Here is a 55,879-nt window from a genome sequence, read left to right as displayed (position 1 = left end):
TTTTGCAGGTCCAGTGCCACGCCAAGGCCGAACTGGTCGGAGTAGCGACCGGTCTTGTCGTTGTTGTAACCGCCGTGGGCGTTGTAGCCCATCTCTCCGACATAGTCGGCCTTGATGTCGATACCTTGCTCGATCAGCTTGGTACGCTCGCCGCCCCAATCGCCGGTCATCCACTTGGAGTCGGCACTGAAGGCATCGGCCGCCATCGCATTGGCGGACAATACCAGGGCTGCTGCTGCTGACAGTTGGCAGATCAGCCGAGTGTTGTTGTGCTGCTTTTTCATCCCTACATCCTCGTCTTTATTGTTATTAAACTGTTTTTATCTAACGCGGGTTACATTTTTTTAACTAAAACAACAACTTATCTTACTCAGCGGCCCTTGAACTGGGTCACGTTGTCGGCGTGCCCCGGTACCGGCAATGCGGCGACTGTGCCCAGGCGCTCGCCGGTGTTGGCGTCAAACAGCAGGACCTTGGCCGGGTCGAACTGCAGCGTCAGGGTCTCGCCCACCTGCGGCGCCACATCGGGCGCCAGGCGGCAGCAGACCTTGGTGTCGTTGAGCTGCACGAATACCAGGGTGTCCGGGCCGGTGGGCTCGGTGACCTGGACTTCGGCACGAATGCTCGACGAGCCGTTACCCTCGCCCGCCGCCAGCACGATCTGCTCCGGGCGCAGGCCCAGGATCACATCGCGGTCTTCCAGCCCGGCGTCGTTCATGCCCAGTGGCAACTCGCAACGAGCCTGGCCGCTGTCGAGCAGCGCCACCAGCCTTCCGTCTTTGCGTTTTAGACGCATAGGAACGAAGTTCATCGGTGGTGAACCGATAAAGCTTGCCACAAATAGGTTAGCAGGGTCGTTGTAAATTTCTTTCGGCGTACCGAATTGCTGGATGATGCCGTCCTTCATGACCGCCACTTTGTCGCCCAGGGTCATCGCTTCGATCTGGTCGTGAGTCACGTAAACCGTGGTGGTTTTGAGGCGTTGGTGCATCAACTTCATTTCGGTGCGCATCTCGACACGCAGCTTGGCGTCGAGGTTGGACAGCGGTTCGTCGAACAGGTAGATCTTCGGCCGACGCGCCAGGGCCCGGCCCATGGCCACGCGCTGTTGCTGGCCGCCGGAGAGTTGGCCCGGCTTACGGTTGAGCAGGTGTTCGATCTGCAGCAGCTTGGCCACGCGCGCCACTTCGGCGTCGATATCGGCCTGGGGCATCTTGCGGATTTTGAGGCCGAATTCGATGTTCTCGCGCACGCTCATGGTCGGGTACAGGGCGTAGGACTGGAACACCATGGCGATGTCGCGATCCTTGGGGCTCATGCCGCTGACATCCTGATCGCCGATCATGATCGCGCCGCCGGTGATGGTCTCCAGGCCGGCGATGCAGTTCATCAGCGTGGATTTACCGCAACCCGAAGGGCCGACCAGAATCAGGAATTCGCCTTCCTTGATCGACAGTTCGATGTTCTTCAAGGTGTCGGGCAGGCCGGCGCCATAGGTCTTGTTTACATTGCGAAGTTCAAGCGTAGCCATGATTACCCCTTGACCGCGCCGGCCGTGAGGCCGCGCACGAAATACTTGCCTGCGATCACATAGACCAACAGGGTCGGCAGCCCGGCGATCATCGCCGCCGCCATATCCACGTTATATTCCTTGGCCCCGGTGCTGGTGTTGACCAGGTTGTTCAGCGCCACCGTGATGGGCTGCGAGTCGCCGCTGGAGAACACCACGCCGAACAGGAAGTCGTTCCAGATCTGGGTGAACTGCCAGATCAGGCAGACCATGATGATCGGCGTCGACATCGGCAGAATGATCTGACGGAAAATGGTGAAGAAACCCGCACCGTCCAGGCGTGCGGCCTTTATCAGCGCATCCGGGATGCTCACGTAGTAGTTACGGAAGAACAGCGTGGTGAACGCCAGGCCGTAGACCACGTGCACAAACACCAGGCCCGTGGTGGTGCTGGCCAGGCCCATCTTGCCGAGGGTGAACGATGCCGGCAGCAGCACGGTCTGGAACGGCAGGAAGCAGCCGAACAACAGCAAACCGAAGAACAGCTGCGAACCCCGGAAGCGCCAGAACGACAGCACATAGCCATTCAACGCGCCGATGGCGGTGGAGATCAGCACGGCCGGAACGGTGATCTTGATCGAGTTCCAGAAGTAGCCATCCACGGTATCCCAGGCCTTGACCCAGCCGATGCCGGAAACCACGGTCGGCCAGCTCAGCAGGTTGCCGGTGCTGATGTCTTCCGGGGTCTTGAAGCTGGTGAGCAGCATCACCACCAGCGGCACCAGGTACAACAGCACCGCAAGGATCAGCACTGCGTAGATCGCGATGCGACTCAGGCTGATGGCAGGTTTGGAAGCGAAACTAGTCATTACGTTTGGTCCTCAGCTCGGAGTAGAGGTAAGGCACGATGATCGCGAGGATCGCACCGAGCATCAGGATTGCACTGGCCGAGCCCATGCCCATCTGGCCACGGCTGAAGGTGAACGAATACATGAACATCGCGGGCAGGTCGGACGAGTAGCCCGGGCCGCCGGCGGTCATGGCCGCCACCAGGTCGAAGCTCTTGATCGCAATGTGCGCCAGGATCATGACCGCACTGAAGAACACTGGACGGAGGCTGGGCAGCACCACGCTCCAATAGATGCGCGGCAGGCTGGCGCCATCGATCTGGGCCGCACGGATGATCGATTGATCAACACCACGCAGGCCAGCGAGAAACATCGCCATGATGAAGCCCGAGGCTTGCCATACAGCCGCGATCACCAGGCAGTAAACGACACGGTCCGGGTCGATCAGCCAGTCCAGGCGGAAACCTTCCCAGCCCCAGTCACGCAGGAGTTTGTCCAGGCCCATGCCCGGGTTGAGCAGCCATTTCCAGGCGGTACCGGTGACGATCATCGAGAGCGCCATCGGGTACAGGTAAATGGTGCGGATAAAGCCTTCGCGGCGGATTTTCTGGTCGAGGAAAATCGCCAGTGTCACGCCGATCACCAGGGTGATGCCGATGAACATGCCGCCAAACAGCGCCAGGTTCTTACTCGCTACCCACCAGCGATCGTTGTCGAACAACCGCTCGTATTGCGCAAGACCGGCCCATTTGTAACTGGGTAGGAATGTAGACGTGGTGAACGACAGTACAAACGTCCACAGGATGTAGCCGTAGAAGCCCACCAGCACGATGAACATGCTGGGCGCCAGCACCAGTTTAGGTAGCCAGCGCTGCAGTGCATCGAACGGCGAGGCTTTGCTGAACACAGCAACAGAACTCATGGGGAAATCCAATAATAAGACTGAAGGCAGCTACAAGCGGCAAGCTGCAAGCGTCAAGACATATCGCGCCCGCTTGCAGCTCGTAACTTGCAGCTTGTAGCGAGTTCCTACTTGGCAGACTTGATCGCAGCGCCAAGTTTCTTGGCGGTGTCGGCCGGGTCGGCTTTCGGGTCGTTGATGTAGTTGGTCACGACATCAAAGAACGCGCCTTGCACGGCCAGGGTGGTGGCCATGTTGTGCGCCATGCTTGGTTGCAGGCCACCGGTCTTGGCATCGGCCAGGAAGTCTTTGGCCGCGGTCTGGGCGCAAGAGTCGAAGCCGAGCTTGTCCATTTCATTGAGCATGTCGGTTCGAACAGGGATCGAGCCCTTGTTGATGCTGAAGACTTTCTGGAAGTTTTCACCCAGCACGACTTTGGCGATGTCCTGCTGACCGGCCGCAGTGCCTTTGTCTTTCTGCTTGAACACCGCCAGGGAGTCGATGTTGTAAGTGAAGGCTTTGTCGGTGCCTGGGAAGGCTACGCACTCGTAGTCCTTGCCGGCGACTTTCTTGGCGGCGGTCCACTCGGACTTGGCCCAGTCACCCATGATCTGCATACCGGCCTTGCCGTTGATGACTTTGCCGGCTTCCAGGTTCCAGTCCTGGCCTTTGCCGTCGACGTCCATGTAGGTCGCAACTTTCTTCAGCTCAGTCAGGGCCTTGACCATTTCCGGACCAGTCAGCGCGGCGTTATCCAGGTCGACCAGGGCTTTCTTGTAGCCATCGGCGCCCATCACCGACAGGACTACCGCTTCGAACACGGTGCTGTCCTGCCAAGGCTGGCCACCGTGGGCGAGCGGGATGAAGCCCGCGGCCTTGAGCTTGTCGCCGGCTGCGTAGAATTCTTCGAGGGTGGTGGGGTTCTTGGTGATACCGGCTTTCTTGAAGACTTGCGGGTTGATCCACAGCCAGTTCACACGGTGGATGTTGACCGGCACGGCAACGTAGTCACCGTCGTACTTCACGGTATCGGAGACTTTCTTGTCGAGCAGGGAATCCCACTTCTCTTCTTTGGCGACGTCTTTGAGCACGTCGGTGTCGAGCAGGCCGGTGGACGCCCATTCCTGGATGTCGGGGCCTTTGATCTGGGCTACACCCGGTGGGTTGCCGGCCACGGCACGGCTCTTGAGCACGGTCATGGCAGTGGCGCCACCGCCGCCGGCGACGGCACCGTCTTTCCAGGCGAAGCCGTCTTTCTCAACTTGGGCCTTCAGGACATCCACAGCCGCTTTTTCGCCACCCGAGGTCCACCAATGCACCACTTCCACCGTACCTTTGGAGTCGGCGGCAAATGCACTGAGGGGGAACAACGAGGCAACGGAAATAGCAACGGCGAGGCGATTAATCGCGTTCATCTGAGTACCTTTTTTTGTTGTTATGCATGCAAGTCTTAGGCTTGCGCTGCACGGAGTTTAAACATGGATTTTCAGGGCGCAGGTAACAAAGGGATGCACAAACGTCACCACTTGGTGACATAAGTACCGGCGCTCAATGCGCTGGTCATGCTGGGCGCCAACGGCAGTGCCGGCAGCACCACCGCTTGCCAGGCATGGTACAGGTCAGGCTTGCCGCCCCAGATCCTGCTGCTGGGCTGGTTGTGCGGGTTGAGTTCGTGGTGCCAGCTGCCGTCGGCGCGGTCAATGAAGTGGTTGTCACAGAATTCCCAGATACGCCGGTACCAGGTTTCGTAGTGCAATTGACCGGTGCGCTTGAGCAGAGCCTGGGCGGCGGCGCTGGCCTCGGCGTGGGTCCAGTGCAGGCGTTCGCGCACCACCGGGCGGTGGTTCCAGTCCAGGGTGTAGACAATGCCGGGAGCACCGTCCACGGCCCAGGCATATTCGCAGGCACTGGCGAACAGGCCTTTGGCGTCAGTCAGCAGCCACGCCGGGGTGGGCAGGCCGGCTTCCAGGCGCGCGGCCTCCAGGTGCAGCAACAGCCGTGCCCACTCGAAGCCATGGCCAGGCGTGATGCCATAGGGGCGAAAACCGTCGGCGGGGTTGTCTTCGTTGTAGGCCAGCAAAGGTTGCCAGTGCACGTCGAAATGTTCGATCACCATGAACTGGTTGCCGGCGGCGTGTTGGTGAATCACGCGCTCGACGATGCGCAGCGCGCGGTCCAGCCAGCGCGTGTCGCCGGTGACATCGGCCAGCGCGAGAAAGGCTTCGGTGGCGTGCATGTTGCTGTTGGCGCCGCGATAAGCTTCCAGGCCGCTCCAGTCCTGGGCAAAGGACTCAAGCATCGCGCCCTCCTCTTCGCTCCAAAAAAACTGCTCGATGATATGCATCGCATCGTTGAGCAACTGTTGAGCCCCCGGTGCGCCGGCTACCACCGCCGAACTGGCCGCCAGGGCCACGAATGCGTGCAGGTAAGCGGCCTTGCCTCGATTGCCATCCACCGCACGGGGCGCGGCAAACCAACCGCCGTGTTCAGGGTCGCGCAACGGGCCGCCGAGGGCGGCGACACCATGGGCCACGAGATCGGCATAACCGGGCAAGCCCATGGCTTGGGCCATGGCGAAGCTATGGGTCATGCGGGCGGTATTCATGGTTTCGGCGCGGGCGTCGGCGGGCAACTGGCCGGTGGCGTCGAGGTTGCCGAAGCCTTCGGGCACTCGGGACGCCTTGGCGAACCCCAGCAGACGTTGGCCTTCAGCAGCGAGCCAGGCGTGATGGGCAGGTGCATTCAGCCAACTGCCGGCAGGCAGTGGTTGGGTGGTCATGGGTGGCCCTTATTGTTTTTTGTAGGATGACCGGAGTCTAAACAAGGGCAACCGGAGGGCAAGTAACGAAGGAGACGGAAAATGTCACCAGACGGTGACATTTACTTGTGCGATCACTGGGCAGGCGTGCCGATCTGGCGCTGCAGGTTCTGCACCTGGCTTTGCAAGGTGGTGATATTGCGCGTGGTCTGGATGCGGAACACATCGAATTCCTTATTGGTAGGCGCATCGCTGTTGAGCGGTTGCGTCTCCTGCGCGCTCTTGAGCACGACCAGCTCCTGCTCGATACGGGCAATCGCGGCGCTCGGATTGCCCTGTTTTTTCAAGGCGGCCACATCGGCGGCCAGCTCCTTGAGTTCCGCATCGCGCTTGCCGGCATCGCCCTGGGCGGCCTTGAGGGTTGCCACGGCATCGGTCAGGGCCTGCACCTGGCCTTGCAGCTTGGCGTTGGCGTTGGACAGGTCGGTCGTGCTGGCGGTCATCTGGGCCAGACGCTTGTCCAGCTCGGTGGCCTGGCCGGCCACGCCTACCTGCTGCTTACCCTGCTCCATCAATTGGGTTTCCAGCTGTTTAATCTGTTGCTTGAGCGCCTCGCTGCCGTTGTTCACGTTGGCCTCGCTGGCTACCACCTTGCCGGAAATATCCTGCAGGCGCCCGGCCGCTTCTTCACTGATGCGCGCAAAGCTTTCCTGGGTCGCAACCAATTGCTGACCCATCAGGGAAATCTGCTGGAAGCTCCACCACGCCAGGCCGGCGAAGGCGATCAGTAACGCGCCGACCAAGGCCCACAGCGGGCCGGTGCTGGCGCTCTTGACCTTGACCACGGGCGTGGTGCGCGAGCGCACCGACGTGGCGGGGGTCGGTTCGAAATCCTCGTCGTCCCCGTGGTCGGCCCGCAGGCTGGGAACGTTGTCGAAATCGTCGTTGGCATCGTTACGCATGGATCAACCCTGAATCATCGAAGTGGCTGGCTGGAACGCCGAGCGACGGGAGTATAAACCGCACTCGCGCCGCATTGATCGACCGGGCACCGCACATTCGGTTCCCGGTGTGTTGCCGGTTGTGACCTCAGCCGCCGCTCGGGTCCTGGGCCTTCCACCAACCGCAGAACTCGTCGAGGGCGGCCCACAGGCTGACCTTGGGCTCATAGTCCAGATAATGCCTGGCCCGACTGATGTCGAGGGTGAAATCTTTGTTCATCACTTGCATGCCCAGACGCGACAGCGAAGGCTCCGGTCGACCGGGCCACATTGCACAGAATGCTTCGTTCAACGCTGCCATGCTGTAGGACAACCCGTAGGAACGATACCGGGTGACCTGAGGCAATTGCATTTGGCGCATCACATAATTCACCACATCCCACACCGGCACCGGCGCGCCGTTGCTGATGTTGTAGGCCTTGCCGAGCGCCGAGCCCGTGGCGAGCAGCCCGCTGAGCAACGCTTCGTTAAGGTTGTGCACGCTGGTGAAGTCGACCTTGTTCAAGCCGTCGCCGACGATGGCCAGACGGTTCTTGCGTTGCATTCTGAGCAGGCGCGGAAAAATGCTCATATCGCCCGCCCCGGTCACAAAGCGCGGGCGCAACGCCAGCACCTCAAGACCGAATTCCTGGGCACCGAACACTTTCTGTTCCGCCAGGTATTTGGTCGCGGCATAGGGATGCTTGAAGCGTTTGGGCACTTGTTCTTCGGTCAGGCCCAAGTGATCGCGGCCGTCAAAATAGATCGACGGCGAGGACAAATGCACCAGACGCCCGACCCGCTCCTTGAGGCAGGCCTCGACCACATTCTCGGTGACCAGCACGTTGCCTTGGTGGAAATCCTGATACTTGCCCCACAGCCCCACGGCACCGGCGCAGTGCACCACGGCCTCGACATCGCGGCACAGTTCGCGCACCAGGTCGGCGTCGCTCAGGTCACCCTGGATAAACTCGGCACCGCGCCGGACCAAGTGCTCGACGCCTTCGGCGCGCCGCCCGTTGACCCGCACGTCCAAGCCCTGCTCCAGGGCGAAACGCGCAAAGCGCCCGCCGATGAAGCCGCTTGCGCCGGTGACCAGAATTTTCATGTATTACCCCGTGTCCTTTCATTTTTCATCGCTATTGCCTTGACGCGTGCCGTCACTCCAACGGCACCAACCATTGACCACACACCTGAGCCAGATGGCCGGTCAACAGGTTCAGCAGTTGCCCGCCGTTGCGCCAATGATGCCAGTACAACGGCACATCGATCGGCTTATCTGGCAATAACTCCACCAGTACGCCTTTTTGCAGCTGGTCGCGCACCTGCAATTCGGGGACAAGGCCCCAGCCCAGCCCAGCCTCCGTCAGACGGATAAAGCCTTCGGACGAGGGGCATAAATGGTGTTCGAAACCACCGTCCACACCGAGCGATGCCAGGTAGCGGTGTTGCAGGAAATCATCCGGGCCAAACACCAGCGCCGGGGTGCGGGCCAGTTGGTCGGCGCGCACTCCGCTTGGAAAGTGCCGCGCAATAAAAGCCGGGCTGGCCAGCGCGCGATAACGCATGGCGCCGAGCAACAGACTGCGGGCACCGGCCACCGGGCGTTCGCTGGCGCAGATGCACGCCGCCACTTCGCCGGCACGCATACGCTTGAGGCTGACCGTCTGATCGTCCACCACCAGGTCCAGCAGCAACTGCTGTTCGGCGCAAAAAGCGCTGACGGCCTCGGCCCACCACGTGGCCAGGCTGTCGGCATTCAAGGCGATGCGCAAGCGCTCGGGCATGCCCTCGTCGTCCAGCGCCGGCACCTGGCTCTGCAGGTCACGTTCCAGCAGACGCACCTGTTGCACATGGTTGAGCAGGCGACGGCCGATTTCGGTGGGTGTCGGTGGCGTAGCTCGCACCAGCACAGGCTGACCGACACGCGCCTCCAGCAGTTTTATGCGCTGGGAAATCGCTGACTGCGACAGCCCCAGCACCTGGGCGCCGCGCTCAAAGCCGGCCTGCTCCACCACGGCCGCCAGGGCGGACAGTAATTTGTAGTCGAACATCAGTTTCTCTAATGAGCGATCAGTAATATTGGTTTTTCTTATACAACCTACGCCGGGACAATAGCCAGCAGTGCCTCTCTTTAATAAGGAACCACCCCATGGCCGGCGAAACCGCCCTGGCAACCCTGCTGCGCAGCATGAGCCCACACCTCAATGACGGTGACTACGTGTTTTGTACCCTGCCCGACGCCCGTATCCCGCCAGGCTGCGAAGTGATTGGCAGCTTCCGCGAACAGGAAGGCCTGACCCTGATCGTGGAACGCCAACAGGCAGAACAGGCTGGACTGGCGTTCGAATACATCGCCGCCTGGATCACTTTAAATGTGCATTCGGCCCTGGAAGCCGTGGGCCTGACCGCCGCTTTTGCCGGCGCCCTGGGCACGGCCGGCATCAGTTGCAACGTGATTGCCGGTTTTTACCACGATCATCTGTTTGTCGGCCGCGCCGATGCCCAACGCGCCATGGCCGTACTGCGCCAACTGGCGACCACTGCGGAGTAAACCTTATGTGGCAAAGCTATCTTAACGGTCTGTTGGTGGCCCTTGGGTTGATCATGGCGATCGGCTCGCAGAACGCTTTTGTACTGGCCCAGAGCCTGCGCCGCGAACACCATTTGCCCGTGGCGGCATTGTGTGTGGTGTGCGACGCGATACTGGTGGCCGCCGGCGTATTCGGCCTCGCGACAGTACTGGCGCACAGCCCTGTGCTGCTGGCGATCGCCCGCTGGGGCGGCGCCGCGTTCCTGCTGTGGTACGGCACCCTGGCGCTGCGCCGGGCATTTTCCAAGCAGAGCCTGGAACAGGGCGGCAGCCTCAAGGTACGTTCATTGCGCGCGGTGCTGCTCAGCGCCCTGGCGGTCACGCTGCTCAATCCCCATGTCTATCTGGACACCGTGTTGCTGATCGGCTCCTTGGGCGCCCAGCAAACCGAACCTGGCGCATATGTCGCCGGTGCCGCGAGCGCTTCGTTCCTGTGGTTCGCCACGCTCGCACTCGGCGCGGCATGGCTGTCCCCATGGCTGGCACGGCCTTCGACCTGGCGCCTGCTGGACCTGTTGGTGGCTGGCATGATGTTCAGCGTGGCCTACCAATTGATCAACGCCTGACAGATATTCCAAAACGCTCTGGAACCTCTATCCCACACAGTTGTTGCGTGGTTTTGCCACACCCCCGGTGCTATGATCCGGACCCTGCGCCGCAAAGAGTACAAACTCCCCGGCGCATGTTTGGCCGCCCGTGATCGGCCTTGCGCTCACCGCAACTGACCTGATTAGGAGAATCATCATGGCTTTCGAATTGCCGCCGCTGCCCTACGCACACGATGCCCTGCAGCCGCATATCTCCAAGGAAACCTTGGAATACCACCACGACAAGCACCACAACACCTATGTCGTGAACCTGAACAACCTGGTGCCTGGCACCGAGTTCGAAGGCAAGACCCTGGAAGAGATCGTCAAGTCCTCTTCGGGCGGCATCTTCAACAACGCCGCTCAGGTCTGGAACCACACGTTCTACTGGAACTGCCTGGCACCGAACGCCGGTGGCCAACCTACCGGCGCGCTGGCTGAAGCCATCAACGCGGCGTTCGGTTCGTTCGACAAGTTCAAAGAAGAATTCACCAAGACGTCCGTCGGCACCTTCGGTTCCGGTTGGGGCTGGCTGGTGAAAAAGGCTGACGGCTCCCTGGCCCTGGCTAGCACCATCGGCGCCGGCAACCCGCTGACCAGCGGCGACACCCCACTGCTGACCTGCGATGTGTGGGAACACGCCTACTACATCGACTACCGCAACGTGCGTCCAAAGTATGTGGAAGCGTTCTGGAACCTGGTCAACTGGAAGTTCGTCGCCGAGCAGTTCGAAGGCAAGACCTTCACTGCCTAAGCAACGCTTGCAGTACAAGAGCCCGGCGATTGCCGGGCTTTTTTATGGGCGGCGGAACCAGGCGCTTGGTTACGACCACGCAGGAGCGAGAGGAATTCGCCTCTTGCCCCTGTCGGAGAAATAACCATGACCATTGGAGCACTCGCAGCACTGCCGATCGTCGGCGACTTGGCCAAAGCCGCTGGCGACATCACCAAATCGCTCGCACCGCTCGCCCAGCCATTCGCCGATGTACTGGCAAAGGCCCTGGGCAACGCTTTGGAACCGCAAAACAAAACCGTGGATTTCTCGAGCGCCCAGGAGACTGCCAAGCGCCAGGTGATCTTCTCCAACTGATCGCCCATCCCACGCTGAACACAGCAGGCGGATACCCGTCCGCCTTGCCTGTTGCCGCTGCACCTTCCCGCCGAAACCGCCAAAGCGGCCCTTGCCCCAATGTTCCTTTGACTGCCATCACCAGATTGCCAATACTCATGGCATATTGAAGGCCACCCGCATGAGACAAGGAATGCCCCTTTGAAGCTGGAACTCAAGAACAGCTTGTCGGTGAAGTTGCTACGGGTTGTGCTGCTGTCGGCGTTGGTCGTGGGCGTGGCGCTGAGCGTGGCGCAGATCGTGTTTGATGCCTACAAGACGCGCCAGGCCGTGGCCGGCGATGCCCAGCGCATCCTCGATATGTTCCGCGACCCTTCGACCCAGGCGGTGTATAGCCTGGACCGCGAGATGGGCATGCAGGTCATCGAGGGGTTGTTCCAGGACGATGCGGTGCGCATGGCCTCCATTGGCCATCCCAACGAAACCATGCTCGCGGAAAAAAGCCGCGCCCTGCAGCATGCTCCCAGCCGCTGGCTGACCGATCTGATTCTTGGCCAGGAACGCACCTTCACCACTCCCCTGGTAGGCAAAGGCCCCTACAGCGAGTACTACGGCGACCTGAGCATCACCCTTGATACCGCCACTTATGGCCAGGGGTTTATCGTCAACTCGGTGATTATTTTCATTTCCGGGGTGTTGCGGGCCCTTGCCATGGGCCTGGTGCTGTATCTGGTCTATCACTGGCTGCTGACCAAACCGCTGTCGCGGATTATCGAACACCTGACCTCGATCAACCCGGACCGGCCGAGCGAGCACAAGATCCCGCAGCTCAAGGGCCACGAGCGCAACGAACTGGGGTTGTGGATCAATACCGCCAACCAACTGCTTGAATCCATCGAACGTAACACGCACCTGCGCCATGAGGCGGAGTCCAGCCTGCTGCGCATGGCCCAGTATGACTTTCTCACCGGCCTGCCGAACCGCCAGAAACTGCAGGAACAACTGGACAAGATTCTGACCGACGCCGGCCGCCGTCAGCGCCGCGTGGCGGTGCTGTGTGTGGGCTTGGACGATTTCAAAAGCGTCAACGAACAGTTCACCTACCAGGCCGGCGACAAATTACTGCTGGCCCTGGCCGACCGCCTGCGCGCCCACAGCGGCCGGCTCGGCGCCCTCGCCCGCCTGGGCGGCGACCAATTCGCGCTGGTGCAGGCCGATATCGACCAGCCCTATGAGGCTGCCGAACTGGCGCAAAGCATCCTGGACGACCTCGAGGCGGAATTCGCCCTCGACCACGAACAGATCCGCCTGCGCGCCACCATCGGTATTACGCTGTTCCCCGAAGATGGCGACAGTACCGAGAAGTTGCTCCAGAAAGCCGAACAGACCATGACCCTGGCCAAGAGCCGCTCACGCAACCGCTACCAGTTCTATATCGCCAGCGTCGACAGCGAAATGCGCCGACGCCGCGAGCTGGAAAAAGACCTGCGCGAGGCCCTCAGCCGCGACCAGTTCCACCTGGTGTACCAGCCACAGGTCAGCTACCGCGAGCAGCGCGTCGTCGGCGTGGAAGCCTTGCTGCGTTGGCAACACCCGGAACATGGCCTGGTACCGCCGGACCTGTTTATTCCGCTGGCCGAGCAGAACGGTACCATTATCGCGATCGGCGAGTGGGTGCTGGACCATGCCTGCCGCCAACTGCGCGAATGGCACGATCAGGGTTTCACCACCCTGCGCATGGCCGTCAACCTGTCGACTGTGCAGTTACACCACACCGAGCTGCCGCGGGTGGTCAACAACCTGATGCAGATCTATCGCCTGCCGCCGCGCAGCCTGGAACTGGAAGTCACCGAGACCGGCCTGATGGAAGATATCAGCACCGCCGCTCAACACCTGTTGAGCCTGCGGCGCTCGGGGGCGTTGATCGCCATTGATGATTTCGGCACCGGGTATTCATCCCTGAGTTATCTCAAAAGTCTGCCGCTGGACAAGATCAAGATCGACAAGAGCTTCGTCCAGGACCTGCTGGATGATGACGACGACGCCACCATCGTGCGAGCCATCATCCAGCTGGGCAAGAGCCTGGGCATGCAGGTGATCGCCGAGGGCGTGGAAACCGCCGAGCAAGAGGCCTATATCATCGCCGAGGGCTGCCACGAGGGTCAGGGCTATTACTATAGCAAACCCCTGCCGGCGCGGGAGTTGGCGGTTTTTTTGAAGCAGGTGGAGCGCAATAACGCAGCGATTCTCTAATCGGGCAAAACGATACTGAATATTTCCCGCGCATAACCCTTTACACAAAATGCAAATCTTTCGCATTATGTCGCAGTTTTGCGCGGCCTCCGCGCGTCCTCTCAACAACCGAAGCAGGATGTTCGCCATGATTCGTATGCCCCTGGCCACCGCCAGTCTGCTGGCCATTGCCATTTCTCTCGCCGGCTGCGGCGAAGGTAAAGACAAAGCCGCCGCGCCCCAGGCGCCGACCCCGGCGGCCAGCACTGCCGCTCCAGCGGCGGCCGCCCCTGCCGGAAAAGTCGACGAAGCCGCCGCCAAGGCAGTGGTCGCGCACTATGCCGACATGGTGTTCGCGGTCTACAGCGATGCCGAATCCACCGCGAAAACCCTGCAGACCGCCATCGACGCGTTCCTCGCCAAGCCGAACGATGAAACCCTGAAAGCCGCGCGCACCGCCTGGATCGCCGCACGCGTGCCGTACCTGCAGAGCGAAGTGTTCCGCTTCGGCAACACCATCATCGACGACTGGGAAGGCCAGGTGAACGCATGGCCGCTGGACGAAGGCCTGATCGACTATGTCGACAAATCCTATGAGCATGCCCTGGGCAACCCTGGCGCCACCGCCAACATCATCGCCAACACCCAGATCCAGTTGGGCGAAGACAAGGTTGACGTAAAGACCATCACCCCGGAAAAACTCGCCAGCCTCAATGAGCTGGGCGGTTCCGAGGCCAACGTCGCCACCGGCTACCACGCCATCGAATTCCTGCTGTGGGGCCAGGACCTCAACGGCACCGGTCCCGGCGCCGGCAACCGCCCGGCCTCGGACTACCTGACCGGCGCCGGTGCCACCGGCGGCCACAACGAGCGTCGCCGGGCCTACCTGAGCGCCGTGACCCAATTGCTGGTCAGCGATCTGGAAGAAATGGTCGGCAACTGGAAACCCAACGTCGCCGACAACTATCGCGCCACCCTCGAGGCGGAACCGGCCACCGACGGCTTGCGCAAAATGTTGTTCGGCATGGGCAGCCTGTCCCTGGGCGAACTGGCCGGCGAGCGTATGAAGGTGTCCCTGGAAGCCAACTCGCCGGAAGACGAGCAGGACTGCTTCAGCGACAACACCCACAATTCGCACTTCTACGACGCCAAGGGTATCCGTAACGTTTACCTGGGCGAATACACCCGTGTCGACGGCACCAAAATGACCGGCGCCAGCCTGTCGTCCCTGGTGGCCAAGGCCGATCCGGCTGCCGACACCGCGTTGAAAGCGGACCTGGCGGCCACCGAAGCGAAGATCCAGGTCATGGTTGATCACGCCAACAAGGGTGAGCACTACGACCAGCTGATCGCCGCCGGCAACGACGCCGGCAACCAGATCGTGCGCGACGCCATCGCCGCGCTGGTCAAGCAGACCGGTTCTATCGAAGCCGCAGCGGGCAAGCTGGGCATCAGCGACCTGAACCCGGACAGCGCCGATCACGAGTTCTGATCAGTGCCGAGTTGACAGAGGCGACCTTCGGGTCGCCTTTTTTTGCCTCACACCCGCCACCTTTTTGACAGTCATTGCCTGGGCTTGCCGATCCGTACTCATCCCATGGCAGAAAATCACTCATTGAGTCCTTAACTGACTGGCATTTGGGCAAGCCCCCTCCCACATTTGAGCCATGGCGTTCCCGGCGACGCCGGTTTACATGCCCTGCCCCCCAGGTAGAATGGCGCCTCTGTTCCCTCATCCGAGCTCACTTCATGGCGTTGCCGACCCTGCGCATCATCGGTTTCATCATCGGCATCTTCCTGATCACCCTCGCGATCGCCATGGTCGTGCCCATGGCCACCCTGGTGATCTTCGAACGCACCAGTGACCTCCCATCCTTCCTGTGGGCCAGCCTGATCACCTTTGTCGCCGGCCTGGCGCTGGTGATCCCCGGCCGCCCCGAGCAGGTGCACCTGCGCCCGCGCGACATGTACCTGCTCACCGTCAGCAGTTGGCTGGTGGTGTGCGTGTTCGCCGCGCTGCCGTTCCTGCTGACCCAGCACATCAGCTACACCGATTCGTTTTTTGAAAGCATGTCCGGCATCACCGCCACCGGTTCCACGGTGTTAAGCGGCTTGGACAGCATGTCGCCGGGCATCCTGATGTGGCGCTCGTTGCTGCACTGGCTGGGGGGCATCGGCTTTATCGGCATGGCGGTGGCGATCCTGCCGCTGCTGCGGATTGGGGGCATGCGCCTGTTCCAGACCGAGTCCTCGGACCGCTCGGAAAAGGTCATGCCGCGCTCGCACATGGTGGCGCGGCTGATCGTGGCGGCTTACGTGGGCATCACCATTCTCGGCAGCCTGGCATTCTGGTGGGCCGGCATGGGCCTGTTCGATGCGATCAACCATGCGATGTCGGCGATTTCCACCGGCGGCTTTTCCACCTCCGATCAGTCCCTGGCCCACTGGCAACAACCGGCGGTGCACTGGGTGGCGGTGGTGGTGATGATCCTCGGCAGCCTGCCGTTCACCCTGTATGTCGCCACGTTGCGCGGCAACCGTCGGGCGCTGATCAAGGATCAGCAGGTGCAGGGCTTGCTTGGCTTGCTGCTGGTCACCTGGCTGGTACTCGGCACCTGGTACTGGTGGACCACCAACCTGCACTGGCTGGAGGCCTTGCGACACGTAGCGTTAAACGTCACATCGGTGGTGACCACCACCGGTTTCGCGCTGGGAGACTACAGCCTGTGGGGCAACTTCTCACTGATGCTGTTTTTCTATCTGGGTTTTATCGGCGGCTGCTCAGGCTCCACGGCGGGCGGGATCAAGATCTTCCGTTTCCAGGTCGCCTATATCCTGCTCAAGGCCAACTTGAACCAGTTGATTCATCCGCGCGCGGTGATCAAGCAAAAGTACAACGGCCACCGCCTGGACGAAGAGATCGTGCGCTCGATCCTGACCTTTTCGTTTTTCTTCGCCATCACCATCTGCGCCATCGCTCTGGCCCTTTCACTGCTGGGGCTGGACTGGATGACCGCGCTGACCGGCGCCGCCAGCACCGTGTCCGGGGTCGGCCCGGGCCTGGGGGAAACCATCGGTCCGGCCGGCAACTTCGCCAGCCTGCCGGATGCGGCCAAGTGGATCCTGTCGCTGGGCATGCTGTTGGGTCGCCTGGAAATCATCACAGTCTTTGTTCTGTGTATCCCGGCGTTCTGGCGCCACTGAGGGTCGACGCGTCCTGCAACCGCGCCCGGTACTCGCCGGGCGTGGCATCGAACCAGCGGCGAAATGCGCGGAAGAAATTGCTCGGATCGGCAAAACCCAACAGGTAGGCGATCTCCAGCAGGGTCATGCTTGGCTGCGCCAGGTATTGCTCGGCCAGTTCCCGCCGGGTGTCGTCGAGCAGGGCCTGGAAACTGGTGCCTTCTTCCTGCAAACGCCGTTGCAAGGTGCGCTGCGACAGGTGCAGGGTCTGGGCTACCATCTCGCGTTTAGGCTCGCCCTGAGGCAATAAGCGACACAGTACCTGGCGTGCCTTGTGGGTCACGCGGCTTTCCGAGAACCGCGCCAGGTATTCGCCGGCAAACCGATCATGCAGCAGCGCCATGGCTTCGTTGGCGGTGGGCAGCGGCGCGTCCATATCGGCGCGTTCAAAGATCAGCGCGTCATACGGCGCATTGAATTCAAGCGGTGCGTGGAATGCCTGTTTGTAAGGCGCCAGATCGAGCGGTTGCTCACCCTGCAGCAAGACTTTGCGCGGCTGCAGGGAGCGCCCGCTCAGCCAGCCACAGAGCGCCAGCGCGCTGGCCAGGGACGCTTCGGCGCTCTGTCGAGTCGGTGGGAGATGATCACCATGCACCGTCAGAATCAGCGCATAGCCCTCGGGTAACAGGCGGAAACTCAAGTCGGCGCTTTCGGCGATGATCCGCTGATAGCGCACCAAGCGCATAAAGCCTTCAGCCAGGGTGTTGCTGGACATCAACGCATAACCGGCCACATGAAACGATGCCGGACGCACCACCTTGCCCATGTTCAGGCCAATCGCCGGGTTGCCCGACAGCTCGACCGCACGCTGCCACAGGCGGGTCATGGAATCCTGCGGGAACCGTGCATCGGGGTCGCTCAGGGCGGCGTAGTCCAGGCCCAGTTGCCTGAACAGGGCTCGGCAATCCAGGCCGTCCATTTCCAACGCCTTGACTATCCCCATCGCCCAGCTTGCAGAAGTTGTTCGTTCGCTCATGGCGTCTTCTTAATGAAAGCAGGCTCAAAACGGCAGCCAGGAAGGCAAGGATACTAAAGTGGCATCTATTGTCACTGGCTGTTACCACTGATCACTCTAGACTCAAATAAGCTCCCCGCCGAACACTCGTCGGACGGGGTAACAATAAAGGGCCGGCCATCGTGGAAAACATCAAGCGATTCAACAGTTTCGCCGAATTCTACCCGTACTACCTGCAGGAGCACGGCAACAGTACCTGCCGCCGCCTGCATTTTATCGGCACCACTCTGGTCATCGGCATCCTGGCCTACGCCATTGGCAGGGGCTCGCTTGGCTTGTTGCTGGCGGTGCCGATTGCCGGCTACGGCTTTGCCTGGGTGGGGCATTTTTTCTATGAAAAGAATCGTCCGGCAACCTTCCAGCACCCGTTCTACAGCCTGTTGGGGGATTTTGTGATGTACCGCGACATGATTCTGGGCAAGGTGCCGTTCTAGGTGGCGTGGATATAAAAGTCTTTTTGTCATTTACACTGCTGTATCCTGCGAAGGCTTGTAGAACGCGCGGAATCACCTGCGATTGAAAAAACAGACTTTGCAAGGAGCGACGACGATGCACGAGATCCCTAATCTCCCCTTCCCAAGCCTGCACGAAACTGAGCAGCCAACACCGCAGCAGGCCAGCGCCCAGCAGCCTGACGCCAAAGAAGCCAAACCAGTCGACAGCGAACGCCAGGACTGACGCCGTACCAGACCGTGTGGAAAGCGCACCGTTGAGCGCTTTCCACACTGCCTGAAGCCACGAGATACCCGCCATGACCGATACCCTCCCCGACACCCCGGATGCCGCCTTGCTCGACGCTGCCTTGCAGATGGTCGAGGTGTGGAACCGCCTGAGCGCCGATAAACAAGCCATGCTGCTCAAACGCTTCGGTACTCAGGAAAACGCCCTGGCCGCTCTGGTGACTACGCAATTGCTGAGCCCTGCCCAATCCTGAGTTTTTTGCGGTTTGATGCCCTGCGCGGGCATAAGCACCGGTATCATTAGCAGCCTATCTTTACATGCTGCAAATGTGGACGTTTTCCCATGCCCGATACCCAGCGCCCCATGGCGGTCACGCTGCAAGTTGTTTCCATTGTTTTATTCACCTTTATCGGCTACCTGAATATCGGCATTCCCCTGGCGGTATTACCGGGCTATGTGCACAGCGAACTGGGCTTTGGCGCGGTGATCGCCGGGCTGGTAATCAGCGTGCAATACCTGGCCACGTTGCTCAGCCGCCCCTACGCCGGGCGCATTATCGATAACCTGGGCAGCAAGCGCGCCGTGCTGATCGGCCTGGCGGGCTGCGGCCTGAGCGGTGTGTTCATGCTGCTGGCCGCATGGTTCTCCAGCCTGCCGGCGCTGAGCCTGGGCAGCCTGCTGATCGGCCGCCTGGTGCTGGGCAGCGCGGAGAGCCTGGTGGGCTCGGGCGCCATCGGCTGGGGTATCGGCCGGGTGGGCGCGGCCAACACCGCCAAGGTCATCTCGTGGAATGGCATCGCCAGCTATGGCGCGCTGGCGGTCGGCGCACCGCTGGGGGTGCTGCTGGTCAGTCACCTGGGGCTGTGGAGCATGGGCGTGAGCATTATCCTGCTGGCTGCCGTGGGCTTGCTGCTGGCGTGGAATAAAGTCGCGGCGCCGATTGTCAGCGGTGTGCGCCTGCCCTTCATGAACGTCCTGGGTCGCGTGCTGCCCCACGGCTGCGCGCTGGCCCTGGGGTCGATCGGCTTCGGCACCATCGCGACGTTTATCACGCTGTATTACACCACCCAGCACTGGGACAACGCGGTGTGGGCATTGAGCCTGTTCGGCGCCAGTTTCATCGGTGCGCGCCTGTTGTTCGGCAACCTGATCAATCGCATCGGCGGGTTTCGAGTTGCGATTGCCTGCCTGTCGGTGGAGATCCTCGGTCTGCTGTTGCTGTGGCTGGCCCCGGACGCCCACCTGGCCCTGGCGGGCGCGGCGTTGAGCGGCTTCGGCTTTTCCCTGGTGTTCCCGGCGCTGGGAGTGGAGGCGGTCAACCTGGTGCCGGCGTCCAGTCGCGGCTCGGCGGTGGGCGCGTATTCGTTGTTCATCGATTTGTCGCTGGGCATCACCGGCCCGCTGGCCGGCGCAGTCGCGGCGGGCTTCGGTTTTGCTTCGATCTTCCTGTTCGCCGCCCTCGCCGCCCTGGGTGGCTTGCTGCTGAGCATGTACCTGTACCGCCAGGCACCCAAGGCCCGCGAAGCACGTGACGCCTAAAAGTCGACCTTGCCGCGCCCGGCCTTGATGCTGCCGCGCTTGGTCTTGGATTCCAGGCGACGCTTCTTCGACCCCAGGGTCGGCTTGGTCGGACGACGCTTCTTCTCAACCTTGGTGGCGCTCTGGATCAACTCCACCAGGCGCTCCAGCGCGTCCGCGCGATTCTGCTCCTGGGTCCGGTAGGACTGGGCCTTGAGCACCAGCACACCGTCGCTGGTGATGCGACTGTCGCGCAGTGCCAGCAGCCGTTCCTTATAGAACTCGGGCAACGACGATGCCGGAATATCAAAGCGCAGGTGCACCGCGCTCGACACCTTATTCACGTTCTGCCCACCGGCGCCCTGGGCGCGGATGGCGGTCAGCTCGATTTCGGCATCGGGCAGGTGGACGTTGTTGGAAATGACCAGCATCACTCAAAAACCTTAGGCAACGGATAAGCCAAACGTGGATAACAACATCGACAACAAAGCCACCTGTAAAATGAAAATACCCTTGATCGCTTTGCTAAGCACTTTATCACTCATTCAAACTTCGCAGTCTTTCGCGGATCTTGCCAATGGCAAGAATCTCTATGTGCCATGTGCCACGGAGCGGATCTCAAGGCAACGGGACCACTGGCCGGGAAAAGCAGCCCGCCTACACCTGACCTTACAACCTCCGCGTTCAAAAAACGCCTGACTGATTATCCGGGCGTAATTGTCTCTTCGGTCATCCTTCGTCCCAATGAAAACTTGATTCCAAAAACATTGCAGCAAAATGGTGTAAAGCTACCGCCGCGCGCGTGGAGCGTTCAAGACTTTCGCGATTTGAATCAATACATGAGTGGTCTCATTTTAAAAAGCCGGTGAATGCCTCTCGGTGTATGAGATCCCGCCGTGGGTGGTGTTTATGTGTGACATGACCATCGGGTTTAAGCGACTACTTTCACAACCACGGCAGGACGCCATGAGCCGCGCAGTTGCACGCGCTCCCACTTATTTCATCTGCTGCCATACATTTCACGTCTACACAGCACGGCCATATCGCCTCATTCACTACAAGACAACTGAAAAATGTAGTCCGGGCTATTGAAAGTCTTGCCGGTCATGCGTTCAAGAAGGCCGACTTGCTCTGGTGATAGGTCGTACTCATAGATCGCATCTTCAGGCTCACTCCAGGACATTAGGTCCGATAATTTGTCGTACTGGTCGGCAGGAATTTCAATACTGAAAGCCACCCCCTCGGTTTTTTTATCGAATGCAAGAATTTCATGCTGCATGTTGAGGCTCCTATCAAGATTATTTTGGCGTGGTTCGGCTTGGCTCGGCGTCCTTTGTGCGCTCTCCCGTATCAGGGGGGAAATCTCCAAGATGTTTGCCTTGCTTGTCGTAAAGTTCAACCCGGCCATTCTCATAGTCCCACTCATAAATGCGTCCCTTGCGATCTTTCCAGCGCTTACGCTTTTGCCCCCCGCCTTTAACTGAGCGGACTGAGTACCGCATCGGGAAACTCTGTCAGCCCCTTGGGGCAGGGTGTGTACAAACTCAGCAATAAAAAAATATATTCGAAACAAGCTGAATTTTGCGTCTACTTTTCCCACGCTTATCATCGAATATGCTGATTCCAGCTCCTTGATCCTCCCTCGTAGGCTCACTCCCCCATACAAGGAAGTGAGCCCGTCATGTCTGAACGTGCCTACCCGATCACCGAAGAAGAACAACTCAAACGGCGAATCCTCACCCCGCAGCCATCGCGTGCGCCCTATTCGCCGCCTATCGATTTATTCATCCCATCCCCAGCCCCAACACCCAAGCCGGCCAAGCCTCCCGGCTGCACCTTCCTCAAACCCTGCCAACTGCCAGATGGCCTCACTCACTACACGGACCCCGCCGGTTACGTACCGCTGGAGTTGATCAGCGAGTACGGTCATTTCAGCCTGTTGGGTGGGCGGGAAGTGGACGCCCGGGGCGCGGTGGCCTTGCGCAAGATCGGTGGCAGCGCCTTGCCGGTCGGTTTGGGGCAGTTGGCGTTGCGTACGGCGGTGGTGGAATCGGCCATTGCCGCAGCCGGGTCTATGGCCGCCGGCTTGTTGGCCGGTGTAGTGGGGTTGGCTTGGCCGGGAAAGTTGGGCGATAGCGCGTTATATAGCGAAGAGCAGTTGCGCTCGATGCAGCGAGCGCGGTCGCAGATGCGACTGCAAATTGAGCAGCGTGAGGACGGCACGCTAAGGGGTTATGGGTTTTACACAGGCAACCATGCCGCCTGGCAGATGATCGATGTGGTGCAGTTCCAAAGCCGTGACGAGCAGTTTGTTGCGGATTTGGGTGAGGGTGTTGAACTGATCTGGACTCCCGCCGTTGATCCAAGTGACACGCTGGGTATTCCGGCTCTGGAGGCTGCACCGCAAGCGCCGGTGATCTGGATTTACCCACCGACGGAGAAGGCGGCACAGATTCTGGTGAACCCGGTATATCCGCCGCAATATCGGGATTTTATTCTGGTGTTCCCGGTGGAGTCGGGGGTTCGGCCGCTGTATGTGGTGGTGAGTGTTCGAAGAAAAACACTTCCGGCACTCGGTCATGGTTATCACACGGCGCCGACTACGGAACAAATCACCGGTTTCCCTGGTTTGAGGAACATAAAAGGAATGACCCCAAAGCAGGGAGGTGCGGGTGTACGGAAACGATGGACGGATGCCAAAAACAGAAAAATCTTTGAATGGGACTCGGCAGAAGGGGAGCTGGAAGTTTACTTGATAGGTGACGGGAGCCATATTGGTGCGTTCAATCATATAACTGGCGAAAGAACAAAACAGCCAAACCCAAAGAGAAACGTCAAAAAACACCTGTGAGGAAAAACACCTATGAGCCTCAGAGTCATGCTCGAATGGTTTGAAAAACCTACCGGTTTCGGAGTGGGAGAAGAACTGTCAACTATATTTGAAGATGCTCATTCGATACTTGCTTCGCTTGAGCTAGAGAAAGACTATCAAATTTTCGATGGTGCTTACGATCTTAAGAAAAAGTGGATAGCGGTCCTACAACCTCACTTCAAACATGAGGTAAAACAAGACAACTATGACTATCAGATATCATTCCACCACCAGGGGCCTTGGCCATACTGAGTATGTACTGGTAGCGAGTGGCCGGTTCCGCGAAGGAGCCACATGGGACTCAAAGTGAGACTGGAATGGTTCGACAGAACCACAGAGTGGCTACGCGGAACGGAGCACTCGGCGGATTTAGGAGACGATTACTCCGTGATTTCCGAGCTCGGGTTGTCAGTAAACGAGGACGTCAATAACGGCATGTTTAAACTGCGGCAGGAGTGGTTATCACTGATCCAAGCGTACTTCTTTCATGAGATTACTTTTTCAGAAAACGACTACTTCATTGGGTTTGATTACGAACATGCACACGAGTGATACAGACTAAGAGCCCTTTCAACGAAGAACACTTCTCCTTTGTGTCTAAAACCCTGAAAAGCAAATGCCCCGACAAGTCAGGGCGTTTGCTTTCAGCTGGTGCAGGCAGCGTTTTCACACAGCCCGCATATTTTGCTTACTTTAACGCCGCTCCCGCCGGCGCCAACGCCGCTTCAGCACTGCGCTTATTCTTGATCCAATAACACACCGCCATAAACGCCACCCACACCGGGATCGCGTACACCGACACCTGAATCCCCGGGATCATCAGCATGATCACCAGGATAAACACCACGAACGCCAGGCACACATAGTTGCCGTACGGGTACCACAGCGCCTTGAACAGCGGCACCTGGCCGGTGCGTTTCATGTGCTGGCGGAACTTGAGGTGGGAAAAGCTGATCATCGCCCAGTTGATCACCAGCGTGGCCACCACCAGCGACATCAGCAGCTCCAACGCGTGTTGCGGGATGAAGTAGTTCATCAGCACCGCCACCAGGGTCACCGCCGCCGAGGCGAGGATCGAACGCACCGGCACGCCGCGCTTGTCGATCCTGGCCAGGGCCTTGGGCGCATCGCCTTGCTCGGCCATGCCCAGCAGCATGCGGCTGTTGCAGTAGGTGCCGCTGTTGTACACCGACAACGCCGCCGTCAACACCACGAAGTTGAGGATGTGTGCCGCGGTGTTGCTGCCCAGCATCGAGAACACCTGCACGAAGGGGCTGCCGCTGTAGGCGTCGCCGGACGCATTCAGCGTGGCCAGCAGGCTGTCCCAGGGCGTCAGCGACAACAGCACCACCAGGGCGCCGATGTAGAAAATCAGGATGCGATAGATCACCTGATTGATCGCCTTGGGGATCACGGTGCGTGGCTGATCGGCTTCGGCAGCGGTGAAACCGAGCATTTCCAGGCCGCCGAAGGAGAACATGATGATCGCCATGGCCATCACCAGGCCGCCGACGCCATGGGGGAAGAAGCCGCCGTGCTCCCACAGGTTGCTCACCGAGGCTTGCGGACCGCCGCTGCCGCTGACCAGCAGGTAGCTGCCCAAAGCGATCATGCCGACGATGGCCACCACCTTGATGATCGCGAACCAGAATTCGGCTTCGCCAAAGACTTTAACGTTGGCCAGGTTGATCAGGTTGATCAGCACGAAAAACGCCGCCGCCGAGACCCAGGTTGGAATCTCCGGCCACCAGTAATGCACGTATTTGCCGACAGCCGTCAGCTCGGACATGCCCACCAGAATGTACAGGATCCAGCAGTTCCAGCCCGACAGAAAGCCGGCGAAACCGCCCCAGTACTTGTGGGCAAAATGGCTGAAGGAACCGGCGACCGGCTCTTCCACGATCATTTCGCCGAGCTGGCGCATGATCATGAACGCAATGAAGCCGCAGATGGCATAACCCAGGATCATCGACGGCCCGGCGGATTTAAGCACGCCGGCCGAGCCCAAAAACAGGCCGGTGCCGATGGCGCCGCCCAGGGCGATCAACTGGATATGACGGTTTTTCAGGCCACGTTTCAGTTCGCCTGAAGAGGAATGGGGTCCACTCATGGAAAAGGTCTCACGCAAGGTTTGATGATGTTGAATGCACGTTGCTGCGTTGAATCTCTGCTCAAGCAGCGCCGCTCAAACCCCAGCGCAGGCACCAGGAGTACAGCGTTTTTCTAATGGTCATGCGTCACCTGTTTGTTTTTATCTGTGACGAAATCGAACCCGTCCGGCTCGTGGCCAGGCGGAGTGATCAGGGTGGGTGAACCCTGAGGTCTTGGCCTTTTGCGTAGGCACGCAACGGGCGTCACAGTAAAACGCGCGCATTGTACACGGCTCGACAGCCTGCGGCGGCCATCGCCTGACACGTGCGACGATCTGTCAGGCATTCCTTACAGGGTAAGAATGTTCAATATTGTCTCGATCAATACGTAAATTAATCGTTACAGCACGGAAATTCTGCGTTACAGCTGTAAATTTAATAGAAATTGACGGTAGGAAATTTCCTCAGAATTGGTGCTCGCAGCCTTTTGAATTTTCTCAAAAAAATAATCACGCAGAAAATCAGAACAAAAAATCCAAATGAGACCGTGTCAATAAATTTTTTGCATTCTGAAACACCCTCACCTAGGTTTCCCACTTGCCCAGCGATGCCGCTGGCAAGCCGTTCTCAAACAACGTCCTCTAGGAGATACACCATGCAAGTACTGGAAAACGACCTGGAAACCGAACTGCAACTCGACGATTGGTTTGAAGCGCCGACCCATGAGGCCGCCGTTGAAATGATGCAAGCCGACGCCGTTGTGCCGTTTGGCACCGCGATGTGGCCTTTCTAAGCCTCGACAGGCATCCGGCAGGTGCTGTGCACGGCACCTGCTTCCTTACCCAAGGCATACAAGGACACCCGTCATGGACAAGGCCCGCGCCGTCGAACATTTTCTCTACTACCTCGCCCATCACCCGGCCCTTAACGGCGTGAACTGCCCGACCGTGCTGCTGGGCCACACCGAACGCTACGACGCCATCGCACAGGCCATCACCCAAGGCAGCGCCGGCCGCTTCAATTTCCAAGTGCAGCGCCTGGACTTGACCGCCAGCGATGCCCTGGCCCAGGCCATCGACGCCTGTGACCTGTACCTGTTTCTGTACGACTCTTCCACGCTGCCCAACCCACGCGCAGAAGGCCCGGATTTTATTCGCGCCCTGCAAGACGTGATGGCCGAGCATTGGAAGAAGTCCCTGCTGTTCAAGGATTACGGCGACTATTTCTACGATACCTTCAGTGTCGAGCCCCAGCGCATCGCCGACCTCAACGCCACGCTGATCCGGCGTATGGGCCAGGCCAACGTGCTGAGCTTTACCGACAAGCACGGCTCACGCCTTGAAGCGCCGCTGAGCAGCATCAAGAAGTGGACGAATATTAACGGCGTCGGCAACCACGACCTGGCGCCCGGCGAGATTGCCACCCACAGTGAGGCGATCAATGGCCAGGTGCGATTCATCGGCACCTTTCTCAGCACCATCCCTTTTGCGCGCAAATACGGCGTGCTGCAATCGCCCCTGGAGCTGTGGATCGAGAACTCGACCATCTGCAGCGTGGCCAGCGACGTGCCGGGGCTGGCGGATGACTTCAACAAATACCTCAACGCCAACCCGTCCAACCGCCGTGTGGAGGAACTGGGGATCGGCACCAATGAAGGCGTCAAGGACCTCTACGCGCGCAATGCCGGTTTCGAGGAGCGCCATTGCGGTCTGCATCTGGGCCTGGGGGGTGGGCAGAAAGGCAGCCATCACCTGGATTTGATCTTTGCCAGCGGGGTGTTGGCGCTGGATGACAAACCCGTGTTCGATGGCAGATTTGCGTTCTAGCGCCAGCTGCAAGTCGGAAGCCACAAGCAAAAAAAAGCGCCAACCCGTAAGGGCTAGCGCTTCTTCTTACAGCTTGCAGCTAAAAACTTACCGCTGCCCTTAAGGCTTCTTACGACCAAACCCTGGACGCTGGCCGGAACCGGCCGGGGCGCCGCGACGCTTGCCCGACGGCTCGTCCGCCACCAGTTTAGGGCCGGGGCGCTTGTTCGCTGCCGGCTTGGCTGGGCGCTTGGTGCTGGCGCTGTCGGCCGGGCGATCGGCTTCACCACGGTTGCTGCGACCGCCGGCCGGGGCTGGCCGCGGAGTGCGTGGTGCACGCTCGCCTTCCTGGCGCGACGGTGCGGTCGGGCGACGCTCGCCTTCGATCTGCGGCTCGCGGGAGATACGCCCGCCGGTCGCCGGTGCATTGAGCGCCGGGCGCAGGGTGCGCGCCACACGTTCGGTACGCGCCACCGGACGCGACGATTTACGCTGCATACGCTCAAGCTTGTCTTTGCTCTTGGCGTTCATCTGCGGCATCGCCACCGGGGTCAGGCCGACTTCGGCGCTGAGAATATCGACTTCGTACTGGCTCATTTCGCGCCAGCGGCCCATCGGCAGGTCGGAGTTCAGGAACACCGGGCCGAAACGCACGCGCTTGAGGCGGCTGACCACCAGGCCCTGGGACTCCCACAGGCGACGTACTTCACGGTTACGGCCTTCCATTACCACGCAGTGGTACCAGTGGTTGAAACCTTCGCCGCCCGGAGCCTGCTTGATGTCGGTGAACTTGGCCGGGCCATCTTCCAGCACCACGCCGGCCTTGAGGCGTTCGATCATTTCGTCGTCGACTTCGCCACGCACACGCACGGCGTACTCACGGTCCATCTCGTAGGACGGGTGCATCAGGCGGTTGGCCAGCTCACCGTCGGTGGTGAACATCAGCAGGCCGGTGGTGTTGATGTCGAGACGACCGATGTTGATCCAGCGGCCTTCTTTGGGCTTGGGCATCTTGTCGAACACGGTCGGACGGCCTTCCGGGTCGTCACGGGTGCAGATCTCGCCATCGGGCTTGTTGTACATGATCACGCGGCGCACCGATTCGGCGGCCTCTTCACGCTTGATGACCTTGCCATCAATGGTGATTGCGTCGTGCAGGTCGACGCGCTGGCCAAGGGTGGCCTCGACGCCGTTGACCTTGATGCGCTTCTGGGTGATCCAGGCTTCGACGTCACGGCGCGAGCCCACGCCGATACGCGCCAGCACCTTCTGCAGTTTTTCGCCTGCTGGGCCGATTTCCTGGCTGTCGTTCTGGTCTTTGTCGTTCATCTTAAGCACCTCCCGGTGGGTCGATTCAGGCGTGGCCTGAAGGGTATTGAAAGCGGGGCTTTGGCCGAATAGCTCGGCAAAGGGTCGCGAATCATACGCGCATGGCGCGCATTGCGCATCAGAGACTAGTCGATTAGCGCCAGGTCATTTGCTTTTCCGCCGACCGGTGATGCCCAAAGCACCAGAGAACCGATGCGGGAGGGGGTTGCACCCACATTGGACCGTGTCAGTCTTCGAGCTGGCGGCGTTCGTTCTCGATGGCTTCGGCCAGGGCTCGGGCTTCGTCTTCTTCGTCGCTCAGGGGCGGCTGTTCGAGGGCGGCGACGGCGGCCAGGAGTTTTTCACGGGCTTGTGCCACGCCAAGGATATCTTCCTCAGGTTCAGGCTCGACCTCCACGCTCATCCGGGTTTCCGGCTCGGCCGCCCCATCACGCAGCAAATCATCAAAGTCGGTCTTGATGCCCTGCTCCATGTCGTCCAGTTCCAACAGCAAGGTATGGAAACTGGTCTCGTCCTTCGGCTCTTCCGGCTCGGCCGTGGCATCGGCCAGTTCCTGCAAACTCGCGGGCACCGGTGCGTCGTCGAAATCCAGAACCGGTTCGGCCTCCATTTCGCGCAATTCGGCAAGCGGCGGAAGGTCGTCGAGATTCTTCAGGTTGAAATGGTCCAGGAACACCTTGGTGGTGGCGAACATCGCCGGTTTTCCCGGTACGTCGCGGTAGCCGACGATGCGAATCCACTCACGCTCCAGCAATGTCTTGACGATATGGCTGTTGACTGCCACGCCGCGCACATCCTCGATCTCGCCACGGGTAATCGGCTGCCGATAGGCGATCAACGCCATGGTTTCCAGCATCGCCCGCGAGTAGCGCTGCGGGCGCTCTTCCCACAATCGGCCAACCCAGGGGGAAAATTTCTCACGGATCTGCAGGCGATAACCCGACGCCACTTCGCGCAGTTCAAAGGCCCGGCCGTCGCAGGATTTGCGCAGAATTTCCAGGGCCTTCTTGAACACCGGCGGCTCGGGGCGTTCGGCCTCTTCAAACAGTTCGAACAGGCGCTCCAGGGACTGCGGCTTACCCGAGGCCAGGAGAAAGGCCTCCAGCAGCGGCGCCAGTTCGCGGGGTTCAGTCAGATTCATCGTTTCAGCTCTTTATTCGGCTCGCGCCCGCACGTGGATAGCCGCAAAAGGCTCATTCTGGACCAGCTCGACCAAGGACTCCTTGACCAGTTCAAGGATCGCCATAAAGGTCACCACCACCCCCAGGCGCCCTTCTTCAGCGGTGAACAGCTCGACAAACGGCACGAAACCGCCGCCTTTAAGGCGTTCCAGCACATCGCTCATGCGTTCGCGGGTAGACAGCGCTTCGCGGCTGACCTGGTGGCTTTCAAACATGTCGCCACGGCGCAGCACCTCGGCCATGGACATCAGCAATTCCTCCAGGCTCACGTCCGGCAACAGCTTGCGCGCGCGGGCCTCGGGTGCGTCGAGCTTGGGCACCACCACGTCGCGGCCGACGCGGCTCAAACCGTCGATGCCCTCGGCGGCGGCCTTGAAGCGTTCGTACTCCTGCAGACGTCGGATCAGTTCGGCGCGCGGGTCATCCTCTTCGGCCTCCACTGTCTCCGAACGCGGCAGCAACATGCGCGATTTGATCTCGGCGAGCATGGCGGCCATCACCAGGTACTCGGCCGCCAGCTCCAGGCGCACCGACTGCATCAGCTCGACATAGCCCATGTACTGGCGGGTGATTTCCGCCACGGGGATGTCGAGGATATTAATGTTCTGCTTGCGAATCAGGTACAGCAGCAAGTCCAGCGGGCCTTCGAACGCTTCCAGGAACACTTCCAGCGCATCCGGCGGGATGTACAGGTCCAGCGGCATTTCCATGACCGCCTGGCCGTAGACCATGGCGAACGGCAGTTCCTGCTGGGCGCCTGCCTGGGGATCGACGGTTTCCACGGCCGACATTCAGGCCTCGGCCATGAAGGGCGCGGGGTCGCCGCAGCCGATCCGGATCACTTCCGGCTCGCCGTCTGCCAGATTGATCACGGTGGACGCCTTGGCGCCGCCGAAACCGCCGTCGATGATCAGGTCCACCTGTTTTTCCAGGAGCTGACGCATCTCGTACGGATCTTCCAGCGGCTCGGTCTCACCGGGCATGATCAGCGATACGCTCATCAGTGGCTCCCCCAGCTCGGCCAGCAGCGCCAGGGCAATCGGATGTTCCGGCACGCGAAGGCCGATGGTGCGCTTCTTGGGGTGCAGCAGCAGGCGCGGCACTTCGCGGGTAGCGTTGAGAATAAAGGTGTAAGGCCCCGGCGTGTGCGCCTTGAGCAGTCGAAACGTGCCGGTATCGACCTTGGCGAACAGGCCCAGTTGGGACAGGTCGCTGCAGATCAGCGCAAAGTTGTGCTTGTCGTCCAGCTGACGCAGGCGTCTGACACGCTCGACTGCGCTTTTGTCGCCGATCTGGCAACCGATCGCGTAGGACGAATCCGTTGGATAGATCACTACGCCGCCGGCGCGAATGATCTCCACGGCCTGTTTAATCAGGCGTGGCTGGGGGTTTTCCGGATGAATCTGGAAGAATTGACTCACGTGCTCTACCTGTTCAGACGGTGGCAATAATGGGGTCATGCTTGAATCGCCCCCACAAGAGCGGCAAATCTTCCGGGACGGGCCGATATTCGCCAATCTCGGACCAGCCGCCTGGGCCATGAAAATCACTGCCGGCACTGACCAGCAGACCAAATTCGCGGGCAAGAATCGCCAGGCTGCCGACCTGTTCGGCGGGTTGATGCCCGTTGACCACTTCGATGGCGTGGCCTCCCGCTCCAATATAGTCGCCAATCAGTTTGCGACGTTTGCTGCGGGTGAAATCATAATGCCAGGGATGCGCCAGGCTGACCCAGGCACCGGAGGCCCGCAGTGTGTCGACGGTGTCCTCCAGGGTTGGCCAGTGTTGCTTGACGTCACCCAGCTTACCGGCGCCCAGCCATTTACGAAAAGCTTCGGCCCGGTCTCGCACAAACCCTTCGCGCACCATCCAGTCGGCAAAATGCGGACGGGCCGGTGCGTTGCCGCTGTCGCCCAGTTCCTGCTGGATGGCTCGCGCACCGTCGAGGGCGTTAGGCATGCCTTTAAGGCTGAGCTTGCGGCTTATTTCTTCGGACCGCAGCCAGCGCCCATCGTGCAAATCGGCGATGGCCTTGACCAGCGGCGCGGCCTGCTGATCGAAACCGTAGCCCAGTACATGAATAGTGGCGCCACCCCAGGTGCAGGACAATTCCACGCCGTTGACCAGTTGCATGCCCAGGGCCTGGGCCGCCGCGCGGGCTTCGTCGAGGCCTTCAAGGGTGTCGTGGTCGGTCAACGCCAGGACTCGCACCCCGTGCTCATATGCCCGCGCAACCAGTACCGCGGGCGCCAGGGCGCCGTCGGAGGCCGTGCTGTGGCAGTGCAAATCAACATTCACGGGGGTGTGTAACCTCAAGTCAGGTGGCGCTTTCGCTGCCAAGGATGTTTGTTATTATGCCGACACATCCAGCTTCTGGCTCTTACTGTGAAACAATTCATCGACTTCATCCCGCTGTTGCTGTTTTTCATCGTTTACAAACTCGACCCCAGGGTCATCGATATCGCCGGCCATGAGCTGACCGTCGGAGGCATCTACAGCGCCACCGCAGTACTGATCATCAGCTCCATTGTGGTCTACGGCGCCCTCTTCATCTCCCAGCGCAAACTGGAAAAAAGCCAATGGCTGACCCTGGTCGCGTGCCTGGTCTTCGGCAGCCTGACCCTGGCTTTCCACAGCGAAACCTTCTTGAAATGGAAAGCCCCGGTGGTGAACTGGCTGTTCGCCCTGGCGTTCATCGGTAGCCACTTCATCGGCGATCGGCTGCTGATCAAGCGGATCATGGGCCATGCGCTGACCCTGCCGGAGCCGGTCTGGGCCCGCTTGAACGTGGCGTGGATTGCGTTTTTCATCTTCTGTGGGGCCGCCAACCTGTTTGTGGCCTTCACATTCCAGGATTACTGGGTCGACTTCAAAGTGTTCGGCAGCCTGGGCATGACCGTGCTGTTCCTGATCGGCCAGGGCATCTACCTCTCGCGCCATCTGCATGACACCGACCCCACCACGCCGAAAACCGAGGACTGACATGCTCTACGCCATCATTGCCACCGATGTTGCCCACTCCCTGGAAAAACGCATGTCCGTGCGCCCGGCCCATGTCGAACGCCTCAAGCAACTGCAGGCCGAAGGGCGTATGGTGCTGGCCGGCCCGCACCCGGCCATCGAGAGCAATGACCCAGGCGAGGCCGGTTTTACCGGCAGCCTGATCGTCGCCGAGTTCCCAACCCTGGCTGAAGCCAGGGCCTGGGCCGACGCCGACCCATACGTCGCGGCGGGCGTCTATGACAGCGTGGTGATCAAGCCTTTCAAGCAAGTCCTGCCTTAACCTGCAGGCGTGCCGAACCTATTGCGTTCGGCACACTCCTAATTGCTCATTATTCCCGGTAACCTGCCGACAACTTTCTGAATATTCGTGTGGAATCAGGAGTTCCGATGCGCTTACGTCAGTTGTGTCTGTTGGCAGTGTTAATGATCGGGGCCAAGGCCCACGCGGAAGACCCCTCAAACACCGGCGGCTCCACGCCTTTGTCCTTGAGTGCCGGCGCCCAGATCACCGAGTTGCAGCAACGCTTGAAAGACAGCGAACGGCAGCGTGAAGAACTGAGCAAGCAACTGCAAAGCGCGGATGCGACCCGCGAAAGCGCCCAACTGAGCCGCCTTCGCCAAGAGAACCAACGCCTGGCCCAGCAACTCAAAGACGCACAGGGCGGCGGCTTGACCCGATGGCTGACCGAGCAACAACAGTGGTTTGTCACCGGCGGCGCCGTCGCTCTGATTGCCCTGTTGTGCGGGATCTTCGCCAGCGGCGGGCACCGGCGTCGTCGACAATGGCTAAATTGAGTGAGTCATGAGCGAGCTGTTACTGATAGATGATGACCAGGAGCTCTGCGAGCTGCTGACCAGTTGGTTGAGCCAGGAAGGCTTCCAGGTGCGTGCGTGTCACGATGGCCTGAGTGCGCGCAAGGCCTTGGCCGACAGCGCCCCGGCTGCCGTGGTGCTGGACGTGATGCTGCCCGACGGCAGCGGCCTGGAATTGCTCAAGCAGTTACGCACCGACCACCCGGAGTTGCCGGTGCTGATGCTTTCGGCGCGTGGCGAACCGCTGGACCGCATCCTCGGTCTGGAGCTGGGCGCCGATGATTATCTGGCCAAACCCTGCGACCCTCGGGAACTGACTGCACGCCTGCGCGCCGTGCTGCGCCGCAGTCACCCGGCCGCCGTGTCGACCCAGCTCGAACTGGGCGACCTGTGTTTCAGCCCGGTGCGCGGCGTGGTCAGCATCGATGAACAGGAATTCACCCTCACCGTTTCCGAGAGCCGCCTGCTCGAAGCCCTGCTTCGCCAGCCCGGCGAGCCGTTGGACAAACAGGAACTGGCGCAGATCGCCCTGGGCCGCAAGCTCACCCTGTACGACCGCAGCCTGGATATGCACGTGAGCAACCTGCGCAAAAAGATCGGCCCGCACCCTGATGGCCGGCCACGCATCGTGGCATTGCGCAGCCGTGGCTATTACTACAGCCTGTAGATTAAAAAGCCCGGCATGTTGGCCGGGCATTTACTCACTGTTCATCTCAATTGTTTTTCATCGCGTCCGTAGTGGCTTTTATTATTGCCTTGGCAGCCTCGACGCTGATGGGCAACGGTGCCTGTAAATCATCCTGGTCAGCTTTGGGCCGATGGTGGAAATAGCGCAACAGTGCAATAAGCAGCAGCGTAGGCACTGTAGAGAGGGACACGATGATCGGAATATCTCCCGCGCTGTGCGGGCGAACGGCGGCGAAGAAATACCAGACACCGGCTGAGATTCGAATATTCCCAAGAAAGACGAAGCCCAGCAGCGCCAGGTAAAACAATAGGATTAACGCGACAGTCACATTGGTCAGGCGCTTTTCCCACCTGAATCGCCAGGCTTCTCTTCTCAAATAGTCACTGATCAGGCCAGGATTATCAGCCTCGCCGCCAGACAGATCGTCGCTGCTATCAATCATAAAAGCCCAATCGCCTTGAGCCGGAACTCCATCGCAGCCGTAGAGACCCCGAACGCACTGGCCAACTTTGCGATATCGGTGATTCGCTGCTCAATGACCATATGTTTGACCAATGCCGCCGGCATCAGGAGCGCTGCGGCAAAGCGGTTGGCCGCCACTTCCCTGGGGTCCCGCGACTTGGCGCTGAACTGCTCCGAGGTGTCTCGCGGCGCGTCCAGATCGCCATATACGTGGTGGCCGATCTCATGCGCAATAGTGAAACGTTGCCTGACCGGAGCGTCCATGAAGTTATAGGTAATCAGCGGGTTGCCACCGCGAAAAGAATAATGCCCGCTTTCAGTGGCACGCCACTTTTCGGGCTCATCCGGGGTAAGCGCCTCAACTTCTATTCCCATCGCCTCGGCAATGTTCTTTGGACTTACCGGCAAGCGACCATCCCAGTGAGCGCGCAGGACGTCGTCTGCAGTTCTGTACTCCATACGCCTCCCTTATAAGTTTAGAACTCAACATTTTGGTGGGTTGAATTGAGGGCAAATGTTGCATAGGGCCAAGCCCTCGTCAAATTGTAGTTGACACAAGTACAAGCATTCGTTCCTGCAATATTTAGTTTAACTGTATATGCATACAGCCCAGGCGCCGAAGTATGCCCGTATTCATGACGAACGTGGCAGCGCTGTTACAAAAGAGCACGCTTAAGTTATGTCAGCGCCCATCGTATGGCTCTTTACCGAAGCTTTACCCACACCTGACCGCCGCTGACCTTGGTCTGCGTAACCTACTCACATCCGGATTCACCGGAATAGAGACAGGAGAATCACCATGCGCAAGACCCTTATCGCTTTGATGTTCGCCGCAGCCCTGCCCACTGTCGCCATGGCCATGCCGGAAGGCCCGACACCAGGCCCGATGGGCGGCCCTGAAGGCCACATGATGGGTGGCCCGGGTCACGGCGAACACGGTCCGCGCGGCAAAGGCGGTCCGTTCAGCCAACTGGACCTGAGCAAAGAACAGCGTGAGCAGATCGGCAAGCTGATGGGCGATCAATGGCACGCTCGCAAGGATCTGGTCAAAAAGTACCTGGCCAAACTCCCGGCCGCCGACCAGAAAGCCATGCAGGATGAAATCGATGCCGGGCGTCAGAAAACCCAGGCCGATATCCGTAACCTGCTCAAGCCCGACCAGCAGAAGAAGTACGACGAGATCGTCAAGAAACAAGCCGAGCGTCGGGCCGAGTGGCAGCAATTCCAGGCCTGGAAAGCGCAACAGCCGCAAAAAGCGCAATAATGCTCTGGCGTTAATCTCCCAGCCCAGTGGCCCACGCCACTGGGCTTTTCCTGTTTGAGGGTGTCCTGTGCGTTCATTGTTCTGGCGGATCCTGGCGAGTTTCTGGCTGGCCATCGCCCTGGTTGCCGGTTTGTCGATCCTGCTGGGGCACATGCTCAATCAGGATGCATGGATTCTCAGCCGCCACCCTGGCCTCAACAACCTGGCCCAGGAGTGGACCCAACTCTACGAGGCCCAGGGCGAGGACGCGGCCCAGGAGTTGCTGCAGCAACGCAAGCGCCAGTATCACATTGATGTGCAAGTGCTGAACGAAAGCGGCGACCCGGTGGTGCGCGGCACCTTTCCGCGTCGCGCCGCGGCGTTCGAAGCCCGGCAAAACGACAGCAAGGACGGCCACCTGCCCTGGCGCCGCCTGACCGCCGAGTACACCAGCGACAAAACCGGCGACACCTATTTGCTGATCTACCGCATTCCTCATCCGGAACTCGACGAATGGCATCGCAGCAGTCTGGCCTGGCCCTTGAGCGCCCTGGCCATCGCCCTGGTGGTGCTGACGCTGTTCAGCCTGTTCGTCACCTTGTCCATTACCCGTCCGCTCAGCCGCCTGCGCGGCGCGGTACACGACCTGGGCCAGGCCACCTACCAACAGAACAGCCTGGCGCGCCTGGCCAATCGGCGCGATGAATTCGGCGTATTGGCCACCGACTTCAACCGCATGGGCGCCCGCCTGCAAAGCTTGATCGGCAGCCAGCGCCAGTTGTTGCGCGACGTGTCCCACGAACTGCGCTCGCCCCTGGCGCGTCTGCGTATCGCCCTGGCCCTGGCCGAACGCGCCAGCCCCGAAGAACGCGAGCGACTCTGGCCGCGCCTGACGCGCGAATGCGACCGCCTGGAGGCGCTGATCAGCGAGATTCTGGTATTGGCCCGCGTTGACGCCGACAACGCCAGCGCCGAAGAGGTGGACCTCAACACGTTGCTCAAAACCTTGCAAAAAGATGCCCAGCTCAGCGCACCCGACCAAGTGGTACGCCTGACCACCGACGCCGACCTGCACCTCAAGGGCTGGCCGACCATGATCGAGCGGGCGGTGGATAACCTGCTGCGCAATGCCCAGCGCTTCAACCCTGCGGGCCAGCCCATCGAATTACAGGCCCAGCGTCTGGGTGAGCGCATTGTGATCAGCGTGCGCGACCACGGCCCCGGGGTTGATGCCGAACACCTGAGCCAACTGGGCGAGCCGTTCTACCGCGCCCCAGGCCAGACCGCCCAGGGCCACGGGCTGGGCCTGGCGATCGCACGGCGAGCGGCGGAACGCCACGGCGGCAGCCTGGAGCTGGCCAATCACCCGACCGGCGGCTTTATCGCCAGCCTCGACCTGCCGCTGCAACCCGGGGTTGTCACACCCGCCGGCTGATCTTCTATAGTGGTCCTTCTCCCGGAGGGCCTTTGATGACTGACCTGCTGACTTCCATCCAAGCCGCGCTCGATCTACCGCAAACGCCGCTGCCTCTGACCGGCGCCGGCGCCCTGCCCTCGGCCTTCGCCGTGACCGACCTGGCCTGCGCCAGCCTCGGCGCCGCCGGCCAGGCCGTGGCCGAGCTGATCCGGCAACAGACCGGACGCCTGCCCGACGTCAGCGTGGACCGACGTCTGGCGTCCTGGTGGTTCTCGTCCTCACTACGCCCGCTGGGCTGGCATGTGCCGCCGCTGTGGGACCCGGTGGCCGGCGATTACGCCAGCGCCGACGGCTGGATTCGTCTGCACACCAACGCGCCCCATCACCGTGCCGCCGCCGAGCAGGTGCTGGGCCAGGTCCGTGATCGCACCGAGATGGCCGGCAAGGTCGCCGCCTGGAAGGCCGCGGAACTGGAGCAGGCAATGGTCGAGGCCGGCGGTTGTGCCGCGCAGATGCGTACCGGGTCGGCCTGGCAGCAACATCCCCAAGGGCAGGCGGTGAATGCCGAGGCGCTGGTGCAGCGTCAGACGTTTGCGGCCACCACGGCCAAACCCTGGCGCGGCTCGGTGGCCCGCCCGCTGGCAGGGCTCAAGGTGCTGGACCTGACCCACGTCCTGGCCGGCCCGGTGGCCAGTCGCTTCCTGGCCGGGCTGGGGGCGGATGTGCTGCGCATCGACTCGCCGACCTGGGACGAACCGGGCGTGGTGCCGGAAATGACTCTGGGCAAACGCTGCGCGCGGCTGGATTTGAAAACCCAGGATGGTCGGCAGCTGTTCGAAGCCTTGCTCAAGGACGCCGACCTTTTGTTCCACGGTTATCGCGCCGACGCCCTCGAACGCTTGGGCTACAGCGCCGACAGCCTGCAACGCCTGGCCCCCGGCCTGATCGACGTGAGCCTTAACGCCTATGGCTGGAGCGGCCCATGGCGCAACCGCCGCGGCTTCGACAGCCTGGTGCAGATGAGCTGCGGCATCGCCGAGGCGGGCATGGCCTGGCAACAGGCGGACAAACCGATGCCGTTGCCAGTGCAGGCGCTGGACCACGGCACCGGCTACCTCATGGCCGCCAGCGCGCTGCAGGCATTGCGCGAACGCTTGCAGTCCGGACGTGGTGGATCGGCGCGCTTGTCCCTGGCGCGTACGGCAAAGCTGCTGATGGAAGCAGGGCAAGCGCCGCAGGAACCGGCGCTGAGGCCCGAGGAGCCAGGCGACCTGGGGCTGCTGGTCGAACACACCCATTGGGGCCCGGCGCACCGGCTGCTGCCCCCCGTGAGCATCAACGGCACACCGCTGCAATGGGATCGGCCGGCCGTAGAATTGGGTTCACATCGGCCACAGTGGTGATCGACCGTCCAGGCGTACGGCTGCCCGTCACAATGACAATACCCCGCTGTATAACCCGTATGCCGCCAGGCCCGCGCCGGCGATCACGCAGCTGAAAATGCCTTTTTCCACGTGGGTAAACAACGGTAGAGCCTGTTCGCGCTTGGCCAGGGCGAACAGGATCACACCGGGCGCGTAGAGCAACGCCGACAACAGCAGGTACTTCAGACCTCCGGCATACAGCAGCCAGATCGCATAACCGAGGGCGATCAGGCCGATAAGCAAGTCTTTGAGGCGCTCGCGGGGCGCGTCTTGATAGGTCTCGCCGCGCCCGCTCAGCAACACTGCGTACGCCGCCGACCACAGGTACGGCACCAGAATCATCGAAGAAGCCAGGTAGATCAGCTTGGTGTAGGTGCTGTGGGAAAACAGCGTGATCACCAGGAATGCCTGGATCATCAGGTTGGTCAGCCACAGCGCGTTGACCGGCACCTGGTTGGCGTTTTCCTTTTTGAGGAACGCCGGCATGGTCTTGTCATGGGCCGTGGCGTACAGAATTTCCGCGCACAACAGTGCCCAGGACAGCAACGCACCGAGCAGCGACACTGCCAGCCCGACGCTGATCAACAGCGCGCCCCACGGCCCGACGATGCGCTCAAGCACCCCGGCCAGCGACGGGTTCTGCAGCCCCGCCAACTCCGGCTGGCTCATGATACCCAGGGACAGCACATTCACCAGCACTAACAGCGCCAGCACGCCGAGAAAACCGATCACCGTGGCTCGCCCTACGTCGGCACGTTTCTCGGCCCGCGCCGAATACACGCTGGCGCCTTCAATGCCGATAAACACAAACACGGTGACCAGCATCATGTTGCGCACCTGCTCCACCACCCCGCCGATCTGCGGGTTGCCCAGGCCCCAGATATCCCGGGTGAACACGTCAGCCTTGAACGCCACGGCGGCGATCACGATAAACATCAGCAGCGGGACGATTTTTGCGATGGTGGTGATCTGGTTGATGAACGCCGCTTCCTTGATGCCGCGCAGCACCAGGAAATGCACAGCCCACAGCAACAACGAGGCGCAGCCGATGGCCACCGGGGTGTTGCCCTGACCGAAGACCGGGAAGAAATAGCCGAGGGTGCTGAACAGCAAGACGAAGTAGCCGACGTTACCCATCCAGGCGCTGATCCAGTAACCCCAGGCCGATGAAAAGCCCATGTAGTCGCCAAAGCCGGCCTTGGCGTAGGCATACACCCCGGAGTCCAGCTCCGGTTTGCGGTTGGCCAGGGTCTGGAACACGAAGGCCAGGGTCAGCATGCCCACGGCAGTGATCGCCCAGCCGATCAACACCGCGCCCACTTCGGCACGTGCCGCCATGTTCTGCGGCAACGAGAAAATTCCCCCACCGATCATGGACCCCACCACCAACGCGATCAGGCCGCTGAGGCGAAGTTTCTCGCTTGTTTGAGACATGAGTACTCCTGACTGAATAACCACTTGAGTCGACAACTGTGCATCCAACTTAATTTAACTAAGCGAGTGTAGCGCTTGTTTACGGCGCCACTATTTCGCCATGCTCATAACGCAAGCGCATGACAGATGTTCGAGTTTAGGCTTATTTAGAATTTAAATACGGCGCACACTTTAAATCATTGCGCGCTTGTTCGCGGTCAGCGTCGAAAAAGTTTGCACATTTGGCAATCCCGTCTAGCTTCAAACCCCATGCCTTGCACTAAATGATTAATTCCAACGCACAAAGCGCTCTGGAACAAGCCTCTGCGGGAAAATCCGTGCGTACAGGGTCGCCGTTAAGTCATTAATTCGCAATGGAATGTGCCAATGAAGTGATCTGAGTCAGCTGTTTGATCAGCTTACGGATTTATTCTGTGGCCTCTCTTCTCCTGCATTGGAGTCATGCAATGTCTGAATCTCCCGGAAAACTTCGATTAGGCGCCCTGGTTGCACTTGTCGTCGGTTCGATGATCGGCGGCGGCATCTTTTCACTGCCGCAAAACATGGCCGCGAGCGCCGATGTGGGCGCGGTATTGATCGGCTGGGTCATTACCGCGATCGGCATGCTGACCCTGGCATTCGTGTTCCAGACCCTGGCCAATCGCAAGCCCGACCTCGACGGCGGCGTGTACGCCTACGCCAAGGCCGGGTTTGGCGACTACATGGGCTTTTCATCGGCCTGGGGTTATTGGATCAGCGCCTGGCTGGGTAACGTCGGCTACTTCGTGCTGTTGTTCAGCACCCTGGGCTATTTCTTTCCGATCTTCGGCGAAGGCAATACGCCAGCGGCGGTGATCGGCGCCTCGGTGTTGCTGTGGGCCGTGCATTTCCTGGTGCTGCGCGGCATCAAGGAAGCGGCGTTCATCAACCTGGTGACCACCGTCGCCAAGGTGGTGCCGCTGGTGCTGTTCGTGTTGATCGCCCTGTTCGCGTTCAAGCTGGACATCTTCACCGCTGACATCTGGGGCGTGAAAAACCCGGACCTGGGCAGTGTGATGAACCAGGTGCGCAACATGATGCTGGTCACCGTATGGGTGTTCATCGGCATCGAGGGCGCGAGCATCTTCTCGGCACGCGCTGAAAAACGCAGTGACGTGGGCAAGGCCACCGTGATCGGGTTCATCACGGTGCTGTTGTTCCTGATGCTGGTGAACGTGCTGTCCCTGGGCATCATGACCCAACCGGAACTGGCCAAGCTGCAGAACCCATCGATGGCCGCTGTGCTGGAGCACGTGGTCGGCCACTGGGGCGCGGTGTTGATCAGCGTCGGCCTGATTATCTCGCTGCTGGGCGCGTTGCTGTCATGGGTGCTGCTGTGCGCGGAGATCATGTTCGCCGCCGCCAAGGACCACACCATGCCGGCGTTCCTGCGCAAGGAAAACGCCAACCACGTGCCGACCAACGCACTGTGGCTGACCAACGCCATGGTCCAGCTGTTCCTGGTAATCACACTGTTTTCCGCCAGTACGTACCTGTCGCTGATCTACCTCGCCACCTCGATGATCCTGGTGCCTTACCTGTGGTCGGCGGCCTACGCGCTGCTGCTGGCGGTGCGTGGCGAGACCTACGAAAACGCCCTGGCCGAGCGCAAAAAAGACCTGTTCATCGGCGCCGTCGCGCTGATCTACGCGATCTGGCTGCTCTACGCCGGCGGCATCAAGTACCTGCTGCTGTCCGCCCTGCTCTATGCGCCCGGCGCGATTCTGTTCGCCAAGGCCAAGCATGAACTGGGCAAACCGATTTTCACCAACGTCGAGAAGCTGATTTTCGCCGCGGTAGTCATAGGCGCCCTGGTGGCTGCCTACGGGCTCTACGACGGCTTCCTGACCTTGTAATTGTTGTTCATTGGAGGATCTGAAATGACCACGGAAAAAGTGAAGTACGGCGTCCACTCCGAAGCCGGCAAACTGCGCAAAGTCATGGTGTGCTCCCCCGGTTTGGCCCACCAGCGGCTGACCCCCAACAACTGCGATGAACTGCTGTTCGATGACGTGCTGTGGGTGGCGCAGGCCAAGCGCGACCATTTCGATTTCGTCACCAAGATGCGCGAGCGGGACATTGATGTGCTGGAAATGCACAACCTGCTGACCGATATCGTCGCCCTCCCTGAGGCGCTGGACTGGATCCTGGCGCGCAAGATCACCGCCAACACGGTAGGCCTGGGCCTGGTCGATGAAGTCGGCTCTTGGCTGCGCAGCCTGGAGCCGCGCAAAATCGCCGAGTTCCTGATCGGCGGCGTGTCGGCCGATGACCTGCCGAGCAGCTTCGGTGGCCGCACCATCGAGATGTTCCGCGAATTCCTCGGCCACTCCAGCTTCATCCTGCCGCCGCTGCCCAACACTCAGTTCACCCGCGACACCACCTGCTGGATCTACGGCGGCGTGACCCTCAACCCGATGTACTGGCCGGCGCGACGTCAGGAAACCCTGCTGACCAGCGCCATCTACAAATTCCACCCCGAGTTCACCAACGCCGACTTCCAGATCTGGTACGGCGACCCTGACCAGGAGCATGGCGCCGCCACGCTTGAAGGCGGTGACGTGATGCCGATCGGCAATGGCGTGGTATTGATCGGCATGGGCGAGCGCTCGTCCCACCAGGCCATCGGCCAGCTGGCGCGCAACCTGTTCAAGAACAACGCCGTGGAGCGCGTGATCGTCGCCGGCCTGCCGAAGTCCCGCGCAGCGATGCACCTGGACACCGTGTTCAGCTTCTGCGACCGCGACCTGGTCACCATCTTCCCTGAAGTGGTCAATCAGATCGTGCCGTTTACCCTGCGTCCTGACGAGAGCAAGCCGCACGGTATCGATATCCAGCGGGAGAAAACCAACTTCGTCGAGACCGTGGCCGCGGCGCTCAACCTCAAGGCCCTGCGCGTGGTCGAGACCGGCGGCAACAGCTTCGCCGCCGAGCGCGAGCAGTGGGACGACGGCAACAACGTGGTGGCCGTGGAGCCGGGCGTGGTAATCGGCTACGACCGCAACACCTACACCAATACCCTGCTGCGCAAGGCCGGCGTGGAAGTCATCACCATCAGCGCCGGTGAACTCGGCCGTGGCCGTGGCGGCGGCCACTGCATGACCTGCCCGATCATCCGCGACCCAATCGACTACTAATTTTCAAGCCATGGCCGCCGCTCATAAGGCGCCGGCCATGGGGATAACCTAAACAGAAGGAGATCCATCATGGCTTTCAATATGCGCAACCGCAGCCTGCTGTCGCTGATGCACCACACCACCCGTGAGCTGCATTACCTGCTGGACCTGTCCCGCGACCTCAAGCGCGCCAAGTACACCGGCACTGAGCGTCCGCACCTGCAAGGCAAGAACATCGCGCTGATTTTCGAAAAAACCTCCACCCGCACCCGCTGCGCGTTCGAAGTGGCGGCCCATGACCAGGGCGCGCACGTCACCTACATCGACCCCGTGTCGTCGCAGATCGGCCACAAAGAAAGCATGAAAGACACCGCGCGCGTGCTTGGCCGGATGTTCGATGCCATCGAGTACCGTGGCTTCGAACAGGAAATCGTCGAAGAACTGGCCAAGTTTGCCGGCGTGCCGGTGTTCAACGGCCTCACCGCCGAGTTCCACCCCACCCAAATGATCGCCGACACACTGACCATGCGCGAACACAGCGACAAACCGCTGCATGACATCAGCTACGCCTACCTGGGCGACGCGCGCTACAACATGGGCAACTCGCTGCTGATGATCGGCGCCAAGCTCGGCATGGACGTGCGCATCGGCGCGCCGAAAGCCCTGTGGCCCCATGAAGATTTCATCAAGCAATGCCAGGCCTTCGCCGAGGAAAGCGGCGCGCGCATCACCATCACCGAAGACCCCAAAGAAGCCGTGAAAGGCGTGGACTTCATCCACACCGATATCTGGGTGTCCATGGGCGAACCGGTGGAAGCGTGGGACGAGCGCATCGAGCAACTGCTGCCGTACCAGGTCAACGCCCAGATGATGAAAGCCTCGGGCAACCCTCGAGTGAAATTCATGCACTGCCTGCCGGCGTTCCACAACAGCGAAACCAAGGTCGGCAAAGACATCGCCGCGCGCTACCCGAACCTGGCCAATGGTGTGGAGGTGACCGAAGAGGTGTTCGAGTCGCCGGCCAACATCGCCTTTGAGCAGGCGGAAAACCGCATGCACACCATCAAGGCGATTCTGGTATCGGCGCTGGCGGATATCTAAAGGCTACACGGGTGAAGTGTGGGAGGGGCCTGCCCCCGCCCACATTGGTCCTGTGTTCGCAACATCGAACTTTGGAAGGACATTCTTTATGCGCATCGTCGTAGCCCTGGGCGGTAACGCCCTGCTCCGCCGTGGTGAACCCATGACCGCGGACAACCAACGCGCCAATATCCGCATCGCCACCGAACAGATCGCCAAGATCCACCCCGGCAACGAGCTGGTGATCGCCCACGGCAATGGCCCGCAGGTCGGCCTGCTGTCGTTGCAGGCGGCGGCCTACACCAGCGTCTCGCCCTACCCGCTGGACGTGCTGGGCGCCGAAACCGAAGGCATGATCGGCTACATCATCGAACAGGAACTGGGCAACCTGCTGGACTTTGAAGTGCCGTTCGCTACCCTGCTCACCCAGGTGGAAGTGGACGCCAACGACCCGGCGTTCAAGCACCCCACCAAGCCCATCGGCCCCGTGTATTCCAAGGACGAAGCGGAAAAACTCGCCGCTGAAAAAGGCTGGGCGATTGCCCCGGACGGCGATAAATACCGCCGCGTGGTCGCCAGCCCACGCCCCAAACGCATCTTTGAAATTCGCCCGATCAAGTGGCTGCTGGAAAAAAGCGCCATCGTGATCTGCGCCGGCGGCGGCGGCATCCCGACGATGTATGGCGAAGACGGCAAACTGCAGGGCATCGAGGCCGTGATCGACAAAGACCTGTGCTCGTCGCTGCTGGCCACGCAACTGGACGCGGACTTGCTGGTGATCGCCACCGACGTCAACGCAGCCTTTATCGATTATGGCAAGCCGACCCAGAAGGCCATCGGCCAGGCCCACCCCGACGACATGGAAAAACTCGGCTTCGCCGCCGGCTCCATGGGGCCCAAGGTACAGGCCGCCTGCGAGTTCGCCCGCCGCACTGGCAAAACCGCCGTGATCGGTTCACTCTCGGACATCGAAGCCATCGTCCAGGGCACCGCCGGTACACGCATCAGCACGGCGACACCTGGCATCACCTATCTGTGAAGTAGAGGAGATTCGCCTATGGCTACCTTTGAACCGGGACACTTGCACGTCGAACGCCACGCGTTGAACAAGGATGACTACAGCTACAACCTGTGCATCGATTACGAAGTCAGCCAGGACCCAAAGGAAGGTAAGGGCATGCTGTTCAAACTGCACGGTTCGGTCCAGGGCCAGGACCTCAAGGAAGAGTTCTTTTTGCCCAAAGACCAGGCCTTCGACTTTGCCCGGCATGCGATGAACATTGCGCAGAAATATGGGATGCCGAAGATGGCCGTACTCAATGGCTCAATGCACAAGCAGTACGACCTGATGTTCGAGGACGTGCGGCATCAGTTGGACGTGAAATCGGGCGATCCGGTCAAACCCGAACACCTGGGATAATCCGGTCGCGCTGACCCACTACCGTTCGATCTGTGGGAGGGGGCAAGCTCCCTCCCAGTTTGATCTCTATCGCCTGCAAGGCATACTGGGCACCCTCCGCATCCCAGAATCCAACGCCACCTCATGCGTATCCACGTCAGCTTCATCGACCGCGTCGGCATTACCCAGGAAGTCCTGGCCTTGCTCGGCGGGCGTAACCTCAACCTGGATGCGGTGGAAATGGTGCCGCCCAACGTCTATATCGATGCACCGACGTTGAGTGCCGAAGTACTTGAAGAACTGCGTGACGCGCTGTTCAGCGTGCAGGGCGTGCAAGCAGTGACCGTGGTGGACATCCTCCCCGGCCAACGCCGCCACCTGCAACTCGACGCCCTGCTGGCCGCCATGACCGACCCGGTGCTGGCCGTGGACAGCGCCGGCAAGATCCTGCTGGCCAACCCGGCGTTGATCGCGCTGTACGGGCGCGAACCGGCCGGCGAAAGCATCAGCGCGCTGTTCAATGACGCGGCCCTGCTGGAGACCTTGCTGGAGGTAGGCTTTCGCCTGCCGCTGCGCGAAATCAGCGTCAACGGCCAAACCTGGTTGCTTGACGCCACACCCATCACCGACGCCGGCGCCCTGCTCACCCTCTACCAGCCCAACCGCATCGGCGAACAACTGTCGGCCCTGCACCACGACCATGCCGAAGGCTTCGATGCGCTGCTGGGCGAGTCCCCGGTCATCCGCACGCTCAAGGCCCGCGCACAACGGGTGGCGGCGCTGGACGCGCCGTTGTTGATCCAGGGCGAAACCGGTACCGGCAAGGAACTGGTGGCCCGCGCCTGCCACGCCATCAGCGCACGCGCCAGTGCGCCGTTCCTGGCGTTGAACTGCGCGGCGCTGCCGGAAAACCTGGCCGAGAGCGAATTGTTCGGCTACGCCCCCGGCGCCTTTACCGGCGCGCAGCGCGGCGGCAAACCGGGGCTCATGGAGCTGGCCAACCAGGGCACGGTATTTCTCGATGAAATCGGCGAAATGTCACCGTACCTGCAAGCCAAACTGCTGCGTTTTCTTAACGACGGCAGCTTCCGGCGCGTCGGTGGCGACCGTGAGGTGAAGGTCAACGTGCGCATCCTCAGCGCCACGCACCGCGACCTGGAAAAAATGGTCAGCGAGGGCACCTTCCGCGAAGACCTGTTCTATCGCCTCAATGTGCTCAACGTGGAAGTGCCGCCCCTGCGCCAACGTGGTCAGGACATTCTGCTGCTGGCGCGCTATTTCATGCAGCAGGCCTGCGCGCAGATCCAGCGTCCGGTGTGCCGCCTGGCGCCCGGCACCTACCCGGCGCTGCTGGGCAACCGCTGGCCGGGCAACGTGCGCCAGTTGCAGAACGTGATCTTTCGCGCGGCGGCGATCTGCGAAAGCAGCCTGGTGGACATCGGCGACCTGGACATCGCCGGCACCTCCGTCGCGCGTCAGAGCGATGGTGAGGTCGACAGCCTGGAACAGGCCGTGGAAGACTTCGAGCGCGACCTACTGGAAAAGCTCTACACCAGCTACCCCTCGACGCGCCAACTGGCCAGCCGCCTGCAAACTTCGCACACGGCCATTGCCCATCGACTGCGCAAGTACGGTATTCCCAACAAGCCCTGACACCGGGTGCAGGGGAGTTGACTATGGAACACCGCCAAGCCCCTCCCACATTGTGTGCATTGCCAGGGTTTGGTCTGAGAACGACATTCACTGTACTGAAAGCGCTACAGCGTAACGATATCGCTACAACCCTGTTTTTTGCGCGCCATGCAAGGCTTTGATCCACATAGGCTTTTTTTCAACAGCCCAGCTGTAGCGAAATCGCTACAGATAAAGCGTCTCCCTTTCCGCCAAATTTTATTAAGCCTTTGATTTTTATGGATTAAATTACATTGGCCGCGATTTTGCTAAGCAACTCCTAATTATTCCAATCCCGTCCACCAGACGAATTCTGGCCCTGAGGAGTTTGCATGAGCGAGTTGCGTTTTACCGAAGATCACGAATGGCTGCGCGCCGAAGCCGATGGCAGCGTCACCGTGGGCATCACCGCTTTCGCTCAGAACGCGCTGGGTGATGTGGTTTTCGTACAACTGCCGGAGTTGCAGACTTACGATAAGGGCGCCGAAGCATCCACCGTCGAATCGGTCAAAGCCGCCAGCGGCGTGTACATGCCGTTGGACGGTGACGTGCTCGAAGTGAACGACAAACTCAGTGACAGCCCGGAACTGGTCAATGAAGACCCACTGGGCGAAGGTTGGTTCTTCCGCTTTAAACCGGCCGATGCCAATGCAGTGGCTAAGCTGTTGGATCAGGATGCGTACGACCGCCTGATCAAAGCCAACGCTGAAGCCTGAGGAGCGCGCCATGACCATTGAATTGAGCACCGCCAACGAATTCATCGCCCGCCACATCGGCCCGCGCCAGGCAGACGAGCAGCACATGCTCGCCAGCCTGGGCTTTGACTCCCTGGAAGCCCTGAGCGCCAGCGTGATCCCGGAAAGCATCAAGGGCACCAGCGTGCTCGGCCTGGAAGACGGCCTGAGCGAAGCCGAGGCGCTGGCGCGGATCAAAGCCATCGCCGGCCAGAACCAACTGTTCAAGACCTACATCGGCCAGGGTTACTACAACTGCCACACGCCGTCGCCGATCCTGCGCAACCTCCTGGAAAACCCGGCCTGGTACACCGCCTACACCCCCTACCAGCCGGAGATTTCCCAGGGCCGCCTGGAAGCGCTGCTGAATTTCCAGACCCTGATCAGCGACCTCACCGGCCTGCCGATCGCCAACGCCTCGTTGCTCGACGAAGCCACCGCCGCCGCCGAAGCCATGACCTTCTGCAAGCGCTTGAGCAAGAACAAAGGCAGCAATGCCTTCTTCGCCTCGATCCACAGCCACCCGCAGACCCTTGACGTGCTGCGCACCCGTGCCGAGCCATTGGGCATCGACGTGGTGGTGGGCGACGAACGCGAACTGAGCGACGCCAGCCCATTCTTCGGCGCCCTGCTGCAATACCCGGCCAGCAATGGCGATGTGTTCGACTACCGCGAGCTGACCGAGCGCTTCCATGCCGCCAACGCCCTGGTGGCCGTGGCTGCCGACCTGCTGGCACTGACCCTGTTGACCCCACCGGGCGAATTCGGCGCCGACGTGGCCATCGGCAGCGCGCAGCGCTTCGGTGTACCGCTGGGCTTTGGTGGGCCGCACGCCGCCTACTTCTCGACCAAGGATGCGTTCAAGCGCGACATGCCGGGCCGTCTGGTCGGCGTGTCCGTCGACCGCTTCGGCAAACCGGCCCTGCGTTTGGCCATGCAGACCCGCGAGCAACATATCCGTCGCGAGAAAGCCACCAGCAACATCTGCACCGCCCAAGTGTTGCTGGCCAACATCGCCAGCATGTACGCGGTGTACCACGGCCCTAAAGGCCTGACGCAGATCGCCCAGCGCATTCACCAATTGACCGCCATCCTCGCCAAGGGCCTGACCGCGCTGGGCGTTAAGGTCGAGCAAGCGCACTTCTTCGACACCCTGACCCTCAACACTGGTGCCGCCACCGCTGCCCTGCACGACAAGGCCCGCGCCCAGCGCATCAACCTGCGGGTGGTCGACGCCGAGCGGGTCGGCCTGTCGGTCGATGAAACCACCACCCAGGCCGACATCCAGGCGCTGTGGGCGATCTTCGCCGACGGCAAGGCCCTGCCCGCCTTCGATGCCCAGGTCGACAGCTGCCTGCCGGCGACGCTGCTGCGTCAGTCGGCGATCCTCAGCCACCCGGTGTTCAACCGTTATCACTCCGAAACCGAATTGATGCGCTACCTGCGCAAACTGGCCGACAAAGACCTGGCGCTGGACCGCACCATGATCCCGCTGGGTTCGTGCACCATGAAGCTCAATGCCGCCAGCGAGATGATCCCGGTGACCTGGGCCGAGTTCGGTGCCCTGCACCCATTCGCTCCGGCCGAGCAAAGCGCCGGCTACCAGCAACTGACCGCAGACCTGGAAGCCATGCTCTGCGCAGCCACCGGCTACGACGCTATCTCCCTGCAACCGAACGCCGGTTCCCAGGGTGAATACGCCGGTCTGCTGGCGATCCGTGCCTACCATCAGAGCCGTGGCGAAGCCCGTCGCGATATCTGCCTGATCCCCTCGTCGGCCCACGGTACCAACCCGGCCACCGCCAACATGGCCGGTATGCGCGTGGTCGTCACCGCCTGCGACGCCCGTGGCAACGTCGACATCGAAGACCTGCGCGCTAAAGCCATCGAGCATCGCGAGCACCTGGCCGCACTGATGATCACCTACCCGTCCACCCACGGCGTGTTCGAAGAAGGCATCCGCGAAATCTGCGCGATCATCCACGACAACGGCGGCCAGGTGTACATCGACGGCGCCAACATGAACGCCATGGTTGGCCTGTGCGCACCGGGCAAGTTCGGCGGCGATGTGTCCCATCTGAACCTGCACAAAACGTTCTGCATTCCCCACGGCGGCGGCGGCCCGGGCGTCGGCCCGATTGGCGTCAAATCGCACCTCACGCCATTCCTGCCGGGCCATGCGGCCATGGAACGCAAGGAAGGCGCGGTGTGCGCGGCGCCATTCGGCAGCGCGAGCATCCTGCCGATCACCTGGATGTATATCAGCATGATGGGCGGTGCGGGCCTCAAGCGCGCTTCGCAGTTGGCGATCCTGAACGCCAACTACATTTCCCGTCGCCTCGAAGAGCACTACCCCGTGCTGTACACCGGCAGCAACGGCCTGGTGGCGCACGAGTGCATCCTGGACCTGCGCCCGCTCAAGGACAGCAACGGCATCAGCGTGGATGACGTGGCCAAGCGTCTGATCGACTTTGGTTTCCATGCCCCGACCATGTCGTTCCCGGTGGCGGGCACCCTGATGATCGAACCGACCGAGAGCGAATCCAAGGAAGAGCTGGACCGTTTCTGCGACGCGATGATCGCCATCCGCGAAGAAATTCGCGCGGTGGAAAACGGCACCCTGGATAAAGACGACAACCCGCTCAAGAACGCGCCACACACTGCGGCCGAACTGGTGGGCGAATGGAGCCACCCGTACAGCCGTGAACAGGCGGTGTACCCGGTGGCCTCGTTGATCGACGGCAAGTACTGGCCACCGGTTGGCCGGGTCGACAACGTGTTTGGCGATCGCAACCTGGTGTGTGCGTGCCCGTCGATCGAGCTTTATGCCTAAAGCTGTTGTAAGCGGCAAGCTACAAGCTGCAAGTTAAAAGCCGAATGGCTCTTTCTTGCAGCTTGTGGCTTGGAGCTTGCCGCTGCTCCTATAACAAGAAACCGGAGAACAACTCATGTCTTTAAGCGTGTTCGACCTGTTCAAGATTGGCATCGGCCCCTCCAGTTCCCACACCGTCGGCCCGATGCGCGCCGCCGCTCGATTCGTCGAGGGGCTCAAGCGCGACGGCCTGTTGAGCGCCACCACCAGCGTCAAGGTGGAACTCTATGGCTCGCTGGGCGCCACCGGCAAAGGCCACGGCAGCGACAAAGCCGTGCTGCTGGGCCTGGAAGGCGAACACCCGGACACCGTGAATACTGAAACCGTCGCAACGCGCCTGGCACAGATGCGCAGCGATGGCCGTTTGAATCTGCTCGGCGAACACCGCATCGCGTTCAATGAGAAAGAACACCTGGCGATGATCCGCAAACCCCTCGCCTATCATCCCAACGGCATGATCTTTCGCGCTTTCGATGCCGCCGGTCTACAAATCCGCAGCCGCGAGTATTACTCGGTCGGCGGGGGCTTTGTGGTGGATGAAGGGGCCGCCGGCGCTGACCGGATTGTTGAAGACGCCACACCGCTGACCTTTCCATTCAAGAGTGCCAAGGATCTGCTGGGGCATTGCGCGACGTACGGGTTGTCCATCAGCCAGGTGATGCTGACCAACGAAAGCGCATGGCGTCCGGAGGCGGAAACCCGGGCCGGCCTGCTGAAGATCTGGCAGGTCATGCAGGACTGTGTTGACGCTGGCTGTCGCAACGAAGGCATTTTGCCCGGCGGGTTGAAGGTCAAGCGCCGCGCGGCAGCCCTGCATCGTCAACTGTGCAAAAACCCGGAATCGGCGTTGCGCGATCCGTTGTCGGTGCTCGATTGGGTCAACCTGTATGCCCTGGCGGTCAACGAAGAAAACGCCAACGGCGGGCGCGTGGTCACAGCGCCCACCAACGGTGCGGCCGGGATCATTCCGGCGGTGCTGCATTACTACATGCGCTTTATCCCAGGGGCGAACGAAGACGGTGTGGTGCGCTTTCTGCTCACCGCTGCCGCCATCGGCATCCTGTACAAGGAAAATGCGTCGATCTCCGGCGCCGAAGTCGGCTGTCAGGGCGAAGTCGGCGTGGCCTGCTCCATGGCTGCCGGCGCATTGTGCGAAGTGCTGGGCGGCAGTGTTTCGCAGGTGGAAAACGCCGCCGAGATCGGCATGGAGCACAACCTTGGCCTGACCTGCGACCCGATTGGCGGCCTGGTGCAAGTGCCCTGCATTGAGCGCAACGCGATGGGCTCGGTGAAGGCGATCAACGCGGTGCGCATGGCTTTGCGCGGTGACGGGCAACATTTCGTATCCCTCGACAAGGTCATCCGCACCATGCGCCAGACCGGCGCCGATATGAAGAGCAAATACAAAGAAACCGCCCGTGGCGGTTTGGCAGTCAACATTATCGAGTGCTGACGCCCGAAGGCGCGGCAATACGTTTTTCAGGAGCTGAACATGTCCACCGAAACCCTGTTGAAAACCCCATTGCATGCCCTGCACATCGAGCTTGGCGCCCGCATGGTGCCCTTTGCCGGCTACGACATGCCGGTGCAATACCCGCTGGGTGTGATGAAGGAACACCAGCACACCCGTGATCAGGCCGGGTTGTTCGATGTGTCCCACATGGGTCAGATCCGTCTGACCGGCGCCAATGCCGCCAAGGCCCTGGAAACCCTCGTACCGGTCGACATCATTGACCTGCCGGTGGGCATGCAGCGCTACGCGATGTTTACCAACGATCAGGGTGGCATCCTCGATGACCTGATGGTGGCGAACCTGGGTAACGACGAACTGTTCCTGGTGGTCAACGCGGCCTGCAAGGATCAGGACCTGGCTCACCTGCGCAAGCACATCGGCGACCAATGCACCATCGAGCCGTTGTTTGCAGAGCGTGCCCTGCTGGCTCTGCAAGGCCCGGCGGCGGTGAAGGTGCTGGCGCGCCTGGCGCCGGAAGTGACCAGGATGACGTTTATGCAGTTCGCCGCCGTGCGCCTGCTGGGTGTGGATTGCTATGTCAGCCGCTCCGGCTACACCGGCGAAGACGGTTTTGAAATTTCCGTGCCGGCCGCGAGCGCCGAAAGCCTGGCGCGCAGCCTGTTGGCCGAGACCGAAGTGCAACCCATCGGCCTGGGCGCCCGCGACTCCCTGCGCCTGGAAGCCGGGCTGTGCCTCTACGGCCATGACATGAATACTGAGACCACGCCGATCGAAGCCAGCCTGCTATGGGCAATCTCAAAGGCACGCCGCGCCGACGGCGCGCGTGCCGGCGGTTTTCCAGGCGCTGATCGGATCTTCACCCAGCAACAAGTCGGCGTGGATCGCAAGCGCGTGGGCCTGCTGCCTCAGGAGCGCACGCCTGTACGTGAAGGCGCTGAGCTGGTCGGCGAAGACGGCGCCGTGATCGGCCATGTCTGCAGCGGCGGCTTCGGCCCGAGCTTGGGCGCCCCCCTGGCCATGGGTTACCTGAACAGCGCCTTCACCGCTCTGGACACGCAAGTCTTTGCCTTGGTGCGTGGGAAAAAGGTGCCGGTTCGTGTAAGTAAATTGCCATTTGTGCCACAGCGCTACTATCGCGGCTGAGTAACTGTTTCTATAAGTAACGGAGGTCGCGTAAACGCGCACTAAACTGTAACGCGACCGCCATATAACAGTGCATTCACGATAGGAATTATTACTTGGTTCGACCTATAACAAGTGAGTGATTCTATCGAATAAGCCTGTGGACTTATATTCATCGAAGTGGCACGAAGCCAAGCAAACACGGGGCTATGAGCGGGGCTTGTTTTTTCCGCATTAGTTGGCGTAGAGTTTGCCCACTGTGTTTGCATGGGTCGCTTGGAACCTGGACCTGGGCAGTAGCTGAAGTAGTTGTGCTACAACCCGTTCGACGTCTCTTACTTTCCTGCAACCCAGCCCAGTACTCTTTCGTGTGGAAAGGGGCTGTCATTAATTTTTTAGCGTCAAGGAAATAAGAAAATGGCTGATCGTCAGAGCGGTACCGTCAAGTGGTTTAACGACGAGAAAGGGTTTGGTTTTATCACTCCAGAAAGCGGTCCGGATCTGTTCGTGCATTTCCGCGCTATTCAGGGCAACGGCTTCAAGAGCCTGAAAGAAGGCCAGAAAGTGACCTTCGTCGCGGTGCAAGGCCAGAAAGGCATGCAGGCTGACGAAGTTCAGGCAGAGGGCTGATTCCCTCTGCGACAAAAAGCCCCTGATATGACATCAGGGGCTTTTTTATGGGCGCAATTCCGTAAAATGGCTTTTTTCTTCCGAGAGCCCTGCCATGTCCAAACCCTTGCTGAGCCCCCAAGGCGAATTCCCCGCCGTGGGCCTGGGCCGTCGTCTGGCAGCGATGTTCTATGACTTCCTGTTGTGCACCGCACTGATGATCGTCACTGCGTTCATCTACAAACTGATCTGGATCGCGTTCGTGGGTGAAGCCAGGATGCGCACGCTTACCGAATCCGGCGCATTGGATGGAGACCCATTACTGTCGACGATTTTGTTATTTGTACTGTTCGGGTTTTTCGCCAAATTCTGGACCCATTCCGGGCAGACCCTGGGGATGCAGGTGTGGGGCGTGCGCGTGCAGAATGCCGACGGCTCGCGGATCAGCCTGTGGCAGGCGCTGCTGCGCTTTGTGGTGTCAATTGCGTCGTGGTTGTGTGTAGGGCTGGGGTTTATCTGGTCGCTGTTCGACAAGCACAAACGCAGCTGGCATGACATCTATTCCGACACCCAGCTGGTGCGGATTCCGAAGCAAAAAAGATAACCCGCCGCCTGAACGAGCTCAAAATGCGGGAGGAGCAAGCCCCTCCCGCCCTGTTTTTTTCGCGTTCGACTATGCGTTACCGGCCAGCTTCAGGCGTGCAGCCTGGGTGAAATCCAGCATGCGCTTGAGCGGCCTCACGGCGTGGGGGATCACGGAAGGCTCGACGAAGATCTCGTTGCTGCCCTCGCGCAGGCACTGCAGGGTGCGCTCCAGCGTGTTCATCGCCATCCACGGGCAGTGTGCGCAACTACGACACGCAGCACCGTTACCGGCCGTAGGCGCCTCCACAAACACTTTGTCCGGGCACAACTGCTGCATCTTGTAGAAGATGCCGCGGTCGGTCGCCACGATAAAGGTTTTGTTCGGTAAACGTTGTGCCGCCGCGATCAACTGGCTGGTAGAGCCCACCGCGTCAGCCAGCTCGATCACCGACGTCGGAGATTCGGGATGCACCAGAATGGCTGCATCCGGATACAGCGCCTTCATGTCTTCCAACTGCTTGGACTTGAATTCTTCGTGGACGATGCACGCACCGTCCCACAACAGCATGTCCGCACCGGTCTGGCGCTGGATGTAGGTGCCCAAGTGCTTGTCCGGGCCCCAAATGATGGTCTCGCCGTTGTCCATCAGGCTCTCGACGATTTCCAGCGCACAACTGGAGGTCACCACCCAGTCGGCCCGGGCTTTGACCGCAGCTGACGTATTGGCATACACCACCACGGTACGCTCGGGGTGCTGATCGCAAAACGCTGAAAACTCATCCACCGGGCACCCCAGGTCCAGCGAGCAGGTCGCCTCCAGTGTGGGCATGAGAATGCGCTTTTCAGGGGTGAGAATCTTGGCCGTCTCCCCCATGAAACGCACGCCGGCGACCAGTACGGTCCTGGCCGGATGAGCGGCACCGAAGCGGGCCATTTCCAGGGAATCGGAGACACAGCCACCGGTTTCTTCGGCCAGGGCCTGAATCACCGGGTCGCAGTAAAAATGGGCCACCAGCACCGCATCCTGAGCCTTGAGCTCGGCGGCGATGGCGCTACGCAGGCTCGCCTCTTCATCGGCGCTGAGGGCCTTGGGCTGCTTGGCATCGAGGTGGGCTTGAACCAGTAGGCGTTCGGAAATCTGCGTCATGTTCGCAAGACCTGCAGGCGCAGTAGCGCGAAAGTCGAGTGTACCACCGGCTCTGGAGCCCTTCGGGCGCCGCCGGACGAAGTGATTGTTCATCAAGCACGGGTGAAGCAGCGCAAGGCTACAGAATATCGAATGGATTCAAAAGCCTAATCTAGTATTCGCGGGTGCCTGCCGAAGCGGCGCGGGGCATGCACATCGTGTGATATTGGCTGCGGGAAGATTCCATAGGGCAAAAAAAAGGTTCTTCACGGAATCCCGGGAAACATAGAAACAAGAACGCCGATTTGATGGATGATGTTCGTGCGAGCAAACACATCTAAAAAACCGGCGTTCTTATGCGCGATATTAATACTTTC

General features: G+C 60.6%; 58 protein-coding genes and 1 pseudogene (1 of these 59 cut by a window edge). 36 read left to right on the top strand and 23 right to left on the bottom strand.

The genetic code is table 11. The features are described 5' to 3' along the window. The 9 genes from G7025_RS15945 to G7025_RS15905 form a co-directional block, all read right to left on the bottom strand. Positions 1-284: the start of a carbohydrate porin gene (locus G7025_RS15945; protein ID WP_181080115.1), read on the bottom strand. It extends 1,063 nt beyond the left edge of the window; the window shows 284 of its 1,347 coding nt (coding positions 1-284); it begins with the start codon at positions 282-284; its stop codon lies off the left edge, out of view. 86 nt (positions 285-370) lie between these two features. Next, the gene (locus tag G7025_RS15940; RefSeq protein WP_181080114.1) at positions 371-1,531 is read right to left on the bottom strand and encodes an ABC transporter ATP-binding protein; all 1,161 of its coding nucleotides are present in this window, start codon (positions 1,529-1,531) and stop codon (positions 371-373) included. Between the two features lie 2 nt (positions 1,532-1,533). Beyond that, positions 1,534-2,379 (bottom strand): carbohydrate ABC transporter permease, encoded by an 846-nt coding sequence (locus tag G7025_RS15935; RefSeq protein WP_181080113.1) that lies wholly within the window; start codon positions 2,377-2,379, stop codon positions 1,534-1,536. Continuing rightward, complete coding sequence (locus G7025_RS15930; protein ID WP_003175732.1) at positions 2,372-3,280, bottom strand: carbohydrate ABC transporter permease; 909 nt, start codon at positions 3,278-3,280, stop codon at positions 2,372-2,374. Before G7025_RS15930 ends, G7025_RS15935 begins: the two co-directional genes overlap by 8 nt. Positions 3,281-3,387: 107 nt before the next feature. After that, a complete protein-coding gene (locus G7025_RS15925) occupies positions 3,388-4,674 on the bottom strand; it encodes an ABC transporter substrate-binding protein (RefSeq protein WP_181080112.1) in 1,287 nt (428 codons plus the stop codon). 104 nt (positions 4,675-4,778) lie between these two features. Next, positions 4,779-6,038 carry a D-mannose isomerase gene (locus G7025_RS15920; RefSeq protein WP_181080111.1) on the bottom strand — a complete coding sequence of 420 codons (1,260 nt, stop codon included), beginning with the start codon at positions 6,036-6,038 and terminating at the stop codon, positions 4,779-4,781. Positions 6,039-6,151: 113 nt separating this feature from the next. Then, entirely contained in the window at positions 6,152-6,979 is an 828-nt protein-coding gene (locus G7025_RS15915; protein ID WP_181080110.1) for an ATPase, read from the bottom strand. A gap of 127 nt (positions 6,980-7,106) precedes the next feature. Further along, entirely contained in the window at positions 7,107-8,105 is a 999-nt protein-coding gene (locus G7025_RS15910) for an NAD-dependent epimerase/dehydratase family protein (RefSeq protein WP_181080109.1), read from the bottom strand. A 52-nt stretch (positions 8,106-8,157) separates the two neighbouring features. Next, positions 8,158-9,051, bottom strand: a complete 894-nt coding sequence (locus tag G7025_RS15905; RefSeq protein ID WP_181080108.1) for a LysR family transcriptional regulator ArgP — start codon at positions 9,049-9,051, stop codon at positions 8,158-8,160. Positions 9,052-9,149: 98 nt separating this feature from the next. Between G7025_RS15905 and G7025_RS15900 the strand changes: the two genes are divergently transcribed. From G7025_RS15900 to G7025_RS15870, 7 genes are all read left to right on the top strand, one after another. Then, positions 9,150-9,551 (top strand): ACT domain-containing protein, encoded by a 402-nt coding sequence (locus G7025_RS15900; RefSeq protein WP_181080107.1) that lies wholly within the window; start codon positions 9,150-9,152, stop codon positions 9,549-9,551. A gap of 5 nt (positions 9,552-9,556) precedes the next feature. Continuing rightward, positions 9,557-10,156 carry a LysE/ArgO family amino acid transporter gene (locus G7025_RS15895; protein ID WP_181080106.1) on the top strand — a complete coding sequence of 200 codons (600 nt, stop codon included), beginning with the start codon at positions 9,557-9,559 and terminating at the stop codon, positions 10,154-10,156. A 178-nt stretch (positions 10,157-10,334) separates the two neighbouring features. Continuing rightward, on the top strand, positions 10,335-10,931 hold the full coding sequence (locus G7025_RS15890) for a superoxide dismutase (protein ID WP_003212997.1): 597 nt from the start codon (positions 10,335-10,337) through the stop codon (positions 10,929-10,931). Between the two features lie 126 nt (positions 10,932-11,057). Next, on the top strand, positions 11,058-11,267 hold the full coding sequence (locus G7025_RS15885) for a hypothetical protein (RefSeq protein WP_181080105.1): 210 nt from the start codon (positions 11,058-11,060) through the stop codon (positions 11,265-11,267). Positions 11,268-11,447: 180 nt separating this feature from the next. Next, the gene (locus G7025_RS15880; RefSeq protein WP_181080104.1) at positions 11,448-13,499 is read left to right on the top strand and encodes a putative bifunctional diguanylate cyclase/phosphodiesterase; all 2,052 of its coding nucleotides are present in this window, start codon (positions 11,448-11,450) and stop codon (positions 13,497-13,499) included. A gap of 127 nt (positions 13,500-13,626) precedes the next feature. Next, positions 13,627-14,970, top strand: coding sequence for an imelysin family protein (locus G7025_RS15875; protein ID WP_181080103.1), 1,344 nt, complete (start codon positions 13,627-13,629; stop codon positions 14,968-14,970). 257 nt (positions 14,971-15,227) lie between these two features. Further along, on the top strand, positions 15,228-16,682 hold the full coding sequence (locus tag G7025_RS15870; protein ID WP_181080102.1) for a TrkH family potassium uptake protein: 1,455 nt from the start codon (positions 15,228-15,230) through the stop codon (positions 16,680-16,682). On the opposite strand, the gene G7025_RS15865 is transcribed toward G7025_RS15870, so the two are convergent. Continuing rightward, the gene (locus G7025_RS15865; RefSeq protein WP_181080101.1) at positions 16,639-17,697 is read right to left on the bottom strand and encodes an AraC family transcriptional regulator; all 1,059 of its coding nucleotides are present in this window, start codon (positions 17,695-17,697) and stop codon (positions 16,639-16,641) included. The genes G7025_RS15870 and G7025_RS15865 overlap by 44 nt on opposite strands. Before the next feature lie 161 nt (positions 17,698-17,858). On the opposite strand from G7025_RS15865, the gene G7025_RS15860 reads away from it, so the two are divergent. The 4 genes from G7025_RS15860 (at position 17,859) to G7025_RS15850 (ending at position 19,956) form a co-directional block, all read left to right on the top strand. Continuing rightward, positions 17,859-18,170: a DUF962 domain-containing protein gene (locus tag G7025_RS15860; protein ID WP_181080100.1), complete on the top strand. Its 312-nt coding sequence runs from the start codon at positions 17,859-17,861 to the stop codon at positions 18,168-18,170. Between the two features lie 115 nt (positions 18,171-18,285). Next, positions 18,286-18,414, top strand: a complete 129-nt coding sequence (locus tag G7025_RS26820; protein ID WP_258197696.1) for a hypothetical protein — start codon at positions 18,286-18,288, stop codon at positions 18,412-18,414. 73 nt (positions 18,415-18,487) lie between these two features. Beyond that, on the top strand, positions 18,488-18,670 hold the full coding sequence (locus tag G7025_RS15855) for a hypothetical protein (RefSeq protein WP_181080099.1): 183 nt from the start codon (positions 18,488-18,490) through the stop codon (positions 18,668-18,670). Positions 18,671-18,759: 89 nt separating this feature from the next. Further along, the gene (locus G7025_RS15850) at positions 18,760-19,956 is read left to right on the top strand and encodes an MFS transporter (RefSeq protein WP_181080098.1); all 1,197 of its coding nucleotides are present in this window, start codon (positions 18,760-18,762) and stop codon (positions 19,954-19,956) included. Here G7025_RS15850 and arfB read toward each other — a convergent pair. Then, positions 19,953-20,366, bottom strand: a complete 414-nt coding sequence (arfB, locus tag G7025_RS15845) for an alternative ribosome rescue aminoacyl-tRNA hydrolase ArfB (protein ID WP_181080097.1) — start codon at positions 20,364-20,366, stop codon at positions 19,953-19,955. The genes G7025_RS15850 and arfB overlap by 4 nt on opposite strands. Positions 20,367-20,436: 70 nt before the next feature. Between arfB and G7025_RS26815 the strand changes: the two are divergent. Further along, positions 20,437-20,804: pseudogene (locus tag G7025_RS26815) on the top strand (cytochrome c). A 179-nt stretch (positions 20,805-20,983) separates the two neighbouring features. On the opposite strand, the gene G7025_RS15840 reads toward G7025_RS26815, so the two are convergent. Then, positions 20,984-21,214, bottom strand: coding sequence for a DUF7683 domain-containing protein (locus G7025_RS15840; protein WP_181080096.1), 231 nt, complete (start codon positions 21,212-21,214; stop codon positions 20,984-20,986). Between the two features lie 19 nt (positions 21,215-21,233). After that, positions 21,234-21,437, bottom strand: a complete 204-nt coding sequence (locus tag G7025_RS15835; RefSeq protein WP_181080095.1) for a colicin E3/pyocin S6 family cytotoxin — start codon at positions 21,435-21,437, stop codon at positions 21,234-21,236. A gap of 179 nt (positions 21,438-21,616) precedes the next feature. Between G7025_RS15835 and G7025_RS15830 the strand changes: the two genes are divergently transcribed. The 3 genes from G7025_RS15830 to G7025_RS15820 are packed head-to-tail and all read left to right on the top strand — an operon-like array spanning position 21,617 to position 23,359. Continuing rightward, positions 21,617-22,786, top strand: coding sequence for an S-type pyocin domain-containing protein (locus G7025_RS15830; protein ID WP_181080094.1), 1,170 nt, complete (start codon positions 21,617-21,619; stop codon positions 22,784-22,786). A 12-nt stretch (positions 22,787-22,798) separates the two neighbouring features. Beyond that, complete coding sequence (locus G7025_RS15825) at positions 22,799-23,059, top strand: colicin E3-like toxin immunity protein (RefSeq protein WP_181080093.1); 261 nt, start codon at positions 22,799-22,801, stop codon at positions 23,057-23,059. Between the two features lie 42 nt (positions 23,060-23,101). Next, positions 23,102-23,359 (top strand): colicin E3-like toxin immunity protein, encoded by a 258-nt coding sequence (locus tag G7025_RS15820; protein ID WP_181080092.1) that lies wholly within the window; start codon positions 23,102-23,104, stop codon positions 23,357-23,359. Positions 23,360-23,495: 136 nt separating this feature from the next. On the opposite strand, the gene G7025_RS15815 is transcribed toward G7025_RS15820, so the two are convergent. Then, the gene (locus G7025_RS15815; RefSeq protein ID WP_181080091.1) at positions 23,496-24,917 is read right to left on the bottom strand and encodes an amino acid permease; all 1,422 of its coding nucleotides are present in this window, start codon (positions 24,915-24,917) and stop codon (positions 23,496-23,498) included. Between the two features lie 635 nt (positions 24,918-25,552). Between G7025_RS15815 and G7025_RS15810 the strand changes: the two genes are divergently transcribed. Both G7025_RS15810 and G7025_RS15805 read left to right on the top strand, forming a co-directional pair. Beyond that, positions 25,553-25,690 (top strand): hypothetical protein, encoded by a 138-nt coding sequence (locus G7025_RS15810; protein ID WP_034100099.1) that lies wholly within the window; start codon positions 25,553-25,555, stop codon positions 25,688-25,690. Positions 25,691-25,763: 73 nt separating this feature from the next. Then, positions 25,764-26,723: a leucyl aminopeptidase gene (locus tag G7025_RS15805; protein ID WP_181080090.1), complete on the top strand. Its 960-nt coding sequence runs from the start codon at positions 25,764-25,766 to the stop codon at positions 26,721-26,723. Between the two features lie 99 nt (positions 26,724-26,822). Here G7025_RS15805 and rluB read toward each other — a convergent pair whose 3' ends face one another. The 5 genes from rluB to G7025_RS15780 all read right to left on the bottom strand — a co-directional run bounded on the left by rluB (position 26,823) and on the right by G7025_RS15780 (position 31,510). Then, positions 26,823-28,031, bottom strand: coding sequence for a 23S rRNA pseudouridine(2605) synthase RluB (gene rluB / locus G7025_RS15800; RefSeq protein ID WP_181080089.1), 1,209 nt, complete (start codon positions 28,029-28,031; stop codon positions 26,823-26,825). Positions 28,032-28,257: 226 nt separating this feature from the next. Further along, positions 28,258-29,172 (bottom strand): SMC-Scp complex subunit ScpB, encoded by a 915-nt coding sequence (scpB, locus tag G7025_RS15795; protein WP_181080088.1) that lies wholly within the window; start codon positions 29,170-29,172, stop codon positions 28,258-28,260. A 12-nt stretch (positions 29,173-29,184) separates the two neighbouring features. Continuing rightward, positions 29,185-29,883, bottom strand: coding sequence for a segregation and condensation protein A (locus tag G7025_RS15790; protein ID WP_164365898.1), 699 nt, complete (start codon positions 29,881-29,883; stop codon positions 29,185-29,187). Positions 29,884-30,003: 120 nt separating this feature from the next. Then, positions 30,004-30,633: an L-threonylcarbamoyladenylate synthase gene (locus tag G7025_RS15785; protein WP_181080087.1), complete on the bottom strand. Its 630-nt coding sequence runs from the start codon at positions 30,631-30,633 to the stop codon at positions 30,004-30,006. A 13-nt stretch (positions 30,634-30,646) separates the two neighbouring features. Next, positions 30,647-31,510, bottom strand: a complete 864-nt coding sequence (locus G7025_RS15780; RefSeq protein WP_181080086.1) for a PHP domain-containing protein — start codon at positions 31,508-31,510, stop codon at positions 30,647-30,649. An 87-nt stretch (positions 31,511-31,597) separates the two neighbouring features. Between G7025_RS15780 and G7025_RS15775 the strand changes: the two genes are divergently transcribed. The 4 genes from G7025_RS15775 (at position 31,598) to G7025_RS15760 (ending at position 33,695) form a co-directional block, all read left to right on the top strand. Continuing rightward, positions 31,598-32,194 carry a septation protein A gene (locus G7025_RS15775; RefSeq protein ID WP_181080085.1) on the top strand — a complete coding sequence of 199 codons (597 nt, stop codon included), beginning with the start codon at positions 31,598-31,600 and terminating at the stop codon, positions 32,192-32,194. A gap of 1 nt (position 32,195) precedes the next feature. Beyond that, a complete protein-coding gene (locus G7025_RS15770; RefSeq protein WP_181080084.1) occupies positions 32,196-32,495 on the top strand; it encodes a YciI family protein in 300 nt (99 codons plus the stop codon). 107 nt (positions 32,496-32,602) lie between these two features. Continuing rightward, positions 32,603-33,010, top strand: a complete 408-nt coding sequence (locus tag G7025_RS15765) for a translation initiation factor 2 (RefSeq protein WP_181080083.1) — start codon at positions 32,603-32,605, stop codon at positions 33,008-33,010. 7 nt (positions 33,011-33,017) lie between these two features. Beyond that, a complete protein-coding gene (locus G7025_RS15760; protein ID WP_181080082.1) occupies positions 33,018-33,695 on the top strand; it encodes a response regulator transcription factor in 678 nt (225 codons plus the stop codon). Positions 33,696-33,741: 46 nt separating this feature from the next. Here the strand turns inward: G7025_RS15760 and G7025_RS15755 are convergent, their stop codons facing one another. Further along, positions 33,742-34,158 (bottom strand): hypothetical protein, encoded by a 417-nt coding sequence (locus G7025_RS15755; RefSeq protein ID WP_181080081.1) that lies wholly within the window; start codon positions 34,156-34,158, stop codon positions 33,742-33,744. Continuing rightward, complete coding sequence (locus G7025_RS15750; RefSeq protein ID WP_181080080.1) at positions 34,155-34,637, bottom strand: ImmA/IrrE family metallo-endopeptidase; 483 nt, start codon at positions 34,635-34,637, stop codon at positions 34,155-34,157. The genes G7025_RS15755 and G7025_RS15750 overlap by 4 nt, the downstream gene beginning before the upstream one ends. A gap of 340 nt (positions 34,638-34,977) precedes the next feature. On the opposite strand from G7025_RS15750, the gene G7025_RS15745 reads away from it, so the two are divergent. The 3 genes from G7025_RS15745 to G7025_RS15735 all read left to right on the top strand — a co-directional run bounded on the left by G7025_RS15745 (position 34,978) and on the right by G7025_RS15735 (position 38,241). Then, positions 34,978-35,442: an LTXXQ domain protein gene (locus tag G7025_RS15745; protein WP_181080079.1), complete on the top strand. Its 465-nt coding sequence runs from the start codon at positions 34,978-34,980 to the stop codon at positions 35,440-35,442. A 67-nt stretch (positions 35,443-35,509) separates the two neighbouring features. Continuing rightward, positions 35,510-36,856 carry a sensor histidine kinase gene (locus G7025_RS15740; RefSeq protein ID WP_181080078.1) on the top strand — a complete coding sequence of 449 codons (1,347 nt, stop codon included), beginning with the start codon at positions 35,510-35,512 and terminating at the stop codon, positions 36,854-36,856. Between the two features lie 35 nt (positions 36,857-36,891). Then, positions 36,892-38,241: a CoA transferase gene (locus tag G7025_RS15735; RefSeq protein WP_181080077.1), complete on the top strand. Its 1,350-nt coding sequence runs from the start codon at positions 36,892-36,894 to the stop codon at positions 38,239-38,241. Positions 38,242-38,268: 27 nt separating this feature from the next. Here G7025_RS15735 and arcD (G7025_RS15730) read toward each other — a convergent pair whose 3' ends face one another. Continuing rightward, positions 38,269-39,696: an arginine-ornithine antiporter gene (gene arcD, locus G7025_RS15730; RefSeq protein ID WP_181080076.1), complete on the bottom strand. Its 1,428-nt coding sequence runs from the start codon at positions 39,694-39,696 to the stop codon at positions 38,269-38,271. Between the two features lie 446 nt (positions 39,697-40,142). Between arcD (G7025_RS15730) and arcD (G7025_RS15725) the strand changes: the two genes are divergently transcribed. The 12 genes from arcD (G7025_RS15725) to G7025_RS15670 all read left to right on the top strand — a co-directional run bounded on the left by arcD (G7025_RS15725) (position 40,143) and on the right by G7025_RS15670 (position 54,395). Continuing rightward, complete coding sequence (gene arcD / locus G7025_RS15725; RefSeq protein ID WP_181080075.1) at positions 40,143-41,570, top strand: arginine-ornithine antiporter; 1,428 nt, start codon at positions 40,143-40,145, stop codon at positions 41,568-41,570. Positions 41,571-41,594: 24 nt separating this feature from the next. Further along, positions 41,595-42,851, top strand: a complete 1,257-nt coding sequence (arcA, locus tag G7025_RS15720) for an arginine deiminase (protein WP_181080074.1) — start codon at positions 41,595-41,597, stop codon at positions 42,849-42,851. A 69-nt stretch (positions 42,852-42,920) separates the two neighbouring features. After that, a complete protein-coding gene (locus tag G7025_RS15715) occupies positions 42,921-43,931 on the top strand; it encodes an ornithine carbamoyltransferase (RefSeq protein ID WP_034100131.1) in 1,011 nt (336 codons plus the stop codon). Between the two features lie 88 nt (positions 43,932-44,019). Continuing rightward, positions 44,020-44,949 (top strand): carbamate kinase, encoded by a 930-nt coding sequence (arcC, locus tag G7025_RS15710; protein WP_181080073.1) that lies wholly within the window; start codon positions 44,020-44,022, stop codon positions 44,947-44,949. Positions 44,950-44,967: 18 nt separating this feature from the next. Then, positions 44,968-45,330: a DUF5064 family protein gene (locus G7025_RS15705; protein WP_181080072.1), complete on the top strand. Its 363-nt coding sequence runs from the start codon at positions 44,968-44,970 to the stop codon at positions 45,328-45,330. A 123-nt stretch (positions 45,331-45,453) separates the two neighbouring features. Continuing rightward, positions 45,454-46,962 (top strand): sigma-54-dependent transcriptional regulator, encoded by a 1,509-nt coding sequence (locus tag G7025_RS15700; protein WP_181080071.1) that lies wholly within the window; start codon positions 45,454-45,456, stop codon positions 46,960-46,962. 350 nt (positions 46,963-47,312) lie between these two features. Continuing rightward, the gene (gene gcvH / locus G7025_RS15695; protein WP_181080070.1) at positions 47,313-47,696 is read left to right on the top strand and encodes a glycine cleavage system protein GcvH; all 384 of its coding nucleotides are present in this window, start codon (positions 47,313-47,315) and stop codon (positions 47,694-47,696) included. A gap of 10 nt (positions 47,697-47,706) precedes the next feature. Next, complete coding sequence (gcvP, locus tag G7025_RS15690; protein ID WP_181080069.1) at positions 47,707-50,547, top strand: aminomethyl-transferring glycine dehydrogenase; 2,841 nt, start codon at positions 47,707-47,709, stop codon at positions 50,545-50,547. A 115-nt stretch (positions 50,548-50,662) separates the two neighbouring features. Next, on the top strand, positions 50,663-52,039 hold the full coding sequence (locus G7025_RS15685; RefSeq protein ID WP_181080068.1) for an L-serine ammonia-lyase: 1,377 nt from the start codon (positions 50,663-50,665) through the stop codon (positions 52,037-52,039). A 39-nt stretch (positions 52,040-52,078) separates the two neighbouring features. Further along, on the top strand, positions 52,079-53,203 hold the full coding sequence (gene gcvT, locus G7025_RS15680) for a glycine cleavage system aminomethyltransferase GcvT (protein WP_181080067.1): 1,125 nt from the start codon (positions 52,079-52,081) through the stop codon (positions 53,201-53,203). Positions 53,204-53,599: 396 nt separating this feature from the next. Further along, entirely contained in the window at positions 53,600-53,812 is a 213-nt protein-coding gene (locus tag G7025_RS15675; RefSeq protein WP_014339904.1) for a cold-shock protein, read from the top strand. 94 nt (positions 53,813-53,906) lie between these two features. Continuing rightward, complete coding sequence (locus G7025_RS15670; protein WP_181080066.1) at positions 53,907-54,395, top strand: RDD family protein; 489 nt, start codon at positions 53,907-53,909, stop codon at positions 54,393-54,395. Between the two features lie 69 nt (positions 54,396-54,464). On the opposite strand, the gene nadA is transcribed toward G7025_RS15670, so the two are convergent. Further along, on the bottom strand, positions 54,465-55,523 hold the full coding sequence (nadA, locus tag G7025_RS15665) for a quinolinate synthase NadA (RefSeq protein ID WP_181080065.1): 1,059 nt from the start codon (positions 55,521-55,523) through the stop codon (positions 54,465-54,467). Positions 55,524-55,879 lie beyond the last annotated feature (356 nt).

This window comes from Pseudomonas lurida (genome assembly GCF_013522705.1).
Lineage (GTDB): Bacteria > Pseudomonadota > Gammaproteobacteria > Pseudomonadales > Pseudomonadaceae > Aquipseudomonas > Aquipseudomonas quebecensis.
This window is presented reverse-complemented; position numbering and strand designations above follow the sequence as displayed.

What these genes read in the sequence shown, in the direction of transcription:
- G7025_RS15760 (WP_181080082.1), top strand. Translation starts at nt 33,018, where the DNA reads ATGAGCGAGCTGTTACTGATAGATGATGACCAGGAGCTCTGCGAGCTG.
- G7025_RS15830 (WP_181080094.1), top strand. Translation starts at nt 21,617, where the DNA reads ATGTCTGAACGTGCCTACCCGATCACCGAAGAAGAACAACTCAAACGG.
- arcA (WP_181080074.1), top strand. Translation starts at nt 41,595, where the DNA reads ATGACCACGGAAAAAGTGAAGTACGGCGTCCACTCCGAAGCCGGCAAA.
- arcC (WP_181080073.1), top strand. Translation starts at nt 44,020, where the DNA reads ATGCGCATCGTCGTAGCCCTGGGCGGTAACGCCCTGCTCCGCCGTGGT.
- G7025_RS15935 (WP_181080113.1), bottom strand. Translation starts at nt 2,379, where the DNA reads ATGACTAGTTTCGCTTCCAAACCTGCCATCAGCCTGAGTCGCATCGCG.
- G7025_RS15930 (WP_003175732.1), bottom strand. Translation starts at nt 3,280, where the DNA reads ATGAGTTCTGTTGCTGTGTTCAGCAAAGCCTCGCCGTTCGATGCACTG.
- G7025_RS15745 (WP_181080079.1), top strand. Translation starts at nt 34,978, where the DNA reads ATGCGCAAGACCCTTATCGCTTTGATGTTCGCCGCAGCCCTGCCCACT.
- G7025_RS15870 (WP_181080102.1), top strand. Translation starts at nt 15,228, where the DNA reads ATGGCGTTGCCGACCCTGCGCATCATCGGTTTCATCATCGGCATCTTC.
- G7025_RS15940 (WP_181080114.1), bottom strand. Translation starts at nt 1,531, where the DNA reads ATGGCTACGCTTGAACTTCGCAATGTAAACAAGACCTATGGCGCCGGC.
- G7025_RS15910 (WP_181080109.1), bottom strand. Translation starts at nt 8,105, where the DNA reads ATGAAAATTCTGGTCACCGGCGCAAGCGGCTTCATCGGCGGGCGCTTT.
- G7025_RS15705 (WP_181080072.1), top strand. Translation starts at nt 44,968, where the DNA reads ATGGCTACCTTTGAACCGGGACACTTGCACGTCGAACGCCACGCGTTG.
- nadA (WP_181080065.1), bottom strand. Translation starts at nt 55,523, where the DNA reads ATGACGCAGATTTCCGAACGCCTACTGGTTCAAGCCCACCTCGATGCC.
- arcD (WP_181080076.1), bottom strand. Translation starts at nt 39,696, where the DNA reads ATGTCTCAAACAAGCGAGAAACTTCGCCTCAGCGGCCTGATCGCGTTG.
- G7025_RS15900 (WP_181080107.1), top strand. Translation starts at nt 9,150, where the DNA reads ATGGCCGGCGAAACCGCCCTGGCAACCCTGCTGCGCAGCATGAGCCCA.
- G7025_RS15885 (WP_181080105.1), top strand. Translation starts at nt 11,058, where the DNA reads ATGACCATTGGAGCACTCGCAGCACTGCCGATCGTCGGCGACTTGGCC.
- G7025_RS15905 (WP_181080108.1), bottom strand. Translation starts at nt 9,051, where the DNA reads ATGTTCGACTACAAATTACTGTCCGCCCTGGCGGCCGTGGTGGAGCAG.
- G7025_RS15920 (WP_181080111.1), bottom strand. Translation starts at nt 6,038, where the DNA reads ATGACCACCCAACCACTGCCTGCCGGCAGTTGGCTGAATGCACCTGCC.
- G7025_RS15865 (WP_181080101.1), bottom strand. Translation starts at nt 17,697, where the DNA reads ATGAGCGAACGAACAACTTCTGCAAGCTGGGCGATGGGGATAGTCAAG.
- gcvP (WP_181080069.1), top strand. Translation starts at nt 47,707, where the DNA reads ATGACCATTGAATTGAGCACCGCCAACGAATTCATCGCCCGCCACATC.
- G7025_RS15735 (WP_181080077.1), top strand. Translation starts at nt 36,892, where the DNA reads ATGACTGACCTGCTGACTTCCATCCAAGCCGCGCTCGATCTACCGCAA.
- G7025_RS15850 (WP_181080098.1), top strand. Translation starts at nt 18,760, where the DNA reads ATGCCCGATACCCAGCGCCCCATGGCGGTCACGCTGCAAGTTGTTTCC.
- scpB (WP_181080088.1), bottom strand. Translation starts at nt 29,172, where the DNA reads ATGAATCTGACTGAACCCCGCGAACTGGCGCCGCTGCTGGAGGCCTTT.
- G7025_RS15840 (WP_181080096.1), bottom strand. Translation starts at nt 21,214, where the DNA reads ATGCAGCATGAAATTCTTGCATTCGATAAAAAAACCGAGGGGGTGGCT.
- G7025_RS15700 (WP_181080071.1), top strand. Translation starts at nt 45,454, where the DNA reads ATGCGTATCCACGTCAGCTTCATCGACCGCGTCGGCATTACCCAGGAA.
- G7025_RS15825 (WP_181080093.1), top strand. Translation starts at nt 22,799, where the DNA reads ATGAGCCTCAGAGTCATGCTCGAATGGTTTGAAAAACCTACCGGTTTC.
- rluB (WP_181080089.1), bottom strand. Translation starts at nt 28,031, where the DNA reads ATGAACGACAAAGACCAGAACGACAGCCAGGAAATCGGCCCAGCAGGC.
- G7025_RS15875 (WP_181080103.1), top strand. Translation starts at nt 13,627, where the DNA reads ATGATTCGTATGCCCCTGGCCACCGCCAGTCTGCTGGCCATTGCCATT.
- G7025_RS15755 (WP_181080081.1), bottom strand. Translation starts at nt 34,158, where the DNA reads ATGATTGATAGCAGCGACGATCTGTCTGGCGGCGAGGCTGATAATCCT.
- G7025_RS15770 (WP_181080084.1), top strand. Translation starts at nt 32,196, where the DNA reads ATGCTCTACGCCATCATTGCCACCGATGTTGCCCACTCCCTGGAAAAA.
- G7025_RS15765 (WP_181080083.1), top strand. Translation starts at nt 32,603, where the DNA reads ATGCGCTTACGTCAGTTGTGTCTGTTGGCAGTGTTAATGATCGGGGCC.
- G7025_RS15670 (WP_181080066.1), top strand. Translation starts at nt 53,907, where the DNA reads ATGTCCAAACCCTTGCTGAGCCCCCAAGGCGAATTCCCCGCCGTGGGC.
- gcvH (WP_181080070.1), top strand. Translation starts at nt 47,313, where the DNA reads ATGAGCGAGTTGCGTTTTACCGAAGATCACGAATGGCTGCGCGCCGAA.
- G7025_RS15915 (WP_181080110.1), bottom strand. Translation starts at nt 6,979, where the DNA reads ATGCGTAACGATGCCAACGACGATTTCGACAACGTTCCCAGCCTGCGG.
- G7025_RS15835 (WP_181080095.1), bottom strand. Translation starts at nt 21,437, where the DNA reads ATGCGGTACTCAGTCCGCTCAGTTAAAGGCGGGGGGCAAAAGCGTAAG.
- G7025_RS26820 (WP_258197696.1), top strand. Translation starts at nt 18,286, where the DNA reads ATGCACGAGATCCCTAATCTCCCCTTCCCAAGCCTGCACGAAACTGAG.
- G7025_RS15820 (WP_181080092.1), top strand. Translation starts at nt 23,102, where the DNA reads ATGGGACTCAAAGTGAGACTGGAATGGTTCGACAGAACCACAGAGTGG.
- G7025_RS15895 (WP_181080106.1), top strand. Translation starts at nt 9,557, where the DNA reads ATGTGGCAAAGCTATCTTAACGGTCTGTTGGTGGCCCTTGGGTTGATC.
- G7025_RS15750 (WP_181080080.1), bottom strand. Translation starts at nt 34,637, where the DNA reads ATGGAGTACAGAACTGCAGACGACGTCCTGCGCGCTCACTGGGATGGT.
- G7025_RS15810 (WP_034100099.1), top strand. Translation starts at nt 25,553, where the DNA reads ATGCAAGTACTGGAAAACGACCTGGAAACCGAACTGCAACTCGACGAT.
- arcD (WP_181080075.1), top strand. Translation starts at nt 40,143, where the DNA reads ATGTCTGAATCTCCCGGAAAACTTCGATTAGGCGCCCTGGTTGCACTT.
- G7025_RS15925 (WP_181080112.1), bottom strand. Translation starts at nt 4,674, where the DNA reads ATGAACGCGATTAATCGCCTCGCCGTTGCTATTTCCGTTGCCTCGTTG.
- G7025_RS15890 (WP_003212997.1), top strand. Translation starts at nt 10,335, where the DNA reads ATGGCTTTCGAATTGCCGCCGCTGCCCTACGCACACGATGCCCTGCAG.
- G7025_RS15815 (WP_181080091.1), bottom strand. Translation starts at nt 24,917, where the DNA reads ATGAGTGGACCCCATTCCTCTTCAGGCGAACTGAAACGTGGCCTGAAA.
- G7025_RS15805 (WP_181080090.1), top strand. Translation starts at nt 25,764, where the DNA reads ATGGACAAGGCCCGCGCCGTCGAACATTTTCTCTACTACCTCGCCCAT.
- G7025_RS15675 (WP_014339904.1), top strand. Translation starts at nt 53,600, where the DNA reads ATGGCTGATCGTCAGAGCGGTACCGTCAAGTGGTTTAACGACGAGAAA.
- arfB (WP_181080097.1), bottom strand. Translation starts at nt 20,366, where the DNA reads ATGCTGGTCATTTCCAACAACGTCCACCTGCCCGATGCCGAAATCGAG.
- G7025_RS15715 (WP_034100131.1), top strand. Translation starts at nt 42,921, where the DNA reads ATGGCTTTCAATATGCGCAACCGCAGCCTGCTGTCGCTGATGCACCAC.
- G7025_RS15855 (WP_181080099.1), top strand. Translation starts at nt 18,488, where the DNA reads ATGACCGATACCCTCCCCGACACCCCGGATGCCGCCTTGCTCGACGCT.
- G7025_RS15685 (WP_181080068.1), top strand. Translation starts at nt 50,663, where the DNA reads ATGTCTTTAAGCGTGTTCGACCTGTTCAAGATTGGCATCGGCCCCTCC.
- gcvT (WP_181080067.1), top strand. Translation starts at nt 52,079, where the DNA reads ATGTCCACCGAAACCCTGTTGAAAACCCCATTGCATGCCCTGCACATC.